The sequence below is a fragment of the Rossellomorea sp. SC111 genome (assembly GCF_024733565.1).
In the GTDB taxonomy this organism is placed as follows: domain Bacteria; phylum Bacillota; class Bacilli; order Bacillales; family Bacillaceae_B; genus Rossellomorea.
Map to the genome: position 1 here is coordinate 114,433 of NZ_JANIOC010000012.1, position 43,680 is coordinate 158,112.

The window sequence follows — 43,680 nt, forward strand, 5'->3', positions numbered from 1 at the left end:
TATGGTGAGAAATAAGATTTTGTTTGGAAGAGCTCTCCCTGGTTTGGGAGGGCTTTTTTGTAGTGTGGCAGTAGTATGTAGCCAATTTCTGCAGACCCCACAAAGGAACTTTTTTAAAAATGAATATTGACAATATTTCCACATATCGTTAATATAGCGATTATAGCAAAAGCTAGCACAACCAATTTCATATTCTCTTATAAAGAGTTGGCAGAGGGACTGGCCCGATGACGCCCGGCAACCTACCGTTTACGACGGAAAGGTGCTAAGACCTGCAGGAAGCATTTCCTGAGTGATAAGAGCACGTTTATTTATACATAAACCTCTTTTCTCTTGGGAAAAGGGGTTTTTTTATTTGAAAAAATGGAGGGGGATCCCTCGGGAGGAGAAAAGAAAGATGAAAAAAACGGCATCATTACTCGTATTAATCGTACTACTTTTCAGTTTGGCGGCTTGTCAGCCAAAGGTATCACAGGAGGCGGATGCAGATAGCGGGGACAAGAAGGAAGCGACTTCCGATCATCCGTTAGCCAATAAAAAAATTGCCCTTATCATGCAAATCAATCTCGGGACATTCTCCGCTCAATACATAGAAGGGGTAAAGGAACAGGTGGAAAAGTTCGGGGGGAAGGTTCAAGTGTTTACTTCGGAAGGGGATCTCGCCAAAATGTCCTCTAACCTGGACGCGGCCATCAACCAAAAGTTTGATGGCATCCTGATCGACCATGGAACGAAAGAAGCACTTCAATCAGGGGTCGAAAAGGCGAAAGAACAAAATATTCCGGTTGTCGTATTCGATGCGGATGTGGCATCAAAAGGAGTGACGGTCCTTGAGCAGGGGGACAAACAAATGGCTGAACAAACCTTAACAAAGCTTTCAAATGAGCTTGGCGGCAAGGGTGAAATCGTAAAAATATGGGTCGCAGGCTTTGCGCCCATGGAAAGACGTCAGGCGGCATACGAAGAATTTTTAAAGGGAAATCCGGATATTAAAGAAGTCGCGGCATTTGGAGCAGCGAGTCAGAATACAGCGCTGGATACACAGGCCCAGATGGAGGCTATCTTGAAACAATATCCAAACAAAGGGGACATCGATGCTGTCTGGGCAGCGTGGGATGAATTTGCGAAAGGTGCCGTCCGGGCAATCGAAGCGGCTGGGAGAGATGAAATCAAAGTATACGGAATCGACATGAGTGACGAGGATCTTCAGATCATTCAAAAAGCCGGCAGCCCATGGGTGGCATCGGCAGCTGTAGATCCGAAAGATATCGGCAGGGTCCAGGTCCGCTTCCTTTATCAAAATCTGAACGGAAAAGAAACGCCTGAAAAGGTAAAACTGGACCCTGTGTTTATTGAAAAGGCTGCTTTGCCGAAAGAATCGATTACAACGGATCAATTGAACGAGCATATTGAAGGATGGGGAGCGAGTGAGCAGGGGTATACAGATGAGCTGAAAGAGCTCGAATCTTCGTTAACAAACTAGAAAGGGGCTGGGAGTGATGGCGTCTCCACTATTGAATATGTTGGGTATCAACAAGAGCTTTTCTGGAGTGAAAGCGTTGAAAAATGCTAGATTCGATGTACGGGAGGGAGAAGTTCATGCCCTACTGGGAGCGAATGGGGCAGGGAAAAGCACCCTGATGAAAATATTATCAGGAGCTTATGTCGGGGACAGCGGAGACATCACCCTTCTCTCTGAAAGAAAAGTCTATGAATCTCCGAAGGAAGCCAAGGAACACGGCATTCACTGTGTCTACCAGGAAGTGGATACCGCCATCGTTCCCGAGCTCTCGGTGGCAGAAAATATCTGCCTGGATCAATTCTCTCAAAAAGGTTCCCTCTTCATCACCCAAAAAAAGCTGAAAAAAGAAGCCGAGGCGGCACTCAAAAAGATCGAAGCAGAATCGATCCCCCTGCATCAGCCCGCCGCTTCGTTAAGTCTGGCTGAAAAGCAGTTGGTCCTCATTGCCCGGAGCCTTCTCCACAAAGCAAAAATACTGATCCTGGATGAACCGACGGCACCACTTAGTTCTTCAGAAACAGAAAGGTTATTCCAGGTGATAGACGATTTAAAAGAAGAGGGAGTAGGGATCATCTTCATCTCCCACCGGTTGCCTGAAGTGTTTCAAGTTTCCGACCGCATCACGGTGATGAGAGACGGTGAGACAGTCGGAACGTATGAAACAAATCAAACGAACTCCCACGAAATCATAGAGGCCATGCTGGGTGGGTCATTCCGGGAAGATTTCCAGAAGAGTTCGCTTGTGAAAGGTGAAATGCTGTATGAGGTGAAGGGACTGGATGATGGGAGAAAAGTGAAGGATATTCACTTATCGGTCAAGGAAGGAGAAATAGTCGGGGTGGCGGGCCTGGTCGGCGCGGGGAAAACGGAGCTGGCCAAAGCTTTATTCGGAACCTCACGCCTTGAAGGAGGAGAGTTCTTCCTCAAAGGAAGAACTCTCGAGGTTCGCTCTCCTAAGGACGCGGTTCAAAATGGATTGGTACTCGTTCCCGAAGAGAGGCGGAAAGAGGGACTCTTCATACATGAATCCGTTCAGCGCAATCTCAGCTTTCCTTCCTTGAAGAAAGTATCCAACGGGTTATGGATCAATAAGAAGAAGGAACGAAAGCTTGCTCAGGAAAAAATCCGCTCCCTTGGAATCAAGACCGCCCATGAGGAGGTTCAGGCGAACTCTTTAAGTGGGGGAAATCAGCAGAAGGTTTCCATTGGGAAGTGGCTGACAGATGAGGCTTCGATATTCTTATTTGATGAACCGACCAAAGGGGTCGACGTGGGAGCGAAAAAGGAAATCTTCTCCCTCATTCAATCCCTAGCCGAAAAAAGGAAGGGGATTCTCTACTTTTCCTGTGAGTTACAAGAAATCCTGGCGATCTCGGACCGGATTCTCGTCATGTATGATGGCCGGATCGTCAAAGAACTAACAAAAGAAGAAGCGACGCAGGAAACCATATTGTTTTATGCTTCAGGAGGGACGGATGTGCATGACAGGCAAGATACTCGACTTACTATTTAAATACGGTGCCATCGTACTGATGGTGGTGATCCTCCTCTTTTTCAGTTTCTACAATCCCTTCTTCTTTACATACGGGAATCTGTCAGATATCCTGCGGTCGATTTCCATCGTCACACTGGTGGCCATCGGGGTTACCTTCACCCTCATTGTCGATGGCTTCGATTTGTCTGTCGGATCGACGGTTTCCTTATCGACGGTCATAACGGCATCGTTGATGGTCTGGTATGAAGCCCCACTGTGGATCGTACTCGTCGCTCCATTACTGGTAGGGGCTGGGGTGGGGCTGTTCAACTCCTTACTGATCGTGAAACTCGGTATTCCCGACCTCCTTGCAACATTAGGGTCAATGTACATCATTTCAGGTGTTCACCGTACATATACAGAAGGTTATTCGATTTACAATCACATGCCCATGACAACCGGAGGCACGGCGCCGGGGGAATTCTCCGACACCTTCCTGTGGATCGGTCAGGGTAAATGGCTTGGCCTGCCGGTACCGGTATGGATCATGCTCGTGCTGGTCGCGATTGTTTATGTGATCATGCATTTCACTACATGGGGGCGCATCCTGTATATGACGGGAGGAAATGAAGAAGCCTCACGCTTATCCGGGGTCCGAGTGAAGCGGGTGAAGCTGATTGCCTATGTTTTGTCAGGCATATTCGCATCGATTGGCGGAATCCTGTTCACGGCCCGGGTCGGATCCGGTCAGATGGACGCCGGTGCCCCGCTACTGATGGAAGCCGTCGCAGCCGTATTTGTCGGCTTTTCCGTCCTCGGTGCGGGAAAACCCAATATACTCGGAACCTTCTTCGGGGCAGCCCTGATCGGGGTCCTGCTGAATGGATTGACTATGATGAACCTTCCATACTATGCATTTGAAATCATCAAAGGGAGTGTACTGGCATTAGCATTGGCCGTGACGTACATTCATGCGAAAAAGCGCAAGGCTTGAAAAAAAGAGAGGCATCCCGGTCGGATGTCTCTTAATTATTTCAGGAATTATTCCTCATACTCCTCCAACATCTCCCGGATCACAAACCCCAATGCGAAATAGAGATAAAGGGCAGCCATGCTTGACGGGAAGCTCACGCGCTCACCGATTTCATCGCCGGGGAGCATCCCTTTGATCACTTTTGTATCCAGGTGAATGTCGGCAAGGTCCAATAGGCTCTCTTCCCCTTCCACCAATCCGGACACCGCTACAAATGGCACACCTTCAGCAGAAAGCTCCTTCGCGAACGTCACTGCTTCTTCATCCGTTGAATAGCGGGTGACGATCAGCACACGATCCGCTTCAGTCAGTTCAGTGGAAGATTCATATCGTTTAGCAGAAGGAAGCGGCTCTGCACCGAACAGGGCTTCAGCAGTGACGGCTTCCATTTCCCGGTAGCCTTTTATGTAGATGCTTCCCTGTCCAATGGCTGCCTGGGCAAGGAGGCGTGCTCCGTCCTCTATTTCGAATTCCTGTTTATCATACATCCGTTTGAACAATCCCGTTAACTGTGTAGTGAACATTTTGATCATAGAGTTCAATCTCCTTTTATATTCATCTTCGACATTTCTCATCATAACCCTTATTATAAAGGGGAAAAAGGTCTCTAGCAAAATCTTGAGAACAAGCAGGATTTTTTTACAGAAAAAGAGAATAAGTAATAAATATACAATTATTTACCGTCGGAATACATAATTTACTAAAATGTGAAGGGGACTGAGGTATATGAATGAGAAGATTCTGATTGTGGACGATCAATTTGGTATTAGGATTCTATTAAATGAAGTGTTGCAAAAGGAAGGTTACCAAACATTTCAAGCTGCGAACGGCATTCAGGCTCTTGAAATCGTAGATAAGCATTCCCCTGATCTTGTTTTGCTCGATATGAAAATTCCTGGAATGGATGGAATTGAAATCCTGAAGCGGATGAAGCAGAAAGATGCGGATATCCGTGTCATTATCATGACTGCATACGGAGAACTCGACATGATTCAGGAAGCAAAGGACTTGGGAGCGCTTACCCATTTTGCGAAGCCGTTTGATATTGACGATATCAGACAGGCCGTCAGACAGTACATTCCAGTATAAGGAAGTTATTTGAATAGTGAAAATAGTAGTATTTTTAACATTTCGCCTCTGCAGTTGGTAAAATCAATTCTGTTTTGGTATGATACAAATGAATTTGTTAACAATGTCACAAGGTGTTATACATAACACCGCCATTTATACCAAAATGGTCGACTGACTGAATAAAAGGAGGAAATAACTATGCCTTTAGTTTCAATGAAAGACATGCTTATTCAAGCAAAAGAAAAAAGCTACGCGGTAGGTCAATTCAATCTGAATAACCTTGAGTTCACTCAAGCGATCCTGCAAGCGGCTGAAGAAGAAAAATCACCAGTCATCCTTGGTGTATCTGAAGGTGCTGCCCGTTACATGAGCGGCTTCAAAACAGTTGTGAAAATGGTTGAAGGTCTTATGGAAGACCTAAACATCACAGTTCCTGTTGCCATCCATTTAGATCACGGTTCAAGCTTTGACAAATGTAAAGAAGCGATCGATGCAGGATTCACTTCTGTTATGATCGATGCTTCTCACGGTCCTTTCGAGGAGAACATTGAAATCACTTCTAAAGTGGTTGAGTATGCTCATTCTAAAGGTGTTTCTGTTGAAGCTGAGCTTGGAACAGTTGGTGGACAAGAAGATGACGTCATCGCTGACGGCGTTATCTATGCAGACCCTAAAGAATGTCAAGAACTAGTAGAACGTACTGGTATCGATACACTTGCACCTGCTTTAGGTTCCGTTCATGGTCCTTACAAAGGTGAACCAAACCTAGGATTCAAAGAAATGGAAGAAATCGGAGCTGCTGCCGGAGTACCATTAGTACTTCACGGTGGAACTGGAATTCCTACAAAAGATATTCAAAAAGCGATTTCTTACGGAACAGCTAAAATCAATGTAAATACTGAAAATCAAATCACTTCTGCTAAAGCAGTACGCGAAGTATTAGCGGCTGACACAGAAGTATACGATCCACGTAAATACATGGGTCCAGCTCGTGAAGCAATCAAAGCAACAGTAATCGGTAAAATGCGCGAATTCGGTTCTTCTAACCAGGCGTAATAGGCAGGTAATGTTTGGAAAGTCCCCTGTGATAGATTAGGGGCTTTCCTGATGTGGTAGAAAAAGAATGAAGCTGTAGGATGGGACTGGCACCGGGAGAGGTTTGATACCTTTTGGGTCAGTCCCTTCCGTTCATTAAAAGATGATTGAAAATTTTGTCGAAAATGGGGTAGAGGAAATGAAATTTTTCATAGACACAGCAAACATGAGTGAAATCAAGGAAGCATTTGAATGGGGTATTCTCTCAGGAGTGACGACGAATCCGTCCCTTGTAGCAAAAGAGAAGGGTGTAACCTTTGAGGACCGATTAAAAGAAATCACGGATCTTGTCCCTGGTTCTGTAAGCGCTGAAGTCATCGCATTGGATGCTGAAGGCATGATCAAAGAGGGCCGGGAGCTTGCGAAGATCGCTCCGAATATTACGGTGAAGCTTCCGATGACGCCGGACGGACTGACCGCTGCATCTACTTTTGCTAAAGAAGGGATCAAGACAAATGTCACGCTGATTTTCAGTGCGAACCAGGCGCTTTTAGCGGCTCGTGCTGGAGCGACGTATGTTTCGCCTTTTTTAGGAAGATTAGATGATATCGGTCATGACGGCCTGGAGCTGGTTTCCCAGATTGCCGAGATCTTTGCGATTCACGGCCTGGAAACGGAAATCATCGCGGCTTCGACCCGTCATCCGCAGCATATTACGGAAGCGGCGCTCAGAGGTGCTCATATCGCAACCGTTCCTCTTAAAGTATTGAAGCAATTATTCCAGCATCCCCTGACGGATAAAGGAATCGATGCCTTCTTGAATGACTGGAACAATCGCTGATTTTAGGTCAATCGGTCTAAAGGAAAAAAATTCGATTATCCTATACATGTTTTGACGAATTATGTATACACTAGTAGACAATACTTCTTAGAACGTCTTCTATTGGAAAAATAATCCTTTTTGTTTTAGATATAGGGAAGCATGCCCTAAATCGATGAACAGTGGAAGGGAGTTTAATATGGAAAAGCTAAAAATTGCAGGAGGTTATCCCCTTGAAGGCACCATTAAAGTAAGTGGGGCCAAAAACAGTGCGGTAGCCTTGATCCCGGCAACCATTCTTGCTGATTCTCCGGTCACAATCGAAGGGTTACCAGATATCTCTGATGTAAGAACCCTGAAAGATCTCTTGGAAGAGATCGGTGGTTCCGTCTCATTGGAAGATGGGGATATGAGTGTAGATCCAAGTCAAATGGTGTCCATGCCTTTACCGAGCGGGAAGGTGAAAAAGCTTCGTGCTTCCTATTATTTAATGGGTGCGATGCTCGGACGTTTCAAAAAAGCGGTCATCGGTCTGCCTGGTGGATGCCACTTGGGGCCGCGTCCGATCGATCAGCATATCAAAGGCTTCGAGGCTCTTGGAGCGGAAGTCACCAACGAACAGGGTGCGATTTATCTGCGTGCCGATGAATTGAAAGGTGCCCGCATCTATCTTGATGTCGTGAGTGTCGGTGCAACCATCAACATCATGCTTGCAGCGGTTCGCGCCAAAGGCAGAACGATCATTGAAAATGCAGCCAAAGAACCTGAAATCATTGACGTCGCCACGTTACTGAGCAATATGGGTGCGAAGATCAAAGGGGCAGGAACAGATGTGATCCGTATCGATGGAGTGGACGAGCTTCACGGCTGCCGTCACACCATCATTCCTGACCGTATTGAAGCAGGGACATTCATGATCCTTGCAGCGGCTGTAGGTAAAGGCGTACTTGTTGACAATGTCATCCCATTACATATGGAATCGGTCATCGCGAAGCTCCGTGAAATGGGCGTGCCAATTGAAACAAACGACGATCAGATCTATATCGGCAGGGCGGACAAGCTCAAATCGGTAGATGTGAAAACACTCGTTTATCCGGGCTTCCCAACCGATCTGCAGCAGCCCTTCACCACGCTGCTGAATCGTGCAGAAGGCTCTGCCGTCGTAACGGACACGATCTATTCAGCCCGCTTCAAGCATATCGACGAGCTGAGAAGAATGAATGCCACCATCAAAGTCGAAGGCCGTTCCGCCATCGTCAACGGTCCTGTCCAATTGCAGGGTGCCAAAGTGAAGGCAAGCGACCTCCGCGCAGGAGCCGCCCTCGTCATCGCCGGCTTAATGGCCGAAGGAATCACAGAAGTCACCGGCCTCGAACACATCGACCGCGGTTACAGCGACCTCGTCGCCAAACTCGAAGGCCTCGGCGCCACCATCTGGCGCGAAAAAATGTCCGCTGAAGAATTGGAACAGATGAAGTCGTAGACTTTTGAGAACATTTCAAAGATGTTTGTTCAACTTATTTTTTAGATTAAGTAATTATCTAAGTTGATTGAAGCGGAAGGTGCTCGACTCCTGCGGGAAACGCGTGAAATGGCGAAAAGCGGAGGCGGCTCGTTCAGCCCCGACAAGCATAAGATGAAGGGGCCTGGAAGGCGTTCTTTGCCTTCTTGGACCTTTTAGCTTATGACCTCGAGGGGCTAGCCACCGTAGCTGGATCTTGAGACCCCGCGGGGCATAGCCCGAGGAGGCTCAACTCACGCCCCTCGGAAAGCGAGCACCTGCAGCGGAAATCAACAACTACTCGCTTATTTGAACATTTTGTTAGCACTTTTCTACTCAAACGAACCATTATGTCCTACTTTTTTCGAAAAATAGTCTCTCAAACCGCCTTAATGTGTTACAATAAATCTGTCAATATGTTATACAATTTAAGAATATTGTAAAACAAAAGGGATTACGGGAGGCTATATACATGGAAAGAAGTTTATCAATGGAGCTTGTTCGAGTAACTGAGGGGGCTGCCCTTGCATCGGCCCGCTGGATGGGTCGCGGAAAGAAGGATGAAGCGGATGACGCTGCAACTTCTGCCATGCGCGATGTATTCGATACCGTACCGATGAAAGGGACGGTCGTCATCGGTGAAGGGGAAATGGATGAAGCTCCAATGCTTTATATTGGTGAAAAATTAGGGACAGGCTACGGTCCACGCGTCGATGTAGCCGTCGATCCGTTGGAAGGAACGAATATCGTTGCTTCCGGAGGCTGGAATGCACTGGCGGTACTCGCGGTGGCAGACCATGGAAACCTACTGAATGCACCAGATATGTATATGGATAAAATCGCAGTCGGACCGGAAGCGGTCGGGGAAATCGACATCAACGCTTCTGTCATCGATAACCTGAAGGCCGTTGCGAAAGCAAAGAATAAGGATATTGAAGACGTGGTGGCGACAGTTTTGAACCGCCCCCGTCATGAACATATCATCCAACAGCTGAGAGAAGCGGGAGCCCGCATCAAGTTGATCAATGATGGAGACGTGGCAGGCGCCATGAACACGGCATTCGATCACACGGGTGTCGATATCCTGTTCGGATCCGGCGGTGCTCCAGAGGGAGTACTTGCTGCTGTTGCGTTGAAGTGCCTAGGCGGAGAAATCCAGGGGAAACTTTTGCCGCAGAACGACGCAGAGCTCAAGCGTTGCATCGGAATGGGGCTGGATGTGGACAAGATCCTTCGAATGGAAGACCTTGTATGCGGTGACGATGCCATCTTTGCAGCAACAGGTGTAACAGACGGAGAACTGTTAAGAGGTGTTCAGCTTAAAGGGACATACGGCCTCACTCATTCAGTCGTTATGCGTGCAAAGTCCGGTACCGTCCGATTCATCGACGGGCGCCACAGTCTTCAGAAAAAGCCAAACCTGGTCATGAGATAATAGAAACAAGCAATACAGAGAGAGAAACCAACTCCTCTTATATAAGAGTAACGGATGGGCAGGACTTCTGCCCGTCCACGCTCTTATCACTCACTTTTTTTCTTCATAGGGGAAAAAATGCTGCCTATCTACCAAATCTACCTTCCTTTTTTTACCCAGTCATTGATTCTTAATGAAAAGTATGGTTACAATAGATAAGGTTTTTATCTTCAGCGTTTTTTCTTTATATATGCTTCAACTATTTCTTCATTTTAAGAAAATCTACCCTTCTTTTTTTATTTTAGGTAGGACAAATTAATAAAGCGTGGTGTCATAATGGAAGAGTTAACAATCTCTAGCTTAGAAAATATGAAGCTGAAAGAGCTTTACGAGCTAGCCAAACAATACAAAGTTTCTTATTATAGTAAATTAACAAAAAAAGAACTGATTTTTGCCATCCTTAAAGTTCGTGCAGAACAAGAAGGCTTCTTTTTCATGGAAGGTGTCCTGGAGATCATCCAATCAGAAGGCTTCGGTTTCTTACGTCCGATCAACTATTCTCCGAGCTCTGAGGATATTTATATTTCGGCGTCACAAATCCGTCGTTTCGACCTTCGAAACGGGGATAAAGTATCGGGAAAAGTACGTCCTCCGAAAGAAAACGAGCGTTATTTCGGACTGCTTCATGTTGAAATGGTTAACGGGGAAGAGCCTGATTCTGCGAAAGAGCGTGTGCATTTCCCAGGATTGACGCCTTTATACCCTGACCGTCAAATGAAGCTTGAAACAGAACCGAATAAAATTTCTACACGTATCATGGATCTGATTGCACCAGTCGGATTTGGACAACGTGGGTTAGTCGTGGCCCCGCCTAAAGCCGGTAAGACGATGCTGATCAAAGAAATCGCCAATTCGATCACGACGAATCATCCGGAAGCGGAATTGATCATCCTTCTGATCGATGAGCGTCCAGAGGAAGTAACGGACATCGAACGTTCCGTAGAAGCGGAAGTAGTAAGCTCTACTTTTGATGAAGTTCCGGAAAACCACATCAAAGTGGCCGAGCTCGTGCTTGAGCGCGCTATGCGTCTGGTGGAGCACAAACGTGACGTCATCATCCTGATGGATAGTATCACTCGTCTTGCACGTGCGTATAACCTGGTCATCCCTCCAAGTGGAAGAACTCTTTCAGGTGGTATCGACCCTGCGGCGTTCCACCGTCCGAAACGATTCTTCGGGGCTGCCCGTAACATTGAAGAGGGCGGAAGCTTGACGGTTCTTGCGACGGCGCTTGTCGACACAGGATCACGTATGGATGATGTCATATATGAAGAATTCAAAGGGACAGGTAACCTTGAACTCCATCTGGACCGTTCCCTTGCAGAGAGACGTATCTTCCCGGCCATCGACATCCGTCGTTCCGGAACGCGTCGTGAAGAACTTCTCATCAAACCGGATCACCTTGAAAAACTGTGGGCCATCAGAAAAGCCATGTCCGATCAGCCTGATTTCGCCGAGAAGCTTATGCGCAAGCTGAAGCAATCGAAGACGAATGAAGAGTTTTTCAATGTCTTGACAGAAGAGTCGAAGAAGCGTTAATCTAATAATCGAATGATTTTTAATAGACAAAGGGTGACTGGAATTCCCAATTTTGCAGCTTGCAAAAAACTCTTGTCCTTGTTATAATAGTGTCAATGTGTTTTTAAAAACTGGATGTGGTAAGGGGCTGGCTATTACTCTCATGCTTATGCTCATATCACATATATCTTCGTAATAAATTACTCTGTCTCAGATGATTCAGGGCGGAAGGAGATGAAAGAAATGAAATCAGGAATTCATCCTAAGTACAACACGATCAAAGTTAGCTGTGCTTGCGGTAACGAATTTGAAACTGGTTCTGTAGCGGAAGAAATGCGCGTTGAGGTATGTTCTGAATGCCATCCATTCTACACAGGACGTCAGAAATTCGCTGACGCTGGTGGACGTGTTGACCGTTTCAACAAAAAATACGGTCTTAAAAATCAACAACAATAATGAAGAGTCAGAAGGCCGCATCGTACGTCTTTGTGCGTAGGTGCGCACCCTTCTCTTCTATTAGAAAAACAGGCAAGGATCTTCATGCTTGCCTGTTTTTTATTACGTTTAAAGCAAATGGTTGAAGAAATAGAGGCAGTTCCAATTGAGCTGTGCCTCTTTTTTTCTGCCAAATTACCGGATTTTGAGCATTATTCCCGTACATAAAGGAATGCTTTATACTAATGAGTAGTCCGTTTTCACTAACAGCCAGGCTGTTTTTTATAGATCAATGTGTAAGGAAGGAGAGGCGCTTTCGTGTATGTCATGAAACAAACGGGTTGGGTAGAAGTCATTTGCGGCAGCATGTTCTCAGGGAAATCCGAAGAACTGATCCGCCGGGTCCGACGCACTCAATTTGCCAAACAAGAAATTGCTGTGTATAAGCCAAAACTAGATAATCGCTACAGCGATGAGTCGGTTGTATCTCATAATGGTACCTCTGTCATCGCCAAAGCAGTCGAGGAGTCAAGCGTGATCCTTGATGACCTGAATCCAGAGGTGGATGTCGTAGCCATCGATGAGGTTCAGTTTTTTGACGAAGGCATCGTCGACGTCGTCCAGAAATTAGCGAACAGCGGATACCGTGTCATCCTCGCAGGTCTAGATCAGGATTTCCGCGGGGAACCATTCGGCCCGATGCCGGACTTGATGTCCATTGCTGAGCAAGTGACAAAACTCCAAGCCGTTTGCGCCGTTTGCGGCTCTCCGGCAAGCCGGACGCAGCGCCTGATCAATGGTGAACCGGCTTGTTACGATGATCCCGTCATACTCGTCGGGGCATCAGAAGCCTATGAGCCACGTTGCCGCCATCATCATGAAGTGCCGACCGGTATGAGCGTTACTCCGGATATGGTGAAGGAAGTATAATTTTCTTTTGAACAAAGTCTCAGGTTTGGGGCTTTGTTTTTTTGTTTTCAAGGAAAATACCATGTTTTCTCTGGTTTCACGCCTCATTTTGCTTCATTGAGATTGAAAGTTTTATCTGAAAAGGCGTCTGCGGACGGGAATTGCGTCATTTTCGACGGCGATTGCGTCATTATACGATTTATTGCGTTTTTTAACATATATTACCTATAATCATATCGATACCTTCAAACCTGACCAGTGCATAACCACCACCCTGCAGGAAAACCTAACAGCAGGAGGTGTGAAAGCATGAAAAAATTACTGTTAGCTTTATCTTTTACCGTTTTCTTTCTTTTGATTACAGCTTGCGGCGTGAATCAGGAGTCGGAATACGGTGTGCATAATGACAGCGGCGGTACCCGTTTCATCGATAATCGAAAAGCAGAGATGGATAAGCGCCAGGATAAAAATGTGCGGGAAATCACTGATCAAAATCCCAATTTCCCTAACTTGACCAATTCGCAGGGTACGACTTCCACGACAACCGGTGTGTATGAAGACAAAGCCCGTGAAGTGGTAAGGGATTATTCGAAATTCCAGCCTGATGAGGTGTGGATCAATGGGAATCAAATGTGGGTGACGGCCCATACGAAGAAGGAAATGAACATGGCGGAGACCGATAAAGAGGAAGCCATGCTCAAAGACAAATTACAAAGAGCGATTCCTCGTTACGATATCAATGTGAAAATCACCGAAAGATAATGGAAGGGGGGAGCTCATCGGCTGCCCCTTTTTCACAAGAATCCCCCCTGTCCCCATCCCCGTTCTTCCTTGTGTTTACATACACCGTATAATATAATTGTACTGTTATGGATTAAAATTGAGGTGAATAGCTGTGTTCGATCGTTTACAAGCAGTGGAAGATCGCTATGATAAGTTAAATGAACTATTGAGTGATCCAGAAATTGTGAATGACCCAAAGAAGCTAAGAGATTATTCAAAAGAACAATCAGACATCCAAGCAACGGTAGAAGCTTATCGAGAATATAAAGAATTGACCGGGCAGTTTAAAGACGCGAAGGCGATGCTGGATGATAAGCTTGATGCTGATATGCGTGAAATGGTGAAGGAAGAAGTTTCCGAGCTTGAAGAGCAAATCGAAGCGTTGGAAGCCCGTCTGAAAATATTATTGATTCCGAAAGACCCGAACGATGATAAGAACGTAATCATGGAGGTTCGTGGTGCTGCAGGTGGAGATGAAGCAGCCCTGTTTGCCGGTGACTTATACCGCATGTACAGTCGCTTTGCTGAAGCGCAAGGCTGGAAGATCGAAGTCATGGAAGCGAACTCCACTGGTGTCGGTGGTTACAAAGAGATCATCTTCATGATCAACGGAAACGGCGCATTTTCCAAAATGAAATATGAAAACGGGGCACACCGCGTGCAACGTGTACCTGAAACAGAATCCGGCGGACGTATCCATACGTCGACGGCAACGGTAGCCTGCCTGCCGGAAGCGGAAGAAGTCGAAGTGGACATCCACGATAAAGATATCCGTGTCGATACCTTCGCATCCAGTGGCCCTGGTGGACAAAGTGTTAATACCACCATGTCTGCCGTGCGACTGACCCACGTGCCGACAGGTGTCGTCGTATCATGTCAGGATGAAAAATCACAAATCAAGAACAAAGAGAAAGCCATGAAAGTATTGCGTGCCCGCGTGTACGATAAATTCCAGCGTGAAGTCCAAGCGGAATACGATGCAAATCGTAAATCTGCCGTTGGTACCGGTGACCGTTCCGAGCGTATCCGTACGTACAATTTCCCACAAAACCGCGTCACGGATCACCGTATCGGCCTGACGATCCAGAAGCTTGATCAAATCCTTGAAGGAAAGATGGATGAAGTCATCGATGCATTGATCATCGAAGATCAGTCCAAACTTCTTGAGAGACTGGAAGAATAGTCATGGTGACGGTATTTGAAGCCCTGAAATGGGCTTCTTCTTTTTTAGTCGAAAGTGGCCGCGATGAGAATGTGGGAGAGATTTACTTGCGGCATTTAATGGACATGTCACGATCACAGCTGCTGGCAGAACAGCGAAGGTCCGTCCCTCCAGAAAAGTGGGACGAATTCCAGGAGGGGATCCGGCGGCATGTAGGTGGCGTCCCGATTCAGCATATCATCGGGACTGAGGAGTTTTATGGCCGGGAGTTTGTGGTGAATGAGCATGTGCTGATTCCGAGACCGGAAACGGAAGAATTGATCTATTATGGTTTGCAGAAGATGAAGGATCTGTTTGGTGATGTGGATACTTCTTTACAGGCTGTCGATGTCGGAACGGGGAGCGGTGCGATTGCGGTAACGTTAAAGCTCGAATCGGAGCGTCTGCCTCTTGAGATGATGGCTGTGGACATTTCTCCTGAAGCACTGGCGGTTGCCAGGGAGAATAGCAAGAGACTCGACGCAGATGTTCGCTTTTTTGAAGGAGATCTGCTGAAGCCATTGATTGAAGACGGAGTGAAGCTGGATATTCTTCTATCCAATCCTCCCTACATCCCACTGACAGATCGCGAAACTCTATCAGATGTCGTCATCGATCATGAACCGGAACTCGCATTATTTGGCGGGGAAGACGGATATGATCTGTATAAACGATTTATGGAAGAACTGCCTCTTGTCATGAAAGAAAAATTCCTGATCGGCTTTGAAGTCGGAGTCGGTCAGGGAGAGACGGTGGCGGATCTCCTGCGTGCGACCTTCCCGGATGCCGAGACAGAAGTCGTCCATGACATCAATGGGAAAGATCGTATGGTGTTTTGTATGAAGAAATAAGGATGTATGCCCTCGATTATAGTGATCGGGGGTGTTTTTTTGTGGGAAAACAAACTGTTCTAAACTATTCAAAGAGGTAATCGAGGTAATCTCATAAGTTGATTGAAGCGGAAGGTGCTCGACTCCTGCGGGAAAAGCGGGAAAGTTGAGACCCCACAGGGCAAAGCCCGAGGAGGCTCAACTCACGCCCCGCGGAAAGCGAGCACCTGCAGCGGAAATCAACCAGCACTCGCTTTTCAAAAGCCACAAGTTTATAAAACATTCTTATAAAAATAACATTTTCCCAAACAAAAATGTTATTTTACTAGTTTAAGATTCCCCCATTTTGACCACACTGTTTACCAAGGGGGAGAGGACATGAAAACAAAACACACAGTACTATTGTATATCTTGATTCTATCATTAGGAACGATTCTAAGTTTATATATACCGAAGCAGGAAATGGCGGCACAGGAGACGATGGTGATCCCGGAGGAAGCGATTCGTCTGCGGATCCTGGCTAATAGTGATCTGGATGGGGATCAAAACGTGAAAAGACTCGTCCGGGATGAAGTCAACAAAGAGATTACGAAATGGGTATCGACCCTGACGTCACAGGATGAGGCGAAAGCAGTCATCAAGGAAGGATTGCCGCAGCTTCAGAAAATTGCAGAAGACGTCGTGGCGGCTGAAGGCATGGATCAATCAGTGAAAGTAGAGTTTGGCAAAGTGGACTTTCCCACTAAGCTATATGGTCAGTATCTTTATCCGGCTGGTGAGTACGAGGCGGTGTTGATCACACTTGGTAAAGGGGAAGGTGCCAACTGGTGGTGCGTCCTGTATCCGCCGCTATGCTTCCTGGATTTCTCTACTGGAAATGCCGTAAGAAGCACGGGCTTTGAAACGAAAGTGCAGGCAAGTGGTAATGAGGTAACCGAAGTGGATCCTGAAGACGCAGTGAGTGAAGATGTTGAACAACCTGAAGATGATACCATCGCTTATAAGCAAGTCGAAGTAGAAGCAGTTGAAGCTGGTGTGATTGATGAGGAAGAAAAGGAAGAGGCGCCGGTTGAAGAAGAGGTGAAAAAGCAGGAAGAACAAGTTGAGGAAAAAGTAGAAAAACCAGAAGAACCTGTTTTTGTGGAAGATCAGGATGAGGAAGAAGTCGAAGTTCGATTCTTCGTAGTCGATCTTTTCAAAGGGTTATTCAATAAATAAAGTGAGAAGCTTCATCCCCCTTGAGATGAAGCTTTTTCTTATTTCAAGAAAGTCTATCTTTCTAGCATTTTTTGTTCTATTCTCCTTCTCCTCTCATACATTGATACTAGAGGATGAGAGAAAAGGGAGGATGAAAGGATGTTGAAAGTGATCCGCCAGGCAACGAGTGAGGATATTCATGAAGTAGTGGCCTTCTTGATGAAAGCAGGATTAAGCACGGAAGGCATTAAACATAGCATTGATTGTTTTTTAGTAGTGGAAGATTCGGAAAACCGGTTGATTGGGACGCTGGGAATCGAGGTGCAGGAGAAAATCGGCCTCCTTCGTTCACTTGTTGTCACGTCTTCTTTTGAAAGTGAAGAGTTATTTGCTCTCTTCCAGGAGATTTTAAAGCTTGCGAAAGAAAAAGATCTGACGCGTCTTTATTTGATTTCCAATCGAAAAGCGTCCCTCGCGTTCTTTGATCTGTTAGGTTTTCAGCAGGAAACAGCACCCGTTGTGGATGAGTTGGAGAATTTTATTCATGCGAAGAAGTTATCCACTGTGGATAACTGCATCACCATGAAATTGGATTTATAGATATTTCGACAAGAATTTTAGCGGTGAATACAGGACTGGACCATTCTCATAAAAATGGTTCAGTTTTTTTCGTTTGGCATTCGACAATATATGAGAAAGCGGTAACTTTTTCTTTTTTCAGATTTATTCACACCATCCACAGGTTTATCCACAATTTTCAACAAGTTACCCTCGGTTTGTGGATAATACTTGAGAATTCAGGGTGTTTCTTTTATACTTTCAAAAGTATAGGAACGAGTATATTCAGTATTACTACACAAAAAGTGAACAGATTTAGCTTAGATCGATAAAGGTGGATGACATAGATGATGAAACACTGGATTGTGGAAAGTGATGTGGATAAAAACAAAAGTTATCCACAATTTGTGGATGCCGCGAAGATTCTTCAGCAGGATGAGGTGGTTGCCTTCCCGACGGAGACGGTTTATGGACTGGGGGCAAATGCCACATCTGATCAGGCTGTAGAGAAAATCTTCAAAGCGAAGGGAAGGCCATCGGATAATCCACTGATTGTCCACATATCAAATAAAGAGCAGCTGGAGGGGCTGGTTGAAGAGATCCCGGTGGATGCGGCGAAGCTCATCGATGCGTATTGGCCTGGCCCACTGACGATCATTTTTAAAAATAAGGAAGGCGTATTTTCCGGGAAGGTGACGGCTGGACTCGACACAGTGGGGATCCGGATGCCGGACCATCCCGTGGCGCTCTCCATCATAGAGGCAGCGGGGCTTCCGATTGCTGCCCCGAGTGCGAACAGGTCGGGTAAGCCGAGTCCGACTACGGCACAGCATGTGATTGATGACCTTGACGGCCGCATCGCCGGAGTCGTCGATGGTGGAGAGACGGGAGTCGGAGTCGAGTCGACGGTGGTGGATTGTACGGGAGAAATTCCGGTCATTTTGCGTCCAGGAGGCATAACGAAAGAGCAGCTGGAAGAAGTCGTCGGGAAAGTGGAAGTGGATCCTTCCTTAAAAGAAGGCAAGGGTGCCCCGAAATCACCCGGGATGAAATACACCCACTACGCCCCGGATGCCCCGGTTTATTTAGTGAACGGCACGAAGGAAGATGTGCAGCGATTGGTTGATGAGAAAAAGGAAGAAGGGCTCAAGGTTGGCGTTCTGACGACGGAGGAACGGTTGGATTGGTATCAGGCGGATATCATTTTTTCCGTCGGGCGCCGGGACGACCTGAACACTGTGGCCCAGCATCTCTACGACACATTGCGTGCTTTTAATAGATGTGATGTGGATATCATTTTTGCCGAGATGTTTCCGGAAGAAGGAGTCGGGCTTGCGATCATGAACCGTCTTCAGAAAGCGGCAGGTTACCGGGTGATAAAAGGATGAAGGCAACCCCCTATGGTCTTTCATAGGGGGATTTATTTTGAATTCTAAATCCCTTTGGAGGTGCATAAGTTGTTTTGTAGGCATGTCCGGAGGGGGAAAAAACAAAATGACAACGATTATCGGCGAATTGATTACCTTGATGTTAATGGCATTTGCTCTTGGGATGGATGCCTTTTCGATCGGAATTGGAATGGGTATGTTTCAGCTGAGATTGAAGCAGGTCTTTTATATAGGATTGGTGGTCGGGGTCTTTCATGTGTGGATGCCGCTGCTCGGAATGATGACTGGGAAATTCTTATCGGACACGTTCGGATCCTTTGCCGCTTACGCAGGGGGTGTGCTCCTCATCGTACTTGGAATCCAGATGTTCATGTCGAGCTTTAAGGAGGAGGAAACGACCCTCATCTCACCAGTGGGATTTGGATTGGTCCTTTTTGCATTGAGTGTGAGCCTGGACAGTTTTTCAGTCGGATTGACCCTTGGGATCTTCGGGGCACGAACGGCGGTGGCCCTCTTCTGTTTCGGGATCGCGGCTACCGTGTTGACGTGGGGGGGATTACTCATCGGCCGGAAATTCCAGGGGGTGCTTGGAACGTACAGCGAGGCCCTTGGGGGGAGTATTCTGTTTGCGTTTGGTGTGAAGCTCTTGCTGCCGATTTGAATTGGTTGGTGAAGGTCCGTCCCTCGGGGGTGGGCTTTTTTGATTTGGGTCCAGGGCGAGCCGCTCCTTTCTTTTTGTATTCTTTGTGAATGGACTATTGGGAGATTGGAAAATATTTTATAATAGGTGGTAAGGAGGATGACGTGATGAATATTTTGTTTGTTTGTACGGGTAATACGTGCAGGAGTCCCATGGCTGAAGCGGTTTTGAAGCATAAGGGTGCAGATAGGTTCGACGTGAAGTCGGCGGGTGTTTTTGCCATGGACGGAAATGACGCTTCATTTCAAACTAAAGAAGTGCTGAAAGAGAACGATATAATACATAGACACCAATCGAGTTCGCTATCAAAAGAGAATCTGGATTGGGCTTCCTATATTTTTACGATGACATCGAATCATAAGCGGGCGATCGTGGATCAGTATCCACATGTGGCGGACAAGGTTTTTACATTGAAGGAATTTGTCCTTGAAGACCCAGGTGACGTGGATGTGTCGGATCCCTATGGGGGAAGTGTGGACATCTATAGACATACATACAGAGAGTTGGATTCATTGATTGAAGAGTTGATAAAAAAGCTTGGCTAAAGACAGGGAGAGAAAAAGATGGGGAAAGTGAAGAGCTACAAGTCGGGTCTTAGAAAGAAGTTGGTCTTCTTTATCACGCTGCTGGCGTTGGTAACGTATACCACAAGTGCCTTTTTTATTTATGTGATCAAACCTGCTTTTGCGCCGGATATGAATGAACTGTGGTTCACGATCATGACCCTCGGCATGGGTGTATTCTGGTCGGCGATTCTGGCCTTTTTTGCAGCAGGATTCATCGTCAAACCGCTGCAGCGTTTGGAGCAGGTTGCGTTGAAAGCGGCTGAAGGGGACATCGCCGTCGAAGTGGACGTACCGAAATCTGATGACGAAATCCGTTCACTGGCACTGGCGTTCAACCGCATGCTGCATAATTTGCGTGACATGGTATCAAGCATCGATGACAATTTTAACAAAACCAATACGAATGTCATCGAGCTTTCCAAAGCATCGGAAATCGCTTCTGTACAAGCGGATTCGATTTCCAAGACGATCAGCGAAATTTCAGCGGGTGCCGAAAGCTCGGCGACGGCAATTCAAACGACGGCAGAATCCGTGGAGGATGTCATCCGGATTGCCCGGGAAGTACAGAATCATTCCAAGTCATCCGAGCATATGTCGAAAAACATGGTGACGGAGCTTCAGGGAAGTAAAGAAGTGATTCATTCCCTCGTCGAAGGCATCAGCCGGCTGGCAAGGGGAAATGAAGATTCGTTGGACGCTGTACGCCGACTCGAAGACAATGCGAAAAAAGTGGAGCAGATCATCCAATTGGTCGGGGATATCGCGAACCAGACGAATCTTCTCGCCTTGAATGCCTCCATTGAAGCGGCACGTGCCGGGGAACATGGGAAAGGGTTCGCGGTGGTCGCCGAGGAAGTCCGAAAGCTTGCCGATGAAAGTGGAAAAGCGGTTCAAGGTATTTCGGAACTGATCAAAAATATTCAAACAGAGGTCGGAAACGTAGTTGGACAGATTACAACCCAGGTTGATTCTGCTAATTCCGAAGCCCAAAAAGGAACGCAGACGAATGAAATGATCGAAACCATGACAACAACGATTCATGAAGTGGCAGACGCAGTCCAGAATATCTCGGTCCTCGTCGATCAGCAGATGGACAGCATCCAACTCACTTCCCAGCAATCACAGGAAGTCGCCGCCATCGCAGAAGAAACATCAGCGGGTGCAATGGAAGTATCGGCATCCACCAAAGAACAAGCAGTCGTCATGAATGACGTCGAGAAGCTCGCCCTTAACCTGAAAGAACAGGCAGAAGCATTGAAAAGCACGATTACACGTTTTCATTTATAAAAAGTACCGGGTGTGAGGGACGGACCTCATGCCCGTTTTTTAATTGCTGAAATGCTTTATATAATGAAGAGGATGTGGCAAAATAAAACGTATCAAAGGTTATGGGGAGTGGGAGAAGATGAAAATTGCGATAGCGTCGGATCACGGCGGAGTGAATATAAGAGAAGAAATCAAGTCATTAATGGAAGAAATGGGTCTTGAATATGAGGATTTCGGCTGTGAATGCGGTACATCCGTCGACTATCCGGACTACGCCGTTCCCGTTGCGGAAAAAGTGGCAAGCGGTGAATTCGATCGTGGGATTCTGATCTGCGGGACGGGAATCGGCATGAGCATTTCGGCCAACAAAGTTAAGGGTATCCGATGCGCCCTTGTGCATGATGTATTCAGTGCGAAAGCAACCCGCGAACATAATGACAGCAATATGCTTGCCATGGGTGAGCGAGTCATCGGCCCGGGACTGGCACGTGAAATCGCCAAAACATGGCTTGGAACCGAATTCGAAGGCGGCCGCCATGCGAATAGAGTAGGAAAGATCACGGCATACGAAGACAAACAATAAGGAGTTGGTTTCATGGAAATCGCTCAATTGAAGGATGAACTGCAGACGATCCTCTACGATTTCAGCAATCAGGTTCCATTAAAAAAAGGACAAGTCTTTGTTGTCGGCTGCTCCACCTCTGAAGTAATGGGAGAGCGGATCGGCACGGCGGGAACCATTGAAGTCGCGGAAATGATTTATGACGAGTTAAAGAGCTGGGCGGACTCCATTGGGGTCTCCCTGGCATTTCAATGCTGCGAGCACTTGAACCGTGCCCTGGTCCTTGAAAGAGAAGTCGCGGAACGAAAAGGGCTCGATGAAGTCACCGTCGTTCCCGTACGAAAAGCAGGGGGAGCCATGGCGACGAAAGCTTATCATTCCTTCGGGGATCCAGTCATGGTCGAACACATCAAAGGCGACGCCGGCATCGACATCGGGGACACCTTCATCGGCATGCACCTGAAGCACGTGGCCGTCCCGATCCGCGTATCACAAAAAAGCCTAGGCGAAGCCCACGTCACCCTTGCCAAAACCAGACCAAAACTCATCGGCGGCACCAGAGCCGTATACGAATAAGCCATTTGAATTGGGTCCGTGCCTTTTGTTTGTGAGGGACGGACCTTCATTTTGGTTTTGTCACTAAACTCGTTGTCAAACCCGAACGATGAACGGGGACAAGGGGCAGATGATTCCCTTGGCGGTGCGTCGGGTACGGGGGAGTGCAGTGAAGATGGTTCGTCGGATTCTTCTGGAGTCGAAAAATGCGGCCATAATGCTACTTCGTTGTAATTGGCGTAGGGTGGAAACTGATTGTGAGGAGTGTCACATGAGGTCCGTCCCTCCCGACAGGCTCAAAACACGAACGTTACGATTTGACTAGAGGTTTTTATTTCGCCTTTTGGTGAATCGTGTTAGAATGGGATTGAATGAATCAAAGAGGCGCCGCAGTATGGGCCTATGAATTAAAGGGGGATATGTATGAGTAAGATTGCCAAGCAAGATCCGGAAATTTATGCAGCGATTCAAGATGAATTAGAGCGTCAACGAACGAAAATCGAGTTAATTGCATCTGAAAACTTTGTCAGTGAAGCGGTCATGGAAGCACAAGGCTCCGTCCTGACAAACAAGTATGCAGAGGGGTATCCAGGTCGTCGCTATTATGGTGGCTGTGAGCACGTGGACGTAGCCGAGAATCTGGCCCGCGACCGTGCGAAAGAGCTTTTTGGAGCGGAGCATGCCAATGTTCAACCTCACTCAGGAGCTCAAGCCAATATGGCAGTCTACTTCACCATCCTTGAACAGGGCGATACGGTTCTAGGAATGAACTTATCTCATGGGGGACATCTGACTCACGGAAGTGCGGTCAACTTCAGTGGAATTCAATATAACTTCGTAGAGTACGGTGTGGATGAAGAAAAGCACCTCATCAACTACGAAGATGTTAGACAAAAAGCATTGGAGCACAAGCCGAAGCTGATCGTAGCGGGAGCAAGTGCGTATCCAAGAGCGATCGATTTCGCGAAATTCCGTGAAATCGCTGACGAAGTGGGAGCATACCTGATGGTGGACATGGCTCATATCGCCGGTCTCGTGGCGGCTGGTCTTCACCAGAATCCCGTTCCGTATGCAGACTTCGTGACGACAACCACTCACAAAACACTGCGCGGACCTCGCGGTGGAATGATCCTTTGTAAAGAAGAGTTTGCGAAGAAGATAGACAAGTCTATTTTCCCTGGTCTACAAGGTGGGCCACTCATGCACGTCATTTCAGCTAAAGCTGTGTCATTCGGTGAAGCCCTGCAGGATTCCTTCAAAGAATATGCACAGAACATCATCGACAACGCGAAACGTTTGGGAGAAGGTCTTGTGAAGGAAGGAATCGATCTTGTATCCGGCGGTTCTGATAACCACCTATTACTGATCGACACCCGTTCACTTGGCTTGACTGGTAAAGTGGCTGAGAAAGTCCTGGATGAGATCGGAATCACCGTCAACAAAAACACGATTCCATTCGATCCGGAAAGCCCATTCGTTACAAGCGGTGTCCGTATCGGGACAGCAGCTGTAACTTCAAGAGGATTCGGACTTGGGGACATGGACGAAATTGCTTCCATCATGGCATTGACTCTTAAGAACCATGAAGATGAGGCCAAATTGGAAGAAGCACGCAAACGCGTGTTGGATTTAACAAGTAAATTCGAATTATATCCTGAAAGATAATAGATGAGGACCTCTTCATTAGGGACGGACGTTCCTGGTGGGGAGGTTTTTTGTGTGTTTATTCCAGAATTTTTTAAAATGCGCAAAAACATGGTGTAATGTCGCAATTAACGGAAAAACGACGCAATCACACCAGTCCCAAACCTCCTGGTCTTCACTCACCCAGTCAAAATAAACAAAAACCTCTTCTCAGAGATTAATTCCTACTCCAATTTTCTCAATTCTAACGATTCCATTACACTTCCCATCTCATGTTGCTCTTAAATTGTCTTTTATGTACAATAGTCTGAGGTGTAAATGAAGTGGACAAACCATTTTTACATAAAACTGAATTTAAAGGAGAGAGTCGAATGGGCAAAGTATATGTATTTGATCATCCGTTGATCCAACATAAGTTAACGTTTATCCGTGATAAAGAAACAGGAACAAAGGAATTTCGTGAGCTGGTAGACGAGGTTGCAACACTAATGGCCTTTGAAATTACACGTGACCTGCCACTGGAGGATATCGACGTTGAAACGCCGGTAAGCAACGCGAAAGCGAAAACCCTTGCTGGGAAAAAATTAGGGATCGTCCCTATTTTACGTGCCGGCCTTGGAATGGTCGATGGCATCCTTAAATTGATCCCGGCTGCGAAAGTGGGACATGTCGGGTTATACCGTGACCCTGAGACTCTTAAACCGATCGAATATTACGTGAAGCTTCCAAGTGATGTGGAAGAGCGTGACTTCATCCTGGTCGACCCGATGCTTGCAACGGGCGGATCTGCCGTTGAAGCCATCAACTCATTGAAAAAGCGCGGTGCTGTAAGCATCAAATTCATGTGCCTGGTTGCTTGTCCTGAAGGGGTCGACGCCATCAAGGAAGCACACCCTGATGTTGATATCTTCATCGCCGCTCTTGATGAGAAGCTGAATGAAAAAGGCTACATCGTTCCTGGACTTGGGGACGCGGGAGATCGTTTGTACGGAACGAAATAAGAAAGGCGGGGCGAAAATATGACGAATCCAATCAAGGTAATGACAATTTTTGGAACAAGGCCGGAAGCAATCAAGATGGCTCCTCTTGTTCTTGAATTGAAAAAATATCCGGAAAGCTTTGAAACGATTGTAACAGTAACAGCCCAGCACCGTGAAATGTTGGATCAGGTATTGAATATTTTTGATATCACACCTGATTTTGACCTGAACATCATGAAGGACCGCCAAACATTAATTGATGTAACGACACGTGGCTTGGAAGGTCTCGATAAGATCATGAAGGAAGCAAAGCCGGATATTGTTCTTGTACATGGTGATACAACAACAACATTCGTTGCAAGTCTTGCCGCTTTCTATAATCAGATCTCTGTTGGCCATGTCGAAGCTGGTCTAAGAACGTGGAATAAGTATTCACCGTTCCCTGAGGAAATGAATCGTCAGCTGACAGGTGTCATGGCGGATCTTCATTTTGCTCCAACGGAAAAATCATCCCAGAATCTTTTGAATGAAAATAAGAATGAAGAGGGAATCTTCATTACGGGTAACACAGCAATTGATGCGTTAAAAACAACGGTAAAAGATGAGTATCACCATGAGGTATTGGAGAGTGTTGGAGACGATCGGTTAGTTCTGTTAACGGCTCACCGTCGTGAAAACCTTGGTCAACCGATGCGTAACATGTTCCGTGCCATTAAGCGATTAGTAGAAGAGCATGATGATATCCAGGTTGTCTATCCGGTTCACTTGAACCCTGCCGTTCGTGAAGTGGCGGATGAAGTACTTGGAGACGATAAGCGGATTCACCTGATTGAGCCGCTAGATGTCATTGATTTCCATAATTTCGCCTCCCGTGCCCATCTGATTCTGACAGATTCAGGCGGTGTTCAGGAAGAAGCACCTTCGTTAGGAGTGCCGGTTCTCGTCCTTCGCGACACAACCGAGCGTCCGGAAGGGATTGAAGCCGGAACACTGAAACTTGCAGGTAATGAAGAAGAAAACATCTACAAGCTTGCGAAAGAACTTCTGACAGATCCGGAAGCACACGGCAAAATGTCAAAAGCGACAAACCCATACGGAGACGGACAGGCATCCTACCGAATCACCCAAGCGATCCGTTACCAATTCGGTCACCTGGATGAGCGTCCAAAATCCTTCGATCCAAATGAATGAACCTGAGTAAAGGTCCGTCCCTCTTACAATTTTTGAGGGACGGACCTTTGTTTTTTTATAAGCTAACATTTTGAAACCAGTTGGAAGTATTTACATTAAATTCAAGGGTTACTGAGTAAGGGAATCTTCTATATAATGGAGGGGCATGTGAAGTAGGGCATCTATAAATTTGTTAATATATTTCTAAGTTGTGCGTGTGGGGTGGGCAGTTGGATACGGATTTAGCTATGTCCAGCTCCGGCGTGTAGTCCCTCGAGGTCACAACTGAAAAATCCCAAAAGGCAAAAAGCGCCTTTAGGGATTTCCCAGTTGTGCTTGTCGGGCCTGCCCAACCCGCCTCCGCTTTTCTGGTAATTGTGTTGAAAATGTGAACAATCTGGAAACACGTGGATAGGTTGTGAACTTTTTAACTTGAACGCATTGACATAGATTAAGCCCTATTGTATGCTTACAAAGGATGTAAAATGATAAGGTTTTCACAATGCGGAAACCCTTATGCAATCGGTTTTGCATCATGTCTGAAAAGCTTGCCTCATGTTCAAATTTGGTTTGAATGGGAGAGGTTGAAATGGGTCAAAAAAACGAAAGCCCATATAAAGCGATGGCGATTTATTCTGCCATTTTAGCACAGCTTGTCGGGTCTATCTTAGTCGGGATTTTCCTGGGGAGATGGATTGATCAGCAGGCTGATTCAGCACCACTCTTTTTAATCATCGGATTACTCCTCGGTCTCGCCGCAGGGATTTATGCGATGCTTCGAACAGTACGACATTTCTTCTTAGGAGAATAATAAGATATGCCGGAACTCCATCAAATGTTTAATAGACAGCGGAAATACATAATTTACGTGCTTTCTATTTACGTCCTGGGTTGGGGATTCACCACCCACAAATCAGTATTCTTAGGGTTAATTTTAGGGACAGTTCTAAGTCTTTATATGCACTGGGGCATGACCAAGCGGGTCTCGAAGTTCGGGGACGCCGTTGTAGAAGGGAAAAAAGTGAGATCACTAGGAACCACTTCCCGTATGGCCGCAGCCGCCCTTGGAGTCATCATTGCCACACGATTTCCAGAAACATTTCATCTCCTAAGTCTTATTATTGGATTAATGACGACCTATATTGTCATTATGATAGATTATTTTTTCAGCAGCTTCAAAACTAATAAATAGCGGGGAAGAGAGGTGAAGTATTTTGAATCATGGAGCACCTACAGCCCATTTTCTGGGTTTGACTTTTAACCTTGCGAACGTTTTGATGATCACGGTCGCAACGGCCATAGTGTTTATTATTGCCCTCTTATCTACACGTCGCTTAGCCCTGAAACCGACCGGAATGCAGAATTTTTTCGAGTGGGTGATGGACTTTGTCAAGGGGATCATTAAGAGCAACATGGACTGGAAGACGGGTGGCCGTTTTCATATCTTAGGTCTCACGATTATCATGTATATTTTTGTATCGAATATGCTGGGTCTGCCATTTTCTGTCGTATATGACGGCGAATTATGGTGGAAATCACCTACAGCCGATCCTGCCATCACGATGACCCTGGCGGTTATGGTCGTGGTACTATCCCATTTCTATGGAATCAGGTTAAAAGGGTTTGGCGAATACGGGAAAGACTTTTTCAAACCTATGTGGTGGTTATTCCCGCTAAAAATCATTGAAGAGTTTGCAAACACTCTTACATTGGGTCTTCGACTTTACGGTAACATCTATGCCGGTGAAATCCTGCTAGCACTACTTGCAGGTCTCGCTGTTAACGGTGGTATCGGGGGAACGATCGGAGCAATCGCACCAATGCTTGCTTGGCAAGGGTTCTCGGTGTTTGTCGGATCGATCCAGGCGTTCATTTTCTGTATGTTAACAATGGTTTATATGGCTCACAAAGTTAGCCACGACCATTAATATATACCTGTTCATTACGGTGGACAAACATATATGTAAAAAATATTTTTCTTATACATTAAAGGAGGAACTTTAGAATGAGTCTTATCGCAGCAGCAATTGCAGTTGGTTTAGCAGCACTAGGAGCAGGTATTGGTAACGGTCTTATCGTAGGTCGTACAGTAGAAGGAATTGCACGTCAACCGGAATTACGTGGTACTTTACAAACAACAATGTTCATCGGTATCGCATTGGTTGAGGCACTTCCTATCATCGGCGTAGTTATCGCTTTCATCGCACTAGGAAGCTAATAAAACGGACAGGTTGAATGGCGAAGTTCGTCTTGACGATTATCTTCGCCATTCCTATGTACTAGAGAATAGATTCTTTGCAAGAACGGTTCATTTATAAAAAATACGATCCAATCGATTCTTGAAGGGAGTGAATCGAGTATGTTAACTAACGCATTCGTTATAGGTGAGGCAGCAGGTCACGGCGGCCTTAACACAGGGGATATCGTCTTTCAGCTGATCATGTTCCTGGTCCTTATGGCGCTACTTAAGAAATTCGCCTGGGGTCCATTAATGGGAATCATGCAGCAGCGTGAAGACCACATCGCCGGAGAAATCACGGCAGCCGAAAAGAGCCGAACTGAGGCAAACAATATTTTAGAAGAGCAAAAGAAGCTTCTGAAAGAAGCTCGTCTTGAAGCTCAAACGATGATTGAAAACTCTAAGAAACAAGGTTCTGAACAACGTGAAGAGATTATCGCAACTGCTCGTCAAGAGGCAGAGAGATTGAAAGAATCTGCAAAGCGCGAAATCGAAACACAAAAAGAACAAGCTGTTGCAGCACTTCAGAAACAGGTTGCATCTTTATCAGTACTTATTGCTTCTAAGGTCATTGAGAAAGAACTTTCAGCTGATGATCAACAGAAGTTAATTAACGATTATATTCAAGAGGTAGGGGAAGAGCGATGAGCTACTCTACAGTTGCAAAACGCTATGCGTTAGCTCTTTTCGAGATTGCCCGGGATCATAATCAGCTCGAAGGAATCGAAGAAGAGCTGCGTACAGTGAGAGCGGTTTTCCTTGAGAATACCGAATTAACGGTTCTCTTTGAAAATCCTAAGCTTACGTTAGATAAGAAGAAGTCATTGATTCAGGAAGCTTTTTCCACGGCTTCCCCGTATGTCCTGAACACATTGATGCTGATGACCGACCGTCACCGTACGGGCGAGATCACAGGGATGGTTGAGGCATTCATCGAATTGACAAACGAAGTACGCGGGATTGCAGATGCGACAGTGTACTCTGTACGTCCTTTAACAGAAGATGAGCAAACAGCATTGTCGTCTTCTTTTGCTAAAAAAGTCGGAAAACAATCATTAAGAATTACCAATGTGACAGACGAAAATTTACTGGGCGGCATCAAGGTCCAAATCGGGACCCGCATCTATGATGGAAGCCTGCAAGGTAAGTTGACTCGTCTTGAGCGTGAACTAATTCGTTAACTTTCGTATAAATGAGGGGTGAAATTCATGAGCATCAAGGCGGAAGAAATCAGCGCGCTGATAAAAAAGCAAATTGAAAACTATCAGTCTGAGATGAAAGTAAGCGATGTAGGTACAGTTATCCAAATCGGTGACGGTATCGCTCGTGCTCATGGCCTCGACAATGTCATGGCTGGAGAGCTTGTTGAATTTTCTAACGGTGTCATGGGTATGGCACAGAACTTAGAAGAAAACAACGTTGGTATCATCATTCTCGGACCATATACTGACATTCGTGAAGGCGATGAGGTTCGTCGTACTGGACGTATCATGGAAGTACCAGTAGGACAAGAACTAGTTGGTCGTGTAGTAAACTCACTTGGACAACCAGTCGATGGATTAGGTCCAATTGCAACAACAAAAACGCGTCCGATTGAAAGTGGGGCACCTGGTGTTATGGATCGTAAATCCGTACACGAGCCACTTCAAACGGGTATCAAAGCGATCGATGCACTCGTTCCAATCGGTCGTGGACAACGTGAATTGATCATCGGTGACCGTCAAACAGGTAAAACATCTGTAGCCATCGATGCAATCCTGAACCAAAAAGACCAGGACATGGTATGTATCTACGTTGCCATCGGTCAAAAAGAATCAACAGTACGTAACGCGGTAGAAACATTGCGTAAGCACGGTGCATTGGATTACACAATCGTTGTAACGGCATCCGCTGCTTCACCTGCTCCGATGCTATTCTTAGCACCATACGCAGGTATCACAATGGCTGAAGAATTCATGCACAGCGGCAAGCACGTTCTTGTCGTGTACGATGATCTTTCCAAGCAGGCTTCTGCTTACCGTGAGCTTTCCCTATTATTACGTCGTCCTCCAGGCCGTGAAGCATTCCCTGGTGACGTATTCTACTTGCATTCTCGTCTACTCGAGCGTGCAGCGAAATTGAGTGATGCAAAAGGTGGAGGTTCCATCACGGCATTGCCATTCGTTGAAACACAAGCAGGAGATATCTCCGCTTATATCCCGACAAACGTTATCTCCATCACAGACGGACAGATTTTCTTACAATCTGACCTATTCTTCTCCGGTGTACGTCCGGCGATCAATGCAGGTCTTTCCGTATCACGTGTTGGTGGATCCGCACAAATCAAAGCAATGAAAAAGGTTTCCGGTACGCTTCGTCTTGACTTAGCCGCTTACCGTGAGCTTGAAGCATTCGCCCAGTTCGGATCAGATCTTGATAAAGCGACACAGGCGAAACTGAATCGTGGTGCGCGTACAGTAGAAGTACTGAAGCAGGATCTTAACAAACCACTTAAAGTTGAAAAACAAGTCATGATCTTCTATGCACTGATTAAAGGTCATTTAGATGATATTCCAGTTGTAGATATCCGTCGTTTCGAGTCTGAACTTCTAAGCTGGTTAGATCACAACCATACTGAACTGTTAGACCATATTCGTACGACCAAAGGTCTTCCTGAAGATGATGCAATGAAAACCGCGATCAATGAATTCAAGAAGACGTTCATCAAGTCTGAATAATGGAATATAGGGGGAAGGGTAACCAGCCCGCTCCCTATGTCTGACAATATGTAAAGGGTGGTGAGAACCAGTGGCATCGTTACGCGATATACAAACTCGTATTACTTCTACCAAAAAGACAAGTCAAATCACCAAAGCAATGGAAATGGTATCGGCTTCTAAATTGAATCGTGCGGAGACGAATGCTAAGTCATTCGTACCTTACATGAATAAAATTTCTGAAGTGGTGACATCCGTTGCAGCGGGCAGTCAAGGTGTGAGGAATCCGATGCTAGTCTCCCGCCCCGTTAAAAGAACCGGGTATCTGGTCATTACATCAGACCGTGGTTTGGCGGGGGCATATAACAGCAGTGTAATCCGTGCTGTTAGCAATCGAATTAAAGAAAGTCACAGCTCGAATGATGAATTTGCCATTATTGCTCTGGGCCGTGTCGGTGCTGATTTTTTCCGTAAAAAAGGCTTTAATGTTCTTGAGTCGGTAACTGGTCTTCCGGATCAACCGAATTTCGCCGACATTAAAGATATCGCAAACAAAGCGGTGGGTATGTTCTCTGCAGAGGCATACGATGAACTGTATATGTTCTACAACCACTATGTAAGTGCGATCCAGCAGGATGTTACGGAGAAAAAAGTGTTACCGTTAACGGATCTGACTCCTTCAGGAAAGCTTGCTTCATATGAATTCGAGCCTTCTGCAGAGGAAATCCTTGAGGTATTGCTTCCTCAATACGCTGAAAGCCTGATTTTCGGGGCTCTCCTTGACGGTAAAGCAAGTGAGCACGCCGCCCGTATGACAGCGATGAGAAATGCAACCGATAATGCAAAAGAAATCATCAGTGACCTTACACTGAAATTTAACCGTGCGCGTCAAGCAGCGATCACTCAGGAAATCACTGAGATCGTCGGCGGGGCAGCGGCACTCGAATAGAACATTAACGGTATTTAAACCGTTTATATTTCATAAAGTTTTTGTCAAAAGCTAGTTAGGAGGGAAAGAGATGAACAAAGGACACGTTCTTCAAGTAATGGGTCCAGTTGTTGATGTCAAGTTCGCCAGCGGCCAACTTCCTGATATCTACAACTCTTTAAAGATCCAAATTGCAGATAGAGCTGAACTTACATTAGAGGTTGCCCTTCACCTAGGTGATGATTCTGTACGTACGATCGCAATGGCATCTACGGATGGTTTACAACGTGGAGCCGAAGTACTCGATACAGGAGCACCAATCTCTGTACCAGTAGGGGATGTAACGTTAGGTCGTGTATTCAACGTTCTGGGTGAATCAATCGATTTAGACGAGCCTCTAGCAGCAGGTATCCGTCGTGATCCGATTCACAGACAGGCACCTACATTCGATCAACTTTCTACAGAAGTTGAGATTCTTGAAACAGGTATCAAAGTAGTAGACTTACTTGCTCCATACATCAAGGGTGGTAAGATCGGTCTATTCGGTGGTGCCGGTGTTGGTAAAACCGTATTAATCCAGGAGCTTATCAATAACATCGCTCAAGAGCACGGCGGTATCTCTGTATTCGCCGGTGTTGGAGAGCGTACTCGTGAAGGAAATGACCTTTACCACGAGATGAGCGATTCTGGCGTTATCAAGAAAACAGCGATGGTATTCGGACAAATGAACGAACCGCCTGGTGCACGTATGCGTGTTGCCTTGACGGGTCTGACAATGGCTGAACACTTCCGTGATGAGCAAGGTCAAGACGTACTTCTGTTCATCGATAACATCTTCCGTTTCACGCAAGCAGGTTCAGAGGTTTCGGCACTACTTGGCCGTATGCCATCTGCCGTTGGTTACCAGCCGACACTTGCGACTGAAATGGGTCAACTGCAAGAGCGTATCACGTCAACAAACGTAGGTTCTGTAACATCGATCCAAGCGATCTATGTACCTGCCGATGACTACACGGATCCGGCTCCTGCAACAACTTTCGCTCACCTTGATGCAACAACGAACCTTGAGCGTAAGCTTTCTGAAATGGGTATCTACCCTGCGGTGGATCCATTGGCATCGACTTCCCGTGCTCTTTCTCCAGAGATCGTTGGAGAAGAACACTACAATGTTGCCCGTAACGTTCAACAAACGCTACAGCGCTATAAAGAACTTCAAGATATCATCGCGATCCTTGGTATGGATGAGCTTTCTGATGATGATAAGCTGACAGTACAACGCGCACGCCGCGTACAGTTCTTCTTATCTCAAAACTTCCACGTTGCAGAACAATTCACAGGCCAAAAAGGTTCTTACGTAGAAGTGAAGGACACAGTTAAAGGCTTCGTTGATATTCTTGCAGGTAAATACGACCACATTCCAGAAGATGCATTCCGTCTTGTAGGTCCGATCGAGGACGTACTGGCTGCAGCTAAAGAAATGGGCGTAGAGGTATAATTAGGGACCAGGAGGGAAGAAAATGAAGACATTAAAAGTCAATATTGTCACTCCCGATGGCCCAGTGTACGATTCAGAAGTGGAAATGGTGAGCACGAAAGCTCAAAGCGGTGAGCTTGGAATCTTACCTGGACACATTCCGATGGTTGCTCCACTACAAATCGGTGCGGTTCGCCTGAAAAAAGGTGGCAACACTGAGCTTGTAGCTGTCAGTGGCGGATTCTTAGAAGTACGTCCTGAACAGGTGACAATTCTAGCACAGTCTGCTGAAACAGCAGAAGCTATCGATGTACAACGCGCGAAAGAAGCAAAAGGCCGTGCTGAAGACCGTATGCAGGCACAACAGGACGACGTAGACTTCCGTCGTGCCGAACTCGCTCTGAAGCGTGCCATGAACAGAATCAACGTTTCCGAACGTAATTTCTAATCATGAAGAAACCACCTTTCCAAGGAGAGGTGGTTTCTTTTTTTATGGCAAATGGACGGTTTGGATATGCTGCATATTCAAGTAGGTCGGTTCTCCCCTGGCCGTAATCAATTCCATGATATTATCTGACACCCTCTCGATCTTGCCTATCATTTCTTCCTGTACTCCCAGGTTCAATACGACGAGGTGTCCGCTCAATTTTTCCAGTTGAACCTCAAAGCTTCTGGCCAGGGTAATGGAGTTTGACGGATTGACAGGCAGGTTTTCCTTACTCAAGCGGTAGGGTGAGAGGTTTGTAGAATAGGGAATAAGCCATTTTAAATGCTGCAGGGATATGAACATCGTTTTGTAAACGGGGGAATAGAATGCGAAGTAATTGTTCATGATCCCTGTTATATAACCGTGTATCGACTGATTGCCCGTTGTGTAGATTTCAAGGAAGACCCCCTTGGCCGTGGTCAGGATTTTTCGCAGGGATAATTGATCTTCCTGTTCAAGCTGTGGACTTACAGACGGCTCATCGATCCCGATGGAGTCTTTCGATACAACCCACATATTTTTTATATGAGAAGTGGAGATATAAATATAGTCGACTCCGTTATAGACGATCATGACCTCGCTGCCTACCTCGATCAAATATCCATTGATGGTTTTTTTTCCGGTCAGTTCGATCATGACCGCTTCTCCGGTAAATGCAGAATAAACATTTTTCATAAGCTTACATACTCCTTCCTAGTTAAAATAACCACTCTATCCACAGGTACAGACTGTATAATCCGATTAATAGACTGATTGGAACAATGAATATGGTCACCCTCAGATAGCGGCTCCAGGAAATGTTGATTCCATGGGTCTTTAAGATGAACATCCAGATCAAGGTGGCGAGTGTTCCCACTGGTGTCAATAAAGCACCAATGTCACTCCCCATCACGTTAGCTAAATAAGCGATCTGCAAAATGTGGGGGTCCAGTCCCATTTCAGTGATGGATAAGGTGCCGATCATCACAGCCGGCAGATTGTTAAAGAGATTGGAGATCACGGTAAGGAAGATCCCCATCATCATACTGGCATTGAAAGGCTGTCCGACAATATGGTCCCTGAATTGCTCAACGATGAAGTCGCTTAACCCGACATTTTTCAGTCCATACACGAGTACGTACATATTGAAAGCGAATAATAGAACATGCCAAGGCGTCTTCCGGATAATATCCATGACGCCCATCCTTGTCCGGGTGTATCTGAGGACGATCAGGATGGCGGCACCGACCATACCGATGATTTCAAGTGGTATGCCAAAAGGGGTCAGGGCAAAAAAGGCGGCCCGGGTGAGAACGACAATCAGCAGACAATACTTGATCAGGGTAAAATCGATTTCTTTCTTCTGTTCGGTAGAGGAAAGAGGGTGGGAGTAAGAGTAGGCTTGGGCATCTTTTTTCCAATTGATCGAGACATCCAGGATTTTCTTCGGGATGGATTTGCGGAAATAGAGGTAGAGCAGATAGGCGATGAAGAGGATGGCGACCATGGAAGGTACGAACATCATTTGAACGTAGTCCTGCAGTGTAAGTCCGACGATTTTAAGGGCTATGAGATTTGAAATATTGCTGACGGCGATGGGGGCACTGGCTGCAGTGGCAATAAGGGCACCGGAAAGCAAGTAGGGGATTTTCTGATGGTTCTTGAGCTTCAACAGGGATGTCATATGGATGATGATCGGAGTGGTGATAAGGATGCTGCCGTCGTTATTAAAGAACATGGTCATCATAAAACATAATAACATCACATAGATATACAGCCTGACCCCCGACCCCCTCGATCTGTTGACGATATTCACGGCCACGACACGGAAGAAACCGATACTCTCAAGGACGATGGACATCATGATCGTCGATAAAATGGTAAGAGCCGCCCCGCTCACGATATCGACGATGGTAAACACATCGCTGAAGGGAACGATTCCTATAAGCAGTACGATGGCGGCCCCGATGGATGTGGGGATGGTTTCATTGATCCCGAACGGTCTCCACAACATGACGATGATGGTGAGGGAGAAGATGATCGTCATAAACCAAAACATATTATCGGGCATGTGATTTCGCCTCATTTATGATGGAAGAAGGCGAAGCATCTAAATGTTCAAGCAGTGGATGTTTGTCCACCTTTGAAATAGCGGGTTTAATAAAAAGTAGATGAAAGATACTTCCTAATAGTACGAAATAGATGATCAAGAACATCATAATTCCTCCTTTCAAATCGCAATCCTTTATGAATCATCCCAGCACCTTCTTCAACTGCAAGGATGCTGAGATTTTTCATGCATATCATAAGCTTGTTCATTCGTTATGACCAACTTTTATTCAGGATTCTTCCGTCTTTACTTGGAGGTTGATTTTTTGGAGGGAGAGGATTTTGCTCCTTCAAGTTCATCGTAATAGAAAGCAGGCTGCTGTTTTTTCTTCGTATTTTTTGTAGAGGATTGGTTTTTAGAACGTTGCTGGGATGATTTTTGGTTTGAATCGCTCTTGTTGGATGATTCCTGATTCTTTGAAGAGTCCTGTTTCTGTGAGGAGCTATCTTTACTGGATGAGCTTGCTTGATTATCCGAAGTCGTTTTCTTTGTTCCATCATAAATGTTCAGGACGGAAGCATGCTTCAGGTACACCCGGTCTTTCCCCTGGGTCAACACGATGTGATCTTCTTCCACTGCTGAAAGGACCCCTGAGTAGGAAGCTTTGCCGGAACCATTGATCGTCACCCAGCTGAGTAAGCTTTGGGACAAAACGTCGGACATTTTTTCACCCTTCAAGTAATCATCCGTTATAGGCAATGTTTCTACATCCTTAGAGTTCTTCGTTACGGCCTGGATTTGTGAAATCGGGTAATACAACGTTTCGTTTTCACTGGAGTAGACGGTCAGATAGTCCGTACTGACCTCCGCTAATAAACCTGACAGCTTTGTACCGTCATTAAGAATAATATTGATCTGATAACCTGTTAACCCTTTTAGTGATTCGTGGAAATTACTCATTCAATTATTCTCCTTTCCTTAAAGAGAAAATTACTTCTCTTCTTCCGTCTTCTCTTGTTTTTTAGCCTTTACGCCGTAGCTGATACTCTTCACATGGAATGCAGCCAGGCGGACAACCTCTTCATTTAATACAACCGTGACGAAATCATCATTCGAATTCTCAAGAATTCCCTCAAGTTTCTCAGGACTACCTCGGTTGATGCTCACCCACTGATATTTCAAGCTCGTAAGTAAAGCTCCAAACGTGTCTTCTTTTATAAACTCCATACCTTCTTCTGATAACTTTTCTCCATTGAATGGCAAACCGGACTTGATGTTCTGGGAAATGCTCTTAACATGGGATGTATTGTAGTAAATCACACCATCTTTTTCTGTTAAAAGGGCAAAATGATCATCCCCTCCATAAAGAAGCTTTCCAGTTCGAGATTCAGGGCCACCCCGGTTCACCTTGATAATTTTTCCGACTAATGAAGACATTAACTCTTTATTCATACCTGTTCCCTCCTGTTGTATATAAACATTTTCACTTTATGTATATGTGACATGCCATGACGTCGTACTATTGCAGACGCCCTTTTTGGTGGACTAGTTGCCATTGGAGGAGAAATGGGCGGGGGGATGGAGGGGGAACGGAAGCTTTATTACTATTAAGAGGAAGTGGTTGGTTGATTTCCGCTGCAGGTGCTCGCTTTCCGCGGGGCGTGAGTTGAGCCTCCTCGGCTGTGCCTGCGGGGTCTCGATGTTTAGCTACGGCGGCTAGCCCCTCGAGGTCATAAGATGAATGTGCCATGAAGGCAAAAACCGCCTTCCAGGCACATTCATCTTATGCTTGTCGGGTCTGAACGAGCCCCCTCCGCTTTTCGTACTTTCCCGCATTTCCCGCAGGAGTCGAGCACCTTCCGATTCAATCAACTTTCTGGGTATGGAGGATTAATATACTTCCATACACGTCTGACTAGAAAACATCTTTCTTCACCATTAGCAGTGAACGTTTTTATCTAAAAGTAAGATCCTATTTCTTTTCACTAGTAAGCTCTGTCATGATATCTCTTCAAGATGGTGAGGGGAACGGCGTAGACTCCTGCGGAAAAACGGGCGTGCCGAGACCCCGTTCGGCTAAGCTGAGGAGGCTTGGCCGTTCGTCCGCCGGAAAGCGAAGCAGTTCCCATCACCATCTATCTCACTCACACATAGACAGAGCATTGGAAGCTCCTAAGTACTTTTTCCGAAAAAATCTTTATGAAAAAATAGGCTGTGATTTAGGCGGGGACAACCCAAACGTGGGAGGGACCGGGAGCGTAGACTGTAGGAAAGGACAAAAGGAGGATGGGAAAGTGAGTTCAAAAAAAGGACAAGGTAAAGGGCAGCAGCAGTGCAAGAACTACGGTGAATATCAGTGGATGATAGGTGATATGGGTCAGCAGGATGCAAAAGGCGGTAAAGAAAAACAAAAGGGCAAAGGCAAACAGACAAAGTGCGGCTGCCAGGGATACTACTACGAATGCATGGAACAAGACCAAAAAGGCAAAAAGAAAAAGAAAAAGAAAAAATAAAGAAATAACCCTCACCAAACAACTCCCCAGTACACATCACACCCCAGTGAACCACACCTCAAAAAAACAAAACCACCCATTACAATCCTCTGTAATGGGTGGTTTTGTTGAGGGACGGAACTCTTAAAATAAAAGGGGAATCACCTGGAAAGGCAGTATCCATCACGTTCAGGGCAAAACCGATCTGGAATTGGAACAATTTTTGAGGGACGGACCTCAGAGGGCGATCCTCGATCAGGTCGGGACGCCCTCCCAATTTGCATGCAGGAACAAAAATCGTCGGGAACACCAAAGAAATTTTACATAGAAGAGCCACCATTACGCTCTGAAAAAAAGGGCATCAAATCCCCGCAATCTCATAACGAAACCTAACTTAAAAAATTTGTAAAAGGCATAGGTTGTTACTGAATTATGTGGTAAAATGGTCTATGTGTGTCAAATATGGTTTTTTTTGAAGGGGTGAGGAGAGTGGTGGAAAGCTTTGGTCAACAGGCGCTGGTCAGCATGCTTGTGCATCTATTTGTATTCGGGATCACGTTTTGGGCTTTGCAAGCCATTCAACTGGACAAGCTCCTGAAGAAAAATCGCGTCGCACAAGGGAGACTATTGTATATCCTCCTAACGGTCGCAATCGGGTCAGCCGTCAGCCGTTTTTTACTGGATTATTACCTATGGTCTCAGAGCTTGCCGGTTTTCTTTGAATAAGTAGAGATCCTGACAAAAAATAGGTCTTCCTGCATGTTTTCAAGGGACAGTGTTTTGAGTAAGATTAATTTTGTGTTCGTCCCTTTGTGAAAAAGTTTCAAAGTGTAACCCTTTTCACAGGACTTGCTGGAAAGCCACAATAATTGTAAAAAGATGACGACAATTTTCAAGTATGTTCTCCCCCTATTCGGACAGACTTTTAGGTAAGGGGAGGAATGAAAAATGCGTCGGTATTTTTACATTATTTTAATCTTTTTGGTGGGATTAGGTTTTCTCCTGGTCATTAATGGGAACAACACTATCGAAGCCAAACATTTATTAGACATTGAAAAGCTTGATCAAGCCATTGTTCATTCTCAAGGTCAGATAACTGAATGGTCTCTATATGCAAGAGAAAACAAAAAAAGCTTCACGAATAAAGGGTTTGCCAAATATAGTACTACTATGCAGGAAAGATTTTCTGATTTTGACTGGGTGACAGAGAAGTCTGCTGAAGGAGTAGTGGTTGTGGGACAACGTCAGACGTCTCACGGGGAAGAAACCATTAAACTGCAGCATACCCCCACAAACGGGCATTCGGTATCGTACATTATGTATGAAATGCGCGGAAATCAGAAAGCGTTGGGAGACAAGACGAAGCAGTATATCAAGTCTGAATTTATCCCAAATATGGAAATCATTTTTACTTCTAAACCTATGATTTTCTCTTGTATAAAAGGCGAATTCAATGATAAGCTTGAGAAAGTTTTGTCGAATCAGGCTGTCGAACTAATGTCGAATTTAGACGCAAAAGAACTGGAATCACTAAAAGAAGAAGACTTTTATTCCATTTCAGCTTACTCGGAACAAATGTCACGGACTATACCAACTAAAAATGATGATATGAATATACAACTAGGTCTACGGAAAAGCGGAATGGGCGCTAAGACAACCTTTGTGATTGGCACACCCATCCTAATTATTGAATATTAATATAGAGAAATTGGACGCGGAGGGGAATACTCTTGGAAAAAATTATCGTCCGCGGCGGTCAGCGTTTAAGCGGTACAGTGCAAGTTGAAGGAGCAAAGAATGCCGTTTTACCAGTCATCGCTGCTACATTATTAGCAAGTGAAGGAAAAAGTGTCATAAAAAATGTACCACCACTCTCCGATGTATATACGATCAATGAAGTATTACGTCATTTAAATACAGATGTAGAGTTTAACCATGGTGAAGTCATCGTGAATGCATCAAGAGAGTTGTTTATTGAAGCGCCATTCGAATATGTACGTAAAATGCGTGCGTCTGTTCTTGTAATGGGTTCACTCTTAGGCCGTACAGGTAAAGCGCGTGTCGCTCTTCCTGGTGGTTGTGCGATTGGATCAAGACCGATCGACCAACACTTAAAGGGCTTCGAAGCAATGGGAGCCAAAGTGAAGGTTGGAAATGGTTTCATCGAAGCCGAAGTAGACGGAAGACTGAAAGGTGCCAAGGTGTACCTGGACTTCCCAAGCGTTGGGGCAACAGAAAACATCATGATGGCAGCCGTTCTTGCAGAAGGAACAACCATCTTAGAGAACGTAGCGAAAGAGCCTGAAATCGTCGACTTGGCGAACTTCCTGAACAAAATGGGAGGAAGCGTGGTTGGTGCAGGAACCGGCACGATCCGTATCGAGGGTGTAGACCGTCTTTACGGTGTCGAGCACAGTATCATCCCTGACCGAATCGAAGCAGGAACATTCATGGTGGCTGCTGCGATCACTCAAGGTGATGTCCTTGTAAAAGGTGCGATTCCTGAACATTTATCTTCATTAGTGGCGAAGATGGAAGAGATGGGCGTTACGATCATCGATGAAGCAGAAGGACTTCGTGTCATCGGACCGGAGAAACTGAAATCCGTCGATATCAAAACGATGCCACATCCAGGTTTCCCGACAGATATGCAATCCCAGATGATGGCTTTGCTTCTGGCAGCTGACGGTACCAGCGTCATCACGGAAACCGTATTTGAAAATCGTTTCATGCATGCGGAAGAATTCCGTCGCATGGGAGCAGACATCAAGATCGAAGGACGCTCTGTCATCATGAACGGACCAACACATCTTCAAGGGGCAGAAGTCGCTGCAACGGATCTTCGTGCAGCAGCAGCACTTTCCATCGCTGGTCTAGTGGCAGACGGTTATACGCGCGTAACAGAATTAAAGCATTTAGATCGTGGATATGTGAACTTTCATCAGAAGCTTGCAGGCCTTGGAGCCGATATCGAGCGTGTGAAAGAAGTGGAAGAAACACCTGTTTCTGAGCAGCAAGACATGATTAAGGATGCGTAAATAGATAGTGGAAAAGGTGAGCTCTTATTAGGGCTTGCCTTTTTTGTTTTCAAAAACCCCATTCCCTTGCACGCTATCATTCCCTAACCTTAAACTCTCCCAATTCACAATCATAATTGCTTGTCCATTACCATACATATGAAAGAGAGTGGAGAAGTGTGCTAGGACATTCTCCTATTTAATCTTTCATTGGAGGCCGCGAACATGAAGCAGTTGAAACCCGTAGTGATCATCTTCTCAATCTTTATCAGCATCATCTTTATTGTACCCACTCTGCTGGTACTCCCATTTTCATCAGACAAGGAAACGGCAAACCTGGACGAAAAGCTGAAAAACACCCCATCCGTTGAGGAATTGGCAGAGTCCGTCGAAGTGGCGGTGTATCGATCTAATCAGGATCTCATCGAGAAGCTCCCCCTTGAGCAGTATGTGGTAGGGGTGGTGGCTGGTGAAATGCCGGCGGACTTTGAAAAAGAAGCGTTAAAAGCGCAGGCCCTTGCAGCAAGGACCTATATGGTGAATCAGCTTATGTCGGATGATCCTTCTGTGCCGAAGGGGGCCGATGTGACGGATACAGTCTCCCATCAGGTGTATAAAAATCAAAAGGAACTGGCCACCCTATGGGGCTCCGACTATGACTGGAAAATCAAGAAGATTTCAGAAGCGGTCCTTGAAACGAAAGGGAAAGTGCTCACATATGATGATAAGCCGATTACGGCCGCCTTTTTCTCGACAAGCAACGGCTATACGGAAAACTCCGAGGCGTATTGGACAGATGATATTCCCTATTTACGGAGTGTAGAGAGTCCTTGGGACAAAGCGTCACCAAAATTTGAAGATCAAAAGATCATTCCCATCAATGAATTCAAACAGAAACTCGGTGTCACCCTGCCAAAGGACGGGTCGGTGGGCACGATCACATCCAGGACTGAAGGCAAGAGGGTGGCGAAAGTAGAAATCAATGGGAAAGAATTCACCGGGCGGGAGATCAGGGATAAATTAGGCCTGAGATCGTCGGACTTCACCTGGTACCTGAAGGATGACCACATCGTCATTGCCACAAAAGGATTCGGCCATGGGGTCGGGATGAGCCAGTATGGGGCAAACGGGATGGCGAAGGAAGGAAAGAATTATAAAGATATTGTGACCCATTACTATAAAGATGTAAAAATAACAGAATCCAGCAAACTCCTGCAGAAGGTGACAGCACAAAGATAAGAAAAAGGATTGGGTATGGTCATGATGACCGTACTCAATCCTTTTTTACATAAGTTTCGAACTTCTTCATCGCCTTCGTCAACCTGTGATCCGGATTTCGGAAATACGTGCGGTTCACGATCCAAAACAGTACCGTCACCCCGATGAGATCCTTGGCGGCATCAATCATCGTGGAAGAACGATACGGAACGAAGGACTGATGGATCTCATCAATAAATCCATAAAAAATGGCTATCAGTGCAACCATGAAGTTCAATGTGAACCGCAGCCTTCCGTGTGCGAGGAGCGCGATGACAAACAATCCATATAAAATCCCGAACTCGACCAAGTGGAGGGACTCCTTGATGAACCGGTCCACCCCATCATCAGGGAACCGTAACACGGCATCATCGGGATTACTTGACATGATCCAGATCAGAATCATATATAAGAAAGGTGCAGCCGTGAGCCCATATTTCGATAACTTTTTCATATTGCCGTCGTCCTTTCTGTTTTTATTATTGTACCATGCAGGGTGATGACTGGAATCTCTTACATTGATATTTCCGAGGTTTGTCACAAGTTGATTAATTTCGAGCTTTTCATATTTTAGTTATATTAGAACCTAATTCTTATAAGTTGATTGAAGCGGAAGGTGCTCGACTCCTGCGGGAAACGCTGGAGAGTTCGAAAATCGGAAGCGGCTTGACCAGCCCCGACAAGCATAAGATGAATGGGCTAAGAAGGCGTCCTTTTGCCTTCTTGGACCATTTAGCTTATGACCTCGAGGGGCTAGCCGTTGTAGCTAAACATTGAGACCCCGCAGGGCAATGCACTGGTCCCATAACGTTGGACACTTAAATTTCTAAGCAGCTAATTCAGTACTTACTCGATAAGCTACCGGACTT

At 45.9% G+C, this 43,680-nt stretch carries 49 protein-coding genes and 1 riboswitch (1 of these 50 only partly in view); of the genes, 42 read left to right on the forward strand and 7 right to left on the reverse strand.

Going from position 1 to position 43,680, the window contains the following annotated elements; genetic code table 11:
- The 4 genes from NQ095_RS16465 to NQ095_RS16480 form a co-directional block, all read left to right on the forward strand.
- A protein-coding gene (locus tag NQ095_RS16465) for a CTP synthase (RefSeq protein ID WP_258264545.1) crosses the window boundary here: on the forward strand, positions 1-15 show its end. 1,590 nt of this gene lie to the left of the window's left edge; only the last 15 of its 1,605 coding nucleotides appear in the window; its start codon lies off the left edge, out of view; the stop codon is at positions 13-15.
- Between the two features lie 179 nt (positions 16-194).
- Positions 195-302: riboswitch (SAM riboswitch) on the forward strand.
- Between the two features lie 95 nt (positions 303-397).
- On the forward strand, positions 398-1,483 hold the full coding sequence (locus NQ095_RS16470) for a sugar ABC transporter substrate-binding protein (protein WP_258264546.1): 1,086 nt from the start codon (positions 398-400) through the stop codon (positions 1,481-1,483).
- Between the two features lie 16 nt (positions 1,484-1,499).
- On the forward strand, positions 1,500-3,035 hold the full coding sequence (locus NQ095_RS16475) for a sugar ABC transporter ATP-binding protein (RefSeq protein WP_258264547.1): 1,536 nt from the start codon (positions 1,500-1,502) through the stop codon (positions 3,033-3,035).
- On the forward strand, positions 3,004-3,990 hold the full coding sequence (locus NQ095_RS16480; protein ID WP_258264548.1) for an ABC transporter permease: 987 nt from the start codon (positions 3,004-3,006) through the stop codon (positions 3,988-3,990). The genes NQ095_RS16475 and NQ095_RS16480 overlap by 32 nt, the downstream gene beginning before the upstream one ends.
- Before the next feature lie 47 nt (positions 3,991-4,037).
- On the opposite strand, the gene NQ095_RS16485 is transcribed toward NQ095_RS16480, so the two are convergent.
- A complete protein-coding gene (locus tag NQ095_RS16485; RefSeq protein ID WP_258264549.1) occupies positions 4,038-4,562 on the reverse strand; it encodes a DUF2529 domain-containing protein in 525 nt (174 codons plus the stop codon).
- A gap of 193 nt (positions 4,563-4,755) precedes the next feature.
- Here NQ095_RS16485 and NQ095_RS16490 point away from each other — a divergent pair, with 193 nt between their 5' ends.
- The 33 genes from NQ095_RS16490 (at position 4,756) to NQ095_RS16650 (ending at position 33,977) form a co-directional block, all read left to right on the forward strand.
- Positions 4,756-5,118 carry a response regulator gene (locus tag NQ095_RS16490; protein ID WP_034765110.1) on the forward strand — a complete coding sequence of 121 codons (363 nt, stop codon included), beginning with the start codon at positions 4,756-4,758 and terminating at the stop codon, positions 5,116-5,118.
- Positions 5,119-5,298: 180 nt separating this feature from the next.
- Positions 5,299-6,156 carry a class II fructose-bisphosphate aldolase gene (locus NQ095_RS16495; RefSeq protein ID WP_060674348.1) on the forward strand — a complete coding sequence of 286 codons (858 nt, stop codon included), beginning with the start codon at positions 5,299-5,301 and terminating at the stop codon, positions 6,154-6,156.
- Between the two features lie 178 nt (positions 6,157-6,334).
- Positions 6,335-6,976, forward strand: coding sequence for a fructose-6-phosphate aldolase (gene fsa, locus NQ095_RS16500; protein ID WP_258264583.1), 642 nt, complete (start codon positions 6,335-6,337; stop codon positions 6,974-6,976).
- Between the two features lie 178 nt (positions 6,977-7,154).
- Positions 7,155-8,438 carry a UDP-N-acetylglucosamine 1-carboxyvinyltransferase gene (locus NQ095_RS16505; RefSeq protein WP_258264550.1) on the forward strand — a complete coding sequence of 428 codons (1,284 nt, stop codon included), beginning with the start codon at positions 7,155-7,157 and terminating at the stop codon, positions 8,436-8,438.
- A 490-nt stretch (positions 8,439-8,928) separates the two neighbouring features.
- Positions 8,929-9,891 carry a class II fructose-bisphosphatase gene (glpX, locus tag NQ095_RS16510; protein ID WP_258264551.1) on the forward strand — a complete coding sequence of 321 codons (963 nt, stop codon included), beginning with the start codon at positions 8,929-8,931 and terminating at the stop codon, positions 9,889-9,891.
- A 315-nt stretch (positions 9,892-10,206) separates the two neighbouring features.
- Positions 10,207-11,469: a transcription termination factor Rho gene (rho, locus tag NQ095_RS16515; protein WP_060674356.1), complete on the forward strand. Its 1,263-nt coding sequence runs from the start codon at positions 10,207-10,209 to the stop codon at positions 11,467-11,469.
- A gap of 222 nt (positions 11,470-11,691) precedes the next feature.
- Positions 11,692-11,904 (forward strand): 50S ribosomal protein L31, encoded by a 213-nt coding sequence (gene rpmE, locus NQ095_RS16520; protein WP_034765123.1) that lies wholly within the window; start codon positions 11,692-11,694, stop codon positions 11,902-11,904.
- Between the two features lie 297 nt (positions 11,905-12,201).
- On the forward strand, positions 12,202-12,813 hold the full coding sequence (locus tag NQ095_RS16525; RefSeq protein WP_060674359.1) for a thymidine kinase: 612 nt from the start codon (positions 12,202-12,204) through the stop codon (positions 12,811-12,813).
- Between the two features lie 288 nt (positions 12,814-13,101).
- On the forward strand, positions 13,102-13,554 hold the full coding sequence (locus NQ095_RS16530) for a hypothetical protein (protein WP_258264553.1): 453 nt from the start codon (positions 13,102-13,104) through the stop codon (positions 13,552-13,554).
- A gap of 133 nt (positions 13,555-13,687) precedes the next feature.
- Positions 13,688-14,758 (forward strand): peptide chain release factor 1, encoded by a 1,071-nt coding sequence (gene prfA / locus NQ095_RS16535; RefSeq protein ID WP_258264554.1) that lies wholly within the window; start codon positions 13,688-13,690, stop codon positions 14,756-14,758.
- Positions 14,759-14,760: 2 nt separating this feature from the next.
- Complete coding sequence (gene prmC / locus NQ095_RS16540) at positions 14,761-15,627, forward strand: peptide chain release factor N(5)-glutamine methyltransferase (RefSeq protein WP_309137656.1); 867 nt, start codon at positions 14,761-14,763, stop codon at positions 15,625-15,627.
- A 357-nt stretch (positions 15,628-15,984) separates the two neighbouring features.
- Complete coding sequence (spoIIR, locus tag NQ095_RS16545; RefSeq protein WP_258264555.1) at positions 15,985-16,824, forward strand: stage II sporulation protein R; 840 nt, start codon at positions 15,985-15,987, stop codon at positions 16,822-16,824.
- A gap of 138 nt (positions 16,825-16,962) precedes the next feature.
- Positions 16,963-17,403: a GNAT family N-acetyltransferase gene (locus NQ095_RS16550; RefSeq protein ID WP_258264556.1), complete on the forward strand. Its 441-nt coding sequence runs from the start codon at positions 16,963-16,965 to the stop codon at positions 17,401-17,403.
- Between the two features lie 305 nt (positions 17,404-17,708).
- The gene (locus NQ095_RS16555; protein WP_375162854.1) at positions 17,709-18,749 is read left to right on the forward strand and encodes an L-threonylcarbamoyladenylate synthase; all 1,041 of its coding nucleotides are present in this window, start codon (positions 17,709-17,711) and stop codon (positions 18,747-18,749) included.
- A gap of 106 nt (positions 18,750-18,855) precedes the next feature.
- Positions 18,856-19,410 (forward strand): manganese efflux pump MntP, encoded by a 555-nt coding sequence (locus NQ095_RS16560; RefSeq protein ID WP_258264557.1) that lies wholly within the window; start codon positions 18,856-18,858, stop codon positions 19,408-19,410.
- Positions 19,411-19,556: 146 nt separating this feature from the next.
- Entirely contained in the window at positions 19,557-19,994 is a 438-nt protein-coding gene (locus tag NQ095_RS16565; protein WP_258264558.1) for a low molecular weight protein arginine phosphatase, read from the forward strand.
- An 18-nt stretch (positions 19,995-20,012) separates the two neighbouring features.
- On the forward strand, positions 20,013-21,302 hold the full coding sequence (locus NQ095_RS16570; protein WP_258264559.1) for a methyl-accepting chemotaxis protein: 1,290 nt from the start codon (positions 20,013-20,015) through the stop codon (positions 21,300-21,302).
- Positions 21,303-21,420: 118 nt separating this feature from the next.
- Positions 21,421-21,864 (forward strand): ribose 5-phosphate isomerase B, encoded by a 444-nt coding sequence (gene rpiB, locus NQ095_RS16575; protein WP_034765248.1) that lies wholly within the window; start codon positions 21,421-21,423, stop codon positions 21,862-21,864.
- A gap of 12 nt (positions 21,865-21,876) precedes the next feature.
- The gene (locus tag NQ095_RS16580) at positions 21,877-22,419 is read left to right on the forward strand and encodes a TIGR01440 family protein (protein WP_258264560.1); all 543 of its coding nucleotides are present in this window, start codon (positions 21,877-21,879) and stop codon (positions 22,417-22,419) included.
- A 57-nt stretch (positions 22,420-22,476) separates the two neighbouring features.
- Positions 22,477-22,632, forward strand: coding sequence for a hypothetical protein (locus NQ095_RS16585; protein WP_258264562.1), 156 nt, complete (start codon positions 22,477-22,479; stop codon positions 22,630-22,632).
- Positions 22,633-22,821: 189 nt separating this feature from the next.
- Positions 22,822-24,063, forward strand: coding sequence for a serine hydroxymethyltransferase (locus NQ095_RS16590; protein WP_258264563.1), 1,242 nt, complete (start codon positions 22,822-22,824; stop codon positions 24,061-24,063).
- Positions 24,064-24,413: 350 nt separating this feature from the next.
- On the forward strand, positions 24,414-25,043 hold the full coding sequence (gene upp, locus NQ095_RS16595) for a uracil phosphoribosyltransferase (RefSeq protein ID WP_034765147.1): 630 nt from the start codon (positions 24,414-24,416) through the stop codon (positions 25,041-25,043).
- A gap of 18 nt (positions 25,044-25,061) precedes the next feature.
- A complete protein-coding gene (gene wecB, locus NQ095_RS16600; RefSeq protein ID WP_258264564.1) occupies positions 25,062-26,213 on the forward strand; it encodes a non-hydrolyzing UDP-N-acetylglucosamine 2-epimerase in 1,152 nt (383 codons plus the stop codon).
- Positions 26,214-26,781: 568 nt separating this feature from the next.
- A complete protein-coding gene (locus tag NQ095_RS16605) occupies positions 26,782-27,003 on the forward strand; it encodes an AtpZ/AtpI family protein (protein ID WP_060672866.1) in 222 nt (73 codons plus the stop codon).
- Between the two features lie 6 nt (positions 27,004-27,009).
- Positions 27,010-27,384, forward strand: a complete 375-nt coding sequence (locus NQ095_RS16610; RefSeq protein WP_229595906.1) for an ATP synthase subunit I — start codon at positions 27,010-27,012, stop codon at positions 27,382-27,384.
- A 22-nt stretch (positions 27,385-27,406) separates the two neighbouring features.
- The gene (gene atpB / locus NQ095_RS16615; RefSeq protein ID WP_034765155.1) at positions 27,407-28,120 is read left to right on the forward strand and encodes a F0F1 ATP synthase subunit A; all 714 of its coding nucleotides are present in this window, start codon (positions 27,407-27,409) and stop codon (positions 28,118-28,120) included.
- Between the two features lie 77 nt (positions 28,121-28,197).
- The gene (atpE, locus tag NQ095_RS16620) at positions 28,198-28,410 is read left to right on the forward strand and encodes a F0F1 ATP synthase subunit C (protein WP_032086923.1); all 213 of its coding nucleotides are present in this window, start codon (positions 28,198-28,200) and stop codon (positions 28,408-28,410) included.
- Positions 28,411-28,551: 141 nt separating this feature from the next.
- On the forward strand, positions 28,552-29,079 hold the full coding sequence (gene atpF, locus NQ095_RS16625) for a F0F1 ATP synthase subunit B (RefSeq protein ID WP_034765158.1): 528 nt from the start codon (positions 28,552-28,554) through the stop codon (positions 29,077-29,079).
- Entirely contained in the window at positions 29,076-29,612 is a 537-nt protein-coding gene (locus NQ095_RS16630) for a F0F1 ATP synthase subunit delta (protein ID WP_258264565.1), read from the forward strand. The genes atpF and NQ095_RS16630 overlap by 4 nt, the downstream gene beginning before the upstream one ends.
- 27 nt (positions 29,613-29,639) lie before the next feature.
- A complete protein-coding gene (gene atpA / locus NQ095_RS16635) occupies positions 29,640-31,148 on the forward strand; it encodes a F0F1 ATP synthase subunit alpha (RefSeq protein WP_034765162.1) in 1,509 nt (502 codons plus the stop codon).
- A 70-nt stretch (positions 31,149-31,218) separates the two neighbouring features.
- Positions 31,219-32,076: a F0F1 ATP synthase subunit gamma gene (locus tag NQ095_RS16640; protein WP_060672862.1), complete on the forward strand. Its 858-nt coding sequence runs from the start codon at positions 31,219-31,221 to the stop codon at positions 32,074-32,076.
- Between the two features lie 70 nt (positions 32,077-32,146).
- Complete coding sequence (gene atpD / locus NQ095_RS16645) at positions 32,147-33,550, forward strand: F0F1 ATP synthase subunit beta (RefSeq protein ID WP_258264567.1); 1,404 nt, start codon at positions 32,147-32,149, stop codon at positions 33,548-33,550.
- A 22-nt stretch (positions 33,551-33,572) separates the two neighbouring features.
- Positions 33,573-33,977, forward strand: coding sequence for a F0F1 ATP synthase subunit epsilon (locus NQ095_RS16650; RefSeq protein ID WP_034765168.1), 405 nt, complete (start codon positions 33,573-33,575; stop codon positions 33,975-33,977).
- A gap of 42 nt (positions 33,978-34,019) precedes the next feature.
- Here the strand turns inward: NQ095_RS16650 and NQ095_RS16655 are convergent, their stop codons facing one another.
- The 5 genes from NQ095_RS16655 to NQ095_RS16675 all read right to left on the reverse strand — a co-directional run bounded on the left by NQ095_RS16655 (position 34,020) and on the right by NQ095_RS16675 (position 37,497).
- Positions 34,020-34,691 carry a DUF2642 domain-containing protein gene (locus tag NQ095_RS16655; RefSeq protein WP_258264568.1) on the reverse strand — a complete coding sequence of 224 codons (672 nt, stop codon included), beginning with the start codon at positions 34,689-34,691 and terminating at the stop codon, positions 34,020-34,022.
- Positions 34,692-34,713: 22 nt separating this feature from the next.
- A complete protein-coding gene (locus tag NQ095_RS16660; RefSeq protein ID WP_258264569.1) occupies positions 34,714-36,081 on the reverse strand; it encodes an arsenic transporter in 1,368 nt (455 codons plus the stop codon).
- A complete protein-coding gene (locus tag NQ095_RS16665) occupies positions 36,056-36,214 on the reverse strand; it encodes a hypothetical protein (protein ID WP_258264570.1) in 159 nt (52 codons plus the stop codon). The genes NQ095_RS16660 and NQ095_RS16665 overlap by 26 nt, the downstream gene beginning before the upstream one ends.
- Positions 36,215-36,351: 137 nt before the next feature.
- A complete protein-coding gene (locus tag NQ095_RS16670) occupies positions 36,352-37,005 on the reverse strand; it encodes a hypothetical protein (RefSeq protein ID WP_258264571.1) in 654 nt (217 codons plus the stop codon).
- A 30-nt stretch (positions 37,006-37,035) separates the two neighbouring features.
- Positions 37,036-37,497, reverse strand: a complete 462-nt coding sequence (locus NQ095_RS16675) for a hypothetical protein (protein ID WP_258264572.1) — start codon at positions 37,495-37,497, stop codon at positions 37,036-37,038.
- Between the two features lie 842 nt (positions 37,498-38,339).
- Between NQ095_RS16675 and NQ095_RS16680 the strand changes: the two genes are divergently transcribed.
- The 5 genes from NQ095_RS16680 to spoIID all read left to right on the forward strand — a co-directional run bounded on the left by NQ095_RS16680 (position 38,340) and on the right by spoIID (position 42,793).
- On the forward strand, positions 38,340-38,558 hold the full coding sequence (locus NQ095_RS16680) for a hypothetical protein (RefSeq protein WP_258264573.1): 219 nt from the start codon (positions 38,340-38,342) through the stop codon (positions 38,556-38,558).
- 468 nt (positions 38,559-39,026) lie between these two features.
- Positions 39,027-39,263: a DUF1146 family protein gene (locus NQ095_RS16685; protein ID WP_060672855.1), complete on the forward strand. Its 237-nt coding sequence runs from the start codon at positions 39,027-39,029 to the stop codon at positions 39,261-39,263.
- 222 nt (positions 39,264-39,485) lie between these two features.
- Entirely contained in the window at positions 39,486-40,235 is a 750-nt protein-coding gene (locus tag NQ095_RS16690) for a YwmB family TATA-box binding protein (RefSeq protein WP_258264574.1), read from the forward strand.
- A gap of 32 nt (positions 40,236-40,267) precedes the next feature.
- Complete coding sequence (gene murA / locus NQ095_RS16695; RefSeq protein WP_258264575.1) at positions 40,268-41,575, forward strand: UDP-N-acetylglucosamine 1-carboxyvinyltransferase; 1,308 nt, start codon at positions 40,268-40,270, stop codon at positions 41,573-41,575.
- Positions 41,576-41,779: 204 nt separating this feature from the next.
- On the forward strand, positions 41,780-42,793 hold the full coding sequence (spoIID, locus tag NQ095_RS16700) for a stage II sporulation protein D (RefSeq protein WP_258264576.1): 1,014 nt from the start codon (positions 41,780-41,782) through the stop codon (positions 42,791-42,793).
- Positions 42,794-42,827: 34 nt separating this feature from the next.
- Here spoIID and NQ095_RS16705 read toward each other — a convergent pair whose 3' ends face one another.
- Entirely contained in the window at positions 42,828-43,265 is a 438-nt protein-coding gene (locus tag NQ095_RS16705) for a VanZ family protein (protein WP_258264577.1), read from the reverse strand.
- Positions 43,266-43,680: the final 415 nt, after the last annotated feature.

Excerpts from the sequence above, each read along its gene's own strand:
- NQ095_RS16470 (WP_258264546.1), top strand. The coding sequence starts at position 398 with ATGAAAAAAACGGCATCATTACTCGTATTAATCGTACTACTTTTCAGT.
- NQ095_RS16475 (WP_258264547.1), top strand. The coding sequence starts at position 1,500 with ATGGCGTCTCCACTATTGAATATGTTGGGTATCAACAAGAGCTTTTCT.
- NQ095_RS16480 (WP_258264548.1), top strand. The coding sequence starts at position 3,004 with ATGACAGGCAAGATACTCGACTTACTATTTAAATACGGTGCCATCGTA.
- NQ095_RS16485 (WP_258264549.1), bottom strand. The coding sequence starts at position 4,562 with ATGATCAAAATGTTCACTACACAGTTAACGGGATTGTTCAAACGGATG.
- NQ095_RS16490 (WP_034765110.1), top strand. The coding sequence starts at position 4,756 with ATGAATGAGAAGATTCTGATTGTGGACGATCAATTTGGTATTAGGATT.
- NQ095_RS16495 (WP_060674348.1), top strand. The coding sequence starts at position 5,299 with ATGCCTTTAGTTTCAATGAAAGACATGCTTATTCAAGCAAAAGAAAAA.
- fsa (WP_258264583.1), top strand. The coding sequence starts at position 6,335 with ATGAAATTTTTCATAGACACAGCAAACATGAGTGAAATCAAGGAAGCA.
- NQ095_RS16505 (WP_258264550.1), top strand. The coding sequence starts at position 7,155 with ATGGAAAAGCTAAAAATTGCAGGAGGTTATCCCCTTGAAGGCACCATT.
- glpX (WP_258264551.1), top strand. The coding sequence starts at position 8,929 with ATGGAAAGAAGTTTATCAATGGAGCTTGTTCGAGTAACTGAGGGGGCT.
- rho (WP_060674356.1), top strand. The coding sequence starts at position 10,207 with ATGGAAGAGTTAACAATCTCTAGCTTAGAAAATATGAAGCTGAAAGAG.
- rpmE (WP_034765123.1), top strand. The coding sequence starts at position 11,692 with ATGAAATCAGGAATTCATCCTAAGTACAACACGATCAAAGTTAGCTGT.
- NQ095_RS16530 (WP_258264553.1), top strand. The coding sequence starts at position 13,102 with ATGAAAAAATTACTGTTAGCTTTATCTTTTACCGTTTTCTTTCTTTTG.
- prmC (WP_309137656.1), top strand. The coding sequence starts at position 14,761 with ATGGTGACGGTATTTGAAGCCCTGAAATGGGCTTCTTCTTTTTTAGTC.
- spoIIR (WP_258264555.1), top strand. The coding sequence starts at position 15,985 with ATGAAAACAAAACACACAGTACTATTGTATATCTTGATTCTATCATTA.
- NQ095_RS16550 (WP_258264556.1), top strand. The coding sequence starts at position 16,963 with ATGTTGAAAGTGATCCGCCAGGCAACGAGTGAGGATATTCATGAAGTA.
- NQ095_RS16555 (WP_375162854.1), top strand. The coding sequence starts at position 17,709 with ATGATGAAACACTGGATTGTGGAAAGTGATGTGGATAAAAACAAAAGT.
- NQ095_RS16560 (WP_258264557.1), top strand. The coding sequence starts at position 18,856 with ATGACAACGATTATCGGCGAATTGATTACCTTGATGTTAATGGCATTT.
- NQ095_RS16565 (WP_258264558.1), top strand. The coding sequence starts at position 19,557 with ATGAATATTTTGTTTGTTTGTACGGGTAATACGTGCAGGAGTCCCATG.
- NQ095_RS16570 (WP_258264559.1), top strand. The coding sequence starts at position 20,013 with ATGGGGAAAGTGAAGAGCTACAAGTCGGGTCTTAGAAAGAAGTTGGTC.
- rpiB (WP_034765248.1), top strand. The coding sequence starts at position 21,421 with ATGAAAATTGCGATAGCGTCGGATCACGGCGGAGTGAATATAAGAGAA.
- NQ095_RS16580 (WP_258264560.1), top strand. The coding sequence starts at position 21,877 with ATGGAAATCGCTCAATTGAAGGATGAACTGCAGACGATCCTCTACGAT.
- NQ095_RS16590 (WP_258264563.1), top strand. The coding sequence starts at position 22,822 with ATGAGTAAGATTGCCAAGCAAGATCCGGAAATTTATGCAGCGATTCAA.
- upp (WP_034765147.1), top strand. The coding sequence starts at position 24,414 with ATGGGCAAAGTATATGTATTTGATCATCCGTTGATCCAACATAAGTTA.
- wecB (WP_258264564.1), top strand. The coding sequence starts at position 25,062 with ATGACGAATCCAATCAAGGTAATGACAATTTTTGGAACAAGGCCGGAA.
- NQ095_RS16605 (WP_060672866.1), top strand. The coding sequence starts at position 26,782 with ATGGGTCAAAAAAACGAAAGCCCATATAAAGCGATGGCGATTTATTCT.
- NQ095_RS16610 (WP_229595906.1), top strand. The coding sequence starts at position 27,010 with ATGCCGGAACTCCATCAAATGTTTAATAGACAGCGGAAATACATAATT.
- atpE (WP_032086923.1), top strand. The coding sequence starts at position 28,198 with ATGAGTCTTATCGCAGCAGCAATTGCAGTTGGTTTAGCAGCACTAGGA.
- atpF (WP_034765158.1), top strand. The coding sequence starts at position 28,552 with ATGTTAACTAACGCATTCGTTATAGGTGAGGCAGCAGGTCACGGCGGC.
- NQ095_RS16630 (WP_258264565.1), top strand. The coding sequence starts at position 29,076 with ATGAGCTACTCTACAGTTGCAAAACGCTATGCGTTAGCTCTTTTCGAG.
- atpA (WP_034765162.1), top strand. The coding sequence starts at position 29,640 with ATGAGCATCAAGGCGGAAGAAATCAGCGCGCTGATAAAAAAGCAAATT.
- atpD (WP_258264567.1), top strand. The coding sequence starts at position 32,147 with ATGAACAAAGGACACGTTCTTCAAGTAATGGGTCCAGTTGTTGATGTC.
- NQ095_RS16650 (WP_034765168.1), top strand. The coding sequence starts at position 33,573 with ATGAAGACATTAAAAGTCAATATTGTCACTCCCGATGGCCCAGTGTAC.
- NQ095_RS16655 (WP_258264568.1), bottom strand. The coding sequence starts at position 34,691 with ATGAAAAATGTTTATTCTGCATTTACCGGAGAAGCGGTCATGATCGAA.
- NQ095_RS16660 (WP_258264569.1), bottom strand. The coding sequence starts at position 36,081 with ATGAGGCGAAATCACATGCCCGATAATATGTTTTGGTTTATGACGATC.
- NQ095_RS16665 (WP_258264570.1), bottom strand. The coding sequence starts at position 36,214 with ATGATGTTCTTGATCATCTATTTCGTACTATTAGGAAGTATCTTTCAT.
- NQ095_RS16670 (WP_258264571.1), bottom strand. The coding sequence starts at position 37,005 with ATGAGTAATTTCCACGAATCACTAAAAGGGTTAACAGGTTATCAGATC.
- NQ095_RS16675 (WP_258264572.1), bottom strand. The coding sequence starts at position 37,497 with ATGAATAAAGAGTTAATGTCTTCATTAGTCGGAAAAATTATCAAGGTG.
- NQ095_RS16690 (WP_258264574.1), top strand. The coding sequence starts at position 39,486 with ATGCGTCGGTATTTTTACATTATTTTAATCTTTTTGGTGGGATTAGGT.
- spoIID (WP_258264576.1), top strand. The coding sequence starts at position 41,780 with ATGAAGCAGTTGAAACCCGTAGTGATCATCTTCTCAATCTTTATCAGC.
- NQ095_RS16705 (WP_258264577.1), bottom strand. The coding sequence starts at position 43,265 with ATGAAAAAGTTATCGAAATATGGGCTCACGGCTGCACCTTTCTTATAT.